The sequence below is a fragment of the Pseudomonas sp. NPDC086581 genome, assembly GCF_044746165.1.
In the GTDB taxonomy this organism is placed as follows: domain Bacteria; phylum Pseudomonadota; class Gammaproteobacteria; order Pseudomonadales; family Pseudomonadaceae; genus Pseudomonas.
In genome coordinates this window covers 178,189-231,618 of sequence record NZ_JBIVBR010000011.1, presented here as the reverse complement: position 1 = coordinate 231,618, position 53,430 = coordinate 178,189, and the positions used below count along the sequence as shown (strand labels likewise).

The window sequence follows — 53,430 nt, the reverse complement described above, 5'->3', positions numbered from 1 at the left end:
CCCTGGCCCTGCGCATGAAGGCCCACTCGCAGAACGCCCAGGCACTGGCCGAAGCCCTCGAAGCGCACCCGCAGGTCGACCGTGTGTTCTACCCCGGCCTACCCTCGCACCCGGACTTCGAACTGGCGCAGCGGCTGTTCCGCAAAGGCCATTCGGGCATGTTGAGCTTCACCCTGAAGGGCGGCCTCGACCAGGTCGACACACTGATCGGCGAGCTGCAACTCGCTGCCTTCGCCCCATCGCTGGCCGGCGTTGCCAGCAGCATCACCCACCCCGGCAAGACCTCGCACCGCGCGCTGTCCGCCGAGGCCCTGACCGCGCTGGACATCCATGACGGCACCATCCGTGTGTCGGTGGGCATAGAGGACAGCGAGGACATCGTCCGCGACTTCCTGCAGGCGCTGGACGCGCTGTAGAAGCAGAAGGAGAAACACCATGAATGCACCCCACGCGCCGCTACCACTGCTGACCTTCCCCGACGCCGACAAGAGCCCACTGAGCATCCGCGCCAAGGCGCTGGTGTTCTTCGACCCGCGCTCCCATGAAGTGCGCGACGAGGTGGAGCGCCTGGCGCCGCTGCCGCAGCCGGTGCTGATCCACGGCGAGACCGGTACCGGCAAGGAGCTGCTGGCTCGCCACATCCATCGCGCCAGCGAGCGCCCCGGCCTGTTCGTCGCGGTCAGCTGCAGCGCGCTTAGCCGCAACTACGCCGACGCCGAGCTGTTCGGCTACGCGCCCGGCGCGCACAACGGCCCGGTGGGCAGCCGCGCCGGCTGGTTCGGTTCAGCCAACGGCGGCACGCTGTACCTGGACGAGATCGCCGACCTGCCGCTGTCGCTGCAGCAGAAACTGCTGCGCGTGCTGCAGGAGCGCGAAGTGCTGCGAGTAGGCGCGCGCGAACCGGTGCCGGTGGACGTGCGCCTGGTCGCCGCCACCAGCATCGATCTGGGGCAGGCGGTGAAAGCGGGAAAATTCCTCGAAGGGCTGCAGCAGTATCTGCACGACGGCAACCTCACGCTGCCGCCACTGCGCGAACGCATCGGCGATATCCAGCCACTGGCCGAATACTTCCTCGGCGTGCATGCGCAAAGGCTGGAACTGCCGGTGCCGCAGATCGCCACGGATACGCAGCGCGCACTGGAAGGCTATTCGTGGCCGGGGAATATCCGCGAGCTGGAGAACGTCATCCATTTTGCCCTGCTGGTCAGCCCGGACGAGGAGATTCGGCCGGAGCACCTGAACTTTTCAGGCGGCGTGGCGGGGTCAGGCGGCGTGGCGGGGGCGGAGGGCGTATCGGGACCAGGTAGCGTGGCGGAAGCCAGCGAAGAGGCGCTGGAGCGTCTGGTGCGCCAGCCCGGCGTCGAAGTGCAGCTGCGTGCGCTGCTGCAACGCCTGGAGCACGAGCGCGGCTGAGTGGCCGCGCTGTAGTCGCCAGCGCGACCCGAAGGGCCGCGCACAGGCGACAGCATGCAACTGGGGGGATTACTTGGTGGCGGTGTTCGAGTGAGCAACCACCGGGGTGCACGACGGGTTGGTCAGCTTGGCCGGATCGGTCAGCAGGCCCGGCATCATGCGCGAGGTGCAGTTGAACACGCGGCCTTTGGTGGTGGTGGCGACGTAGGAGAGTTCCTGGGCACCCAGGGCGTCCGGCTGACCGGCTTTGACGTCGCTGACGACCAGTTCGTCGGAAGAGGCCAAGCCAATCATTTGAGCGGTGGCGGCTTGCAGCGGAACGATGGCCTGGTTGGTGGTCATGGTCTGGCAACCGGCCAGCGAAGCGAAGAGTGCAGTGGCAATGGCGATGCGTTTGAAGTCCATCTCGAAATACTCCCTGTTGGTGGTTTTTTGTCCTGCGGGGGGAGACTAACGGAATCGGCAAGTCAATCGCCATAGCCGTTTCACATGTTTTTCACGAAAAATTGCACACCCGCTCAAACTTCCTGACTGCAACCCGCTCTATTCCGGCAACTGTGCTATGCGAAGAACTGTTTCACCCGCCTGACAACCGGTAATCGCGGCAAAGCCAGATACGACGCTGAACCGTTTCACCTTTAGCGACGAACGGTCGCAGTGAAAGGCTTTGCCGAGTAACAGGTCGGCAGGAGGGAATCCTGAACAAATAGTCAATTTCAGGACTATTTACCGCAAAAAACTAGAATTGCAGCCTCATCGACCAGATCAATACCGCCCATCAAGACCATTTACTTCTTTTTGTCACAATCTTCAGGGAAAATGGCTATCAGGCGGTCGGGACCCATTTTCCCCGGCGCCATTGGAGACTATCGTGACCAGCTTTGCCGCTCTTGCTAACTTCTTCGCCGCCACCGCTTTCCTGACCGCGCCCGCGAAGGCCGACCCGGAACGCCGTGAAATCCGTGAGGCGAAAAAGAACCGCCGCAAGTAAAGCAGTACCCGCTCCGCTCGGCCCTCGAACAGGGCCGGCGGCGGGACCATCGGTCCCGCTGATTGGCCTTTCAGGGCTCAATCGTGTTTTCATTGAATGCTTGTTCAAGGAAAACTTCGAGGGACCCCGCCCGTTTTGTCCGTTGCACAATCCTCCCCGTCCGTAACACCCTCCCCCGCCATGCGCATGAATCCACCGGTCTTCTACGGTGCGGCCGCGCTGATCCTTCTCTTCGCCCTGATCGTCATCGCCCAGCCGCAACAGGCAGGTGAATGGCTTCTCGCCGCGCAGTCCTGGGCCGCCGACAGCGTCGGCTGGTACTACCTGCTGGCGATGACGCTGTACCTGATCTTCGTGGTGGTCACCGCGCTTTCCGGCTACGGAAAGATCAAGCTCGGTGCCGACCACGACGAGCCGGAATTCAGCTACCTGTCCTGGGCCGGCATGCTGTTCGCCGCCGGCATCAGCATCACCCTGTTCTTCTTCTGCGTATCCGAGCCGCTGACCCACTTCGCCCAGCCGCCGCAAGGCGAGGCCGGCACTCCGGAAGCGGCACGCCAGGCCATGCAGCTGCTGTTCCTGCACTGGGGCCTGCACGGCTGGGGCGTGTTCGCCCTGGTGGCGATGGCGCTGGCCTACTTCGCCTACCGCCACAACCTGCCGCTGGCGCTGCGCTCGGCGCTCTACCCGCTGATCGGCAAGCGCATCAACGGCCCCATCGGCTACACCGTGGATTGCTTCGGCATCATCGCCACGGTGTTCGGCCTGGGCGCGGACATGGGCTTTGGCGTGCTGCAACTCAACGCGGGCCTCGACTTCCTGTTCGGCATCGCCCACAGCCACCCGGTGCAGATGACGCTGATCGCGCTGATGATGGGCGCGGCAATCTTGGTCGCCGTGTCGGGTGTCGACAAGGGCATCCGCCTGCTGTCGGACATCAACATGCTGCTGGCATGCGCGCTGCTGCTCTTCGTGCTGTTCGCCGGCCCCACCCAGCACCTGCTCAATACCCTGGTTCAGAACATCGGCGACTACCTCGGCGCGCTGCCGACCAAGAGCTTCGACCTCTACGCCTACGGCAAGGACGGCAGCGACTGGCTGGGGGGCTGGACGGTGTTCTACTGGGCCTGGTGGATCGCCTGGGCGCCCTTCGTCGGCCTGTTCATCGCGCGCATCTCGCGTGGGCGGACGATCCGCGAGTTCGTCTTCGGCGTACTCTTCATCCCGCTGGGCTTTACCCTGGCGTGGATGTCGATCTTCGGCAATAGCGCCCTGGACCAGGTGCTCAACCACGGTTTCAGCGAACTGGGCCGGGTGGCGATCAGCGATCCGTCCATGGCGCTCTACCAGATGCTGCAGAATTATCCGGCCAGCCGCGCGGTGATCGCGGTGACGGTGCTGGTCAGCTTCGTCTTCTTCGTCACCTCGGCGGACTCCGGCACCGTGGTGCTCTCCACCCTCTCCGCCCATGGAGGCAGCGCCGACGACGACGGCCCGAAGTGGCTGCGGGTGTTCTGGGGCGTGGCCACCGCACTGGTCACCGGCGGCCTGCTGTTCGCCGGCAGCATCGATGCGCTCAAGTCAGCGGTGGTGCTGACTTCGCTGCCCTTCTCGCTGATCCTGCTGCTGATGATGTGGGGCCTGCACAAGGCGTTCTACCTGGAGTCCCAGCGTCAGCGTGCACGCACCCATTCGCTGGCACCGCCGCCTTCGGCAAAGCCCGGCGGCTGGAAGCGGCGCATCTCCCAGGCAGTGCACTTCCCTACCCGCGACGAGGTGTACCGCTACATGGTCGATGTAGTCAGCCCGGCGATCGCCGAGGTTTCCGAGGTATTTCGCGAGAAGGGCCTGCAAGTGGATTCGGACCTGGACCTGAGCAACCTCGAAATAGGTCTGGAGATCGGCCACGGCGCGCAGCATCCGTTCCTCTACCAGGTGTCGATGCGCGGCTACTTCACCCCATCCTTCGCCCGCGCCGGCATGGGCGGCCTGCACCTGAAGAACCGTCGCTACTTCCGCGCCGAGGTGCACCTCTCCGAAGGCAGCCAGGACTACGACTTGATGGGCTATAGCAAGGAGCAGATCATCAACGACATGCTCGACCAGTACGAGCGGCACCTGCAGTTCCTGCATCTGGTGCGCTAAGCCCGTACACCCACGAAAAAGGCGCCCGCAGGCGCCTTTTTCGCATCACGGCCAAGGGTCAGGCGCGGGTGCCGGTCAGCACCTTGCGGTAGAACAGCACGCAGATCGCCACGAAGACCACCAGGCCCAGCCATTGTGCGGTGTCTTCGAAGCCGTCGCCGACCAGCGCCAGCGGCGCGGCAGAACCCGTGGCGCCGATGATGGCGGCGAGCAGGATGCCCATCAGGCTCTCGCCGACGATCAGTCCGGAGGCCAGCAGCACGCCACGGCGCTTGGGCTCATCGGAGAACTTATCCACATCCTTGCCGGCAGTTGCCGCACGCTTGGCCAGGGCGGCTTCCAGCAGCCAGCCGATCACCGCGCCCACTACCAGGGTCATACCGATGGTCGGCGGCAGGTAGATGCCCAGGCCGACGGCGAGTACCGGCAGGCTGGCCTTGCCGGTGCGGCGCAGCAGCACGTCCACCAGGATCAGCGCGATGCCCAGCGCCACGCCGATCAGGATCATGTTCCAGTTCAGCGCATTGTGGAAAATCCCGCTGGCAATCGCCGTCATCAGCGTCGCCTGCGGTGCGGCCAGAGCGGCGTTCGGGTCCATGCCCTCGCGCGGCAGCGCGCCGGTGAAGCCGTAGGCGTTGAACAGCAGTTCCAGCACCGGCGGGATTACCAGGGCACCCACCAGGCAGCCGACGATCAGCGCCACCTGCTGGCGCCACGGGGTTGCGCCGACCAGGTAGCCGGTCTTCAGGTCCTGCAGGTTGTCGTTGGAAATCGCCGCGATGGCGATCACCACCGAGGTGGTGAACAGCGCCAGGGCGATGGCCAGCTTGCCGCCCTGCTGGTCGAGGAAGCCGGCTTCCAGCGAGCCGACGCCCAGGATCAATAGCGACACCAGTATCACCGCGATGATGCCGATCCCGGAGATCGGGCTGCTCGACGAGCCCACCAGGCCGGCCATGTAGCCGCAGGCGGCGGCGATCAGGAAGCCGAAGAAGAAGGCGAAGATCACGCAGACCGTCACCAGGCCCCAGAAGCCGAAGCCGTGCAGGTCCGGCGCGGCCTCGCCGAGGAAGTAGGAGAACACCACGAACAGCGCTACCAGCAGCACGCCGGCGATGGTGACGATCCACTTCGCCGACAGGTCCTGCTCGGTGCGCAGGTCGCTCACTTCACCGCGCCCGCGCACGGCGCTCAGCGACGACCAGACGCCCTGCACCATGGGTTTGAACAGGGTGGCCAGGGTCCACAGCGCGGCAATACCGATGGTGCCGGCGCCGAGGAAGCGCACCTGGCTGCTCCACAGCTTGGTGGCCAACTCCGGCAGGCTCTGCCCGGCGGCCAGCACGCTGTTAACCGAGAGCAGCGGCACGGCCACGCCCCAGGCGATGACCACGCCGATCAGGATGGCGATACCAGCGGTAATGCCCATCAGGTAGCCGGCGCCCACCAGCGCCAGGGAGAAACCGGTGGACAGGCGGAACGCCGCCTGCCCAGCGGTGAGCCAGAAGCTGAAGCCTTCGGCGAGCACCTTGAAACCGCTGCTGAGCAGGCTGAATGCGGCAGCGACCACGCCACCGGCGAGGATGTCGCGCAGGCCCGGACCGCCGGCCTTGGTCGGCTTGCCGGCCTTCTCCTCTTCCTCGTCCTGGCTGCCGACACGCAGGATCTCCGCGGCGGCCACGCCCTCGGGGTACGGCAGGCTGCTCTGCACCACCATTACCCGGCGCAGCGGAATGGTGTAGAGCACGCCGAGGATGCCGCCGATGGAGCAGATGGCGGCGGTCTGCCAGAACGGGAAGCCGCTCCAGTAGCCGATCATCAGCAGGCCGGGAAGGATGAAGATGATCGAGGACAGGGTGCCGGCCGCCGAGGCCTGGGTCTGCACCATGTTGTTCTCGAGAATGTTGGAGCCGGAGAAGTAGCGCAGCACGGCCATGGAAATGACCGCCGCGGGGATCGACGAGGCGAAGGTCAGGCCGACCTTGAGGCCAAGGTACACATTGGAAGCGGTGAACACCACGGTAATCAGCGCGCCGAGGATCAGGCCGCGAACCGTCAGCTCGGCGAGGTTGGACTCGTCGGGAATCCTTTCTTGCATGTAGGCAATCTCTTAATGAAGCGAAACTGCCAAAGCGTAGGACAGTGCACCATCCACCGCGACCCAGAATGGCGACGAATGCGGTCTGCGGTGCGGCTTCGTTGCCGCAAGTCACGGGGATGGCGGGAAATTCCCAGGTAAAGCAGGACTGTGGGAGCGAGCTTGCTCACCCATGAAATCGGCGTTATGCGGTTCGCGAGCAAACTCGCTCCTACATACCCATCCTCGGGCCCGTAGGGCGCATAACGCCTGGGGCGTTATCCGCCAATGCGGCGGATAACCCGCTCCAGGCTATTCGCCATACCAGAGCGAAAAACCGTCAGAACGGCTTGTCGCCAAGGATGGTCGCGCGGTGCATCACCCGGCGCTGCGGGCGGTAGTCATCCACCGCGTAATGCTGGGTCACGCGGTTGTCCCAGAAGGCCACGTCGTTCTCCTTCCAGCGCCAGCGCACGGTGAACTCTGGCCGGGCGAAATGGGCGAACAGCAGGTCGAGGATCGCGCGACTTTCCGCCGGTTCCAGCTCGTTGATGCGGGTGGTGAAGCCATCGCTGACGAACAACGCCTTGCGCCCGGTGACCGGATGCGTGCGGATCACCGGATGGCTGCGCGGCGGGTTCTTCTTGCGCGCTTCTTCCAGGCGCGCGAGGTCCGCGTCGGTGGCGCCGAAGCGCTCCTGGGGGAAGGACTTGCTGATGTCATGAGTCGCGGTGAGGCCGTCGAGCAACTGCTGCAGCGGCTTGGACAGCGCTTCGAACGCCGCGATGCCGCTGGCCCACAGGGTGTCGCCACCGTAGGGCGGCAGCTGTTTGGCGGCCAGCACGGCGCCCAGAGCCGGGGTTTCCAGGAAGGTCACGTCGGTGTGCCAGATGGCGTTGTCGCGCACGTCGGTGACGGCAGTGTCGAGGACAATGACTTCGCGCTGCTCGGGCGAGCTGGGGTAGATCGGGTGGATGTGCAGGTCGCCGAAGCGCGCGGCGAAGTTCGCCTGCTGGGTCGGCGTCAGCGGCTGGTCGCGGAAAAACAGCACGTGATGATCGAGCAGGGCCTGCTCGATCTGGCGCTGCGCCGCGTCGTCCAGCGGGTCGGCCAGACGCACGCCGGAAACGATGGCGCCCAGGGCCGGGCTGATGGGTTCGATGCTCAGGGTCATTTCAATTCACTCATCTAGTTCGGGCTGGGCGTCGTAGCCCTCACCCCAGCCCTCTCCCAGAGGGAGAGGGAGTTGTTCGGTGTGCTCGGGAAGGACGAGACAGTCCTTCAACAACGGAGGAATGGCAGTGAGGCAGCGAACGAAACGCCGCTCGGAACAGTCCCCTCTCCCTCTGGGAGAGGGCTAGGGTGAGGGGCTCCTGCCCCGACTGCTCTACTCCCAGGAAGCAAACCGCTTCTGCAGCCAGCGCAACCCCAGTTCGAAGCTCAGCGCGATGGCGGCGATAAGCAGGATTCCCAGCACCACGACATCGGTGGCGAGGAACTGCGCGGCGGACTGCACCATGAAGCCCAGGCCGCGGTTGGCGGCGATCAGTTCGGCGGCGACCAGGGTCGACCAGCCCACGCCCAGGGCGATGCGCAGGCCGGTGAGGACGTCCGGCAGCGCACTGGGCAGGATCACGTGGCGCACCACCTGCAAACGGCTAGCGCCCAGGCAGCGCACGGCCTGGATACGAGACTTGTCCACGCGACGCACGCCGGCGGCGGTGGCGATCAGCAGCGGCGCGAACAGCGCGAGGTAGATCAGCAGCACCTTGGACAACTCGCCGATTCCGAACCAGATGACGATCAGCGGCAGGTAGGCCAGCGGCGGTACCGGGCGGTAGAACTCCACCAACGGATCGAACGCCGCGCCCACCAGCGGGTTGAGGCCCATCAGGATGCCCAGCGGAATCGCCGTCAGCACCGCCGCGCCCAGCGCCAGCAGCACGCGCAGCAGGCTGGTGCCGACGTGTTGCCACAGCGAGGCATCGACGTAGCCCTCGGCCAGCAGGCGCTGGAAGGCTTCCACCAGTTGCTCCGGCGCGGGCAGGAACAGGGTGTCGACCCAGCCCAGGTGCGTGGCCAGCCACCAGAGGACGAAGATTGCACCGACGCTGCCAGCGGCGGCCCAACGGCGGTAGTCGCGCGGCACGCTGCGGGCAGTCGGCGCGGCGGCCGGGAGTTTGGCGGCGAGGGTTTCAGTGGGCATGCTCGACCTCCGGTTCCTCAAGCGTCTCTTCCAAAAAAAGATCGAGAAGCAGTTGGCGCAAGCGCGCGAATTCCGGGTCGGCCTTGATCGAGCGCACCGGTTCGCCAGCGGCGTAGCGGCGAGCGAAGTCCAGCGGCAGGCGCTTGACGATGCGCGCCGGCGGGCCGTCCATCACCACCAGGTCGGTGGCGAGGAACAGCGCTTCATCGACGCTGTGGGTAATCACGAACAGGCCCTTGCCGGTCTTGCGCCACAGGTCGAGGGTCAGCACCTGCATGCGCTCGCGGGTCAGCGCATCGAGGGCGCCGAAGGGTTCGTCGAGCAGCAGGAAATCCGGCTCCACCGCCAGCGCGCGGGCCAGGCCCAGGCGCTGCCGCTGGCCACCGGAGAGCTGCGAGATGCGGTAGTCCGCGTGCTCGCCCAGGCCCACCAGCTTGAGGACTTCATGGGCGCGGGCATTGCGCTCGGCGGCACCAACGCCACGGATACGCAGGCCCAGCGCGACGTTGTCCAGCGCGCTCAGCCAGGGCATCAGCGCATCGTCCTGGAACACCACGCCGCGCTCGCCACCGGGGCCGCTCAGGGTGCGACCGTCGATCTGCACGCGGCCGCTGTCCGGCGCCTGGAAACCCGCCAGCACGTTGAGCAGGCTGGACTTGCCGCATCCCGACGGGCCGAGCACCACCAGGGATTCGCCCTTGGCCAGGCTGAGAGTGAGGTTCTGCAACACGACGCGCTCGCGTCCGCGCTGCTGGAAAGTGAGGCTGACTGCCTCGGCCGTCAGACGGCTCATGTTCTGCCCTCCGTAGGGTGAGAAGAAATGCGTGGGGCCTTGTAGGAGCGAGGGGGACGCCATCGTTATTGCTCGCGAACCAGCCCGAACTTCAGTGCCGTCCGGTGTTCGCGAGCAAGCTCGCTCCTACGAAGAACGAAGAGCAACGGATCAGCGCTGCCCGACCTGCACGCTCTCCGCCTGGCGCACGTACTCGGCGCTGACATAGGGCGAGTAATCCTTGAGCACCGACGGCACGCGCTTCTGTTCTTTCAGGAAGGCGGCGGTGCCGGCGATGTCCTTGGCGGTGCCGCCACCCAGCAGGGCGGAGGACAGCTGCGCCTGGGATTCGGGGAAGGCGGAGCCGGCCAGCAGTTCAGGCACGTCCTGCGGATCGGCGCCGGTCAGCTTGGCGATCTTCTTCACCTGCTCGGAGTCGGCGGTCCACTGCGCCTTGTGGGCGTTGTAGTCGGCGAAGGAATCCAGGCTCACCTTGGCGAACTTGGCGATGATTTCCGGGTGCTTCTCGGCGAAGTCCTTGCGGGCTACCCAGACCTCGAAGGTCGGCGCGCCCCACTGGCCGACTTCGGCTGCGTCGGTCAGCACCTTGCCGGACTTCTTGATCTCGCCCAGGGCGGGCGACCAGACGAAGGCGCCGTCGATGTCGCCACGGCGCCAGGCGGCGGCGATCTCGGTGGGATTGAGGTTGACGATCTTCACCTTGGTCGGGTCGATCTTCCAGTGCTTGAGTGCGCCCAGCAGGCTGTAGTGCGAGGTGGAAACAAAGGGGGTGGCGATCGTCTTGCCGACCAGATCTTCGGGCTTCTCGATCTTGCTGCCGTTGCGTACGACCAGGGCCTCGGCGGCGTTGATCTGCGCGGAAACGATGAAGGCAATGATCGGCAGACCGCGCGAGGTAGCGGCGGCCAGCGGGCTGGAGCCGAGGTTACCCAGCTGTACGTCGCCGGAGGCGATGGCGGCGACCACTTCCGGACCGCTGTTGAAGCGGCGCCAGTCGAGCTTCTCGCCGATGACCTTTTCATAGGTGCCATCGGCTTGCGGAACCTTGGTCGGGTCGATGCCGGTCTGGTAGCCCAGGACGATGTCGGCGAACGCGGCGCTCTGGAAGGTCAGGGCAGCCGCAACAGCGACGCCGGCCACGGCACGGCGTACGAAACGAGGTTTGTTCATGGTGTTTCCTCTGAAGGTAACGGCGGTGCCGGCCTCACAGAGGGGACGGACCACGGGACGGGATTCGATGGGTGAAACGGGTGTCCGGCGGTCCGGTAGAGCTAGATTACCGATATAAAAAACTTCGAATAAATACTTTTTAGTTCTTAACTTATGAGCGCCAGCGCTTGTCTCGATTCGGCTACAGGCCCCGTGTTACGGCGCCTCAGGTAGCACCGGAGAGCACACGGGCGCGGGTGCCTTCCTGGCGCAAGCCTACCTGGACCGCGTGCTGCGCCACGGCGGCGGTTTCCGCCACCAGGGTCGCCAATGCCGCGCTGCGGCTGAAGCTCAGGCCGTTGCCCGCCGCCTGGGCGGATTCGAAGGCCACCGCCGACTGTTCGGACAGACGCAGCCCCAGCGCCAGCAGCCGCTGCAACTCGCCCGCCGCCGCCCGCGCCGGCAAGTTCTCGAACGCCTGCACGGCAAGGCCCAGGGCAATATTCGCCTGCAGCAGCGCGGAGAGGCTGCCGCGCAGTTGCGCACGGGGCGTCCACGGCAGGCCGGGCGGCAGCAGGATGTCCTCGGGATGCAGGCGCACCTCATGGCAATGCAACAGGCCGCCGCCGCTGGGCTCGAATCGATCCAGCCCGTTGCGATCCGCCGGCAGCGCGGCGATCAGCAATCCTTCGCTGGGCGCATGGCGCGCCGAGATCAGCAGCCAGTCCACCGACTCCGCGCCGAAGCAGTCGTGGCGCCCGCCCTGCAGCAGGAAACCGCCGCGCCGATGCTCCCTCGCCAGCAGGCGGCTTTCCTGGTGATCCACCGCCTCGCCCCACAGCCATTCGCGCTCAATGCTGAGCGGCAGCAGGCGCTCGCGCTGCTCGGCGCTGCCCAGCAGCAACACGCTGGCCAGTTGCAGGTGATGCAGGGCAAACAACCGGGCCAGGGTGCCGTCGCGCTCGGAGAGATCGCGCAGGGTCTGCAGTACCTCGTCCCAGCCGGCACCTCGGCCGCCGTACTCGCGCGGAACGGACAGGGCCAGCAGGCTGGACGCACGTAGAGCGTCGCTCCAGCGCTGGATGGGAGGCAATTCGGAAAGCGAGGAAAACGGTACCACCAGACTCATGCACACCTCGGCTCGAAGGGGTGGATCAGTGGCCTGGGCGTATGGCGCGCGGGTGTACTGAAAGGGAGGAAAAGAACGGCCTCCGAATGGAGGCCGTTTCATACCCTAGCGAATCGCACGAGACGCGCGAAATAACCTTTCGGGCTTAGCTCATGCCGCGAGTCAGACGGCTTCCTTGCGCCGCCACTGCGGCAGGCCGATCAGCACCACCGCACTGATAATCACCGCCATTGCCAGGGATTCCGCGAGGCCGATGTGCTCGCCGGCGAACACCACGCCAAGCAGCACCGCAACCGCCGGGTTGACATAGGCGTAGCTGGTAGCTGCCGCCGGGCGCACGTTGGCCAGCAGGTACATGTAGGCGCTGAAGGCGATGATCGAGCCGAACACCACCAAGTAGGCCAGCGCACCCCAGCCGGCGGCGGTAGGCATCTGCTCCAGGCGCTCGCCACTAAGGAAGCTGCCCAGTAGCAGCACGCCACCACCCACCAGCATTTCCACCGCGCTGGCCATGGCGCCACCGGGCAGGTCCAGGCGCCGGCTCCACACCGAACCGAAGGCCCAGGTCGCCGCCGCGAAGAGGATCAGCGCCGCGCCCGCCGGGCTGCCCTGCAGGTTGGAACCGAGATTGAGCAGCACGATGCCGAACAGGCCCAGGGCGATGCCGGCCCATTCCAGCGCCGTGGTGCGGTTGCCGAAGAAGCGCCCGAATACCAGGGTGAACAGCGGCACGGTCGCCACCGCCAGCGCCGCTACCCCCGAGGCCACGCCCCAGTGCTCGGCCACCGTCACCCCGCCGTTGCCGCAGCTGAGCAGGAGGATGCCGATGGCGCCCGCCGACAGGCACTGTTTCAGCGTCGGCATTGGCGCGCCGCGCGAGAGCATCCAGATGAACAGGATCGCCCCGGCGATGATGAAGCGGCAGCCGGCCATCAGCATCGGCGGCCAGGATTCGACGCCGATGCGGATCACCAGGTAGGTCGAGCCCCAGATGAAGTAGAGGGCGAAGAAGGCAGCAATCAGGGTCAGTGAGACGCGGGCTCTGGGCATGGGCATCGTGGTCATGGGTGGGACTCGACAAGGCAGGCAAGGCGCTTCATTTTATGCAGGCCAACCGCCCCTTATAAGGCACAGACAACGCCATTACGGGCATAACACTTTTCATTCGATGGATTTTTTCAAGACTTGCCGTCGAATCAAAACCGGAGTAATCGCATGGACAAGTACGACCGCGCCCTGCTCGCCGCCCTGCTGGAAGACGGCCGCCTGTCCTTCGCCGAACTGGCCCGCCGGATCAACCTCTCCCCTCCCGCCGTGGCCGATCGCGTGGCGCGCCTGGAGGCCGAAGGGGTGATCACCGGGTACCACGCCAGCGTAGACCTGTCGAAGATGGGCCGCTCGATCCAGTGCCTGATCGAGATGCGCCTGAACGACCATCGCAGCAAGAGCATGCTCGACCCACTGCTGGAAATCCCGCAGATCATCGACTGCTACCGCATCACCGGCGAAGCCTGCGTGATGCTCAAGGTGGCGGTCAGTTGCACTCAGGAACTGGAAGAGTTGATCGACCGCCTCGCCCAGTTCGGCACCAGCAGGACATCGCTGGTGCTCTCGACGCCATTCGCGCGGCGAATCCATCCGGGGATGTTGCAGGGAGGTTGAGCCGCCTATCTAGAAGGAAATTGCGCTCCCCGCCAAACGACGGCCGCAGCCTGTAGGAGCGAGGAGGGACGCCTGGTTCTTGCTCGCGAATACCGGACGGCTCCGAAGCAAGCCTCGCAGGGCGGATAACCTGTCCCAGGTTATCCGCCCTGCGCGTTGCTCGCTCCTACATATCCGGCGGACAAAAAAAGGCGGCGCCGCTTGCGCGGTGCCGCCTGAAGTCACGGAGTTGCTTACATCGGGGAGGAAAACATCCGTCCCGCTGTATTGGATTACCTTTCGACGATCGCGGTCACACCTTGGCCGCCTGCCGCGCAGATCGAGATCAGTCCGCGTCCCTTGCCGGCGCCATCCAGCAGCTTCGCCAGGTTGGCGACGATGCGCCCGCCGGTGGCCGCGAACGGGTGGCCGGCGGCCAGCGAGCTGCCCTTCACGTTGAGCTTGCTTCGATCGATCGAGCCCAATGGTGCGTCCAGGCCGAGGCGGGTATTGCAGTAGTCCGCGTCCTCCCAGGCCTTGAGGGTGCACAGCACCTGAGCGGCGAAGGCTTCGTGGATTTCGTAGAAGTCGAAGTCCTGCAGGGTCAGGCCGTTGCGCGCCAGCAGGCGCGGTACCGCGTAGACCGGCGCCATCAGCAGGCCCTCGTGACCGCCGACGAAATCCACCGCCGCCGCTTCGCCGTCCTTGAAGTACGCCAGGATCGGCAGGCCGCGCTCTTTCGCCCATTCCTCGCTGGCCAACAGCACCACAGACGCGCCATCGGTCAGCGGCGTGGAGTTGGCCGCCGTCAGAGTGCCCCGCGAGCCGCGCTCGAATACCGGCTTGAGGGTGCCGATCTTCTCCAGGTTGATGTCCGGGCGCAGGTTCTGGTCGCGCACCAGGCCGCGGAACGGCGTCATCAGGTCGTTCTGCCATCCCTCGTCGTAGGCGGCAGCCAGCTTGTGATGACTCTCGTAGGCCAACCTGTCCTGTTCGTCGCGCGGGATGGCCCAGGTCTGCGCCATCAGCTCGCAGTGCTCGCCCATCGACAGCCCGGTACGCGGCTCGCCGTTTTTCGGGATGTGCGGCATCAGGTGGCGCGGGCGAATCTTCAGCAGGCTCTTGATCTTCTCGCCGTTGGACTTGCCACGGTTGGCTTCCAGCAGGATCTTGCGCAGCCCTTCGTTAACGCCGATGGGCGCGTCGGAGGTGGTGTCCACGCCGCCGGCGATGCCGCAGTCGATCTGCCCGAGGGCGATCTTGTTGGCCACCAGGATCGCCGCTTCCAGGCCGGTGCCGCAGGCCTGCTGGATGTCATAGGCCGGGGTTTCCGGCGCCAGGCGCGTGCCCAGCACGCACTCGCGGGTCAGGTTGAAGTCGCGCGAATGCTTGAGCACGGCGCCGGCGACCACTTCGCCCAGGCGCTCGCCGTGCAGCTTGTAGCGCTCGATCAGCCCATCCAGCGCGGAGGTCAGCATCTCCTGGTTGCTCGCCGTGGCATACACGGTGTTGGAGCGGGCGAAGGGAATACGGTTGCCGCCGACGATGGCGACCCGGCGCAGTTGGGTCATGCAGAGCTCCTACAAGGGTGAGCGTTGAAGTGCGGTCAAGGCTAACCTTAGCCGCTTGTGTCGCATTGGCCGCCCCGCCGTTGCGCAGGTCAGCGCGGTCAATTGCGCCGAACCCGCCGCTGCGTAGAGTGGTCAGCACTTTAGAGACCCTGTGCAGGAGCCCGTTCCATGACCGATCGCTACATCGCCTTCGCCAACTCCAACGTCGGCCGCCGCCTGGTCGGAGCCCTCGGCCTGCCCGCGCCGGTCCGCCTGGAGCGCTGGAGCGCCGGGCGCACGCGGCCGGTGGACGGGGCGCTGCTGCTCGGCGGCGAGGGCAACCTGAACGAGGCGGTGCTGCCTTTCGCCGAGCGCCTGACCGATGCGCTGTTCTCCTTCAGCGACGGCCAGTACGGGCTGCCACGCTGGACTGCCGAGCATGGGCCCAAGCTCAAGGCCATCGTCTTCGATGCCAGCGGCCTGACCCGTTTCGAACAGACCATCGAGCTGCGCACCTTCTTCCAGGGCGCCCTCAAGGGGCTGGATAAATGCCCCCACGTTGTGATTCTCGGCCGCGCGCCGGAATCCGTGAAAGACCCCATCGCAGCCAGCGTGCAGCGCAGCCTGGAGGGCTTCAGCCGCTCGCTGGGCAAGGAAATCCGCCGGGGCGGCAACGTGCAACTGGTGTACGTCGGCAAAGGCGCCGAGGATCAGCTCGAAGGCGCGCTGCGCTTCTTCCTCTCGCCCAAGAGCGCCTATGTGTCCGGGCAGGTCGTGCGCCTCTCCGCCTATGACAAGCAGGTACAGGACTGGAGCCGCCCGCTGGTGGGCAAGCGCGCGCTGGTGACAGGCGCCGCCCGCGGCATCGGCGCGGCCATCGCCGAAACCCTCGCCCGCGACGGCGCCGATGTGGTGCTGCTGGACGTACCGCCGGCCAAGGAAGCCCTCGATGCGCTGGCCGCGCGCCTGGGGGGCCGTGGTGTGGCACTGGACATCTGCGCCGCCGACGCCGGTGCTCAGCTGGTGGCAGCACTGCCCGAGGGCGTGGACATCGTGGTGCACAATGCCGGCATCACCCGGGACAAGACGGTCGCCAAGATGAGCGAAGCCTTCTGGAACTCAGTGATCGACGTGAACCTCAAGGCCCCGCAGGTGCTGACCCAAGCGCTGCTGGACGCCGGCAAGCTGCACGACGACGGCCGCGTGGTGCTGCTCGCTTCCATCAGCGGCATCGCCGGCAACATGGGCCAGACCAACTATGCGGTGAGCAAGGCCGGCCTGATCGGCCTGGCGCAGGCCTGGGCCCCGGCGCTGGGCAAGAAGGGAATCAGCATCAACGCAGTGGCGCCGGGCTTCATCGAAACCCAGATGACCGCCGCCATCCCGCTGACCATCCGCGAAGCCGGCCGACGCATGAACTCCATGGGCCAGGGCGGCCTGCCGCAGGACGTCGCCGAAGCCGTGGCCTGGTTCGCCCAGCCGGGCTCGGGCGCGGTGAGCGGGCAGGTGCTGCGGGTTTGCGGGCAGAGTTTGCTGGGGGCCTGATTCTGGGCGCGGCCAGCTTGTACAACAGCTCCGTGCCTCGATCATCCGTGTAGGGCGCATAACGCCTGCGGCGTTATCCGCCGTCTTGGCGAATAACCCGTTCCGGGTTATTCGCCCTACGGATGCCAGCGCTCAATTACCCCCGCGCCGCCACCAGCTCACGAAACTCCGCCGCACTCACCCGATGATCGCCATCGCGGTCCGCGCGCACGATCAGCGCCGGCTCCTGGGTCATGAACTCTGCTTGGCTGACCTTGCCGCCACCATCCCGGTCCGGCCAGGCAATGGCGTTGGGCGAGACGTTCACGCTGGGGTTGGGCGGGGTCACTTCTTCGCGGGTGAGCAAGCCATCCTGATTGCGGTCCAGCCGGTGGAACATGCGCACGCGCATGGCCGACAGATCATCGGCCTCGATGAAGCCGCTGCCGTCGCGGTCCAGGCGGGCGAACGCCGTCTGCTCCATTTCCCCCGCCACGGCGTGCTCAGCGCTCATCAGCAGGACGGTGGACAGCAGCAGGGTCTGGCGGATTCGGCTTTGCATCGGGCATACCTTGGCGGGAATTGACCGGCAAAGCCTAGCCAGAGGCGGACTCGAAACGGTTCGATCACTCCGCCGGCGATTGCGGGCGGCCACGTCGGCGGAACTCCACCGGGGTCTCGCCGACCCACCGCTTGAAGGCGCGGTAGAAGGTGCTCGGCTCGGAGAAGCCGGTGCGTTCGACGATCACCTCGATGCGCTCGTCGGTCTTGAGCAGCAGCTCCTTGGCCAAGCGGCAGCGGTAGTCGGTGACCAGGTCGTTGAAGCGCACCCCGGCCATGGCCAGGCGCTCGCGCAAACGGCGGGCGGGCATGTCGAGACGGGCGGCGACCTGCTCCAGCGTCGCGCCGCCATCCACCAGCAGCACGCCGATCAGCTCGCGCACTTTACGCACCAAGTCCAGCCGCTCCACTTCCGCCAATTGCCGGCGCGCCAGGGACTCGTGCATGCGCAGCAACTCAGGCGCGGCGTGGCGCGAGGGTTTCTCCAGCACCTGGGCGTCGAATACCAGCGCATAACGATTGGCGCCCAGCACTGCCGGGCAACCGTAGACCTCGCGATAACGCTCGGCGGGCGCGCCTTCCTCGTGCATCAGTTGCACTTGCTGGGGCTTGAAGTCGCCCTCGGTGAGAGCATGGAACAGGCGCACCACCGCTCCGGCGAGCATTTCGGGGAAGTGCCGGTTGGTCCCGGCGGTGTGGCCGAGCAGCAGCACGGCCTTCTCGCCTTCCACTTCCAGGCGGGCGTTCAAGGTATCGGAGAGCAGGCGCACGTAGCGCAGGGCGTGGCGCAGGCCTTCGCCGAAGGTGGCGCTGGAGAGGAACAGGTATTCCAGCAGCAGGCCGTGGAACGCGGGCAGGTGGCCGGCCAGATAGAGGCCAACGTGCTCTTCGCCGCATTCTTCGGCGGCGGCCTTCCAGAACAGGTTCTGTGCGCTGTGAGGGAATCGTCCGGCAGGCAGACTGCCGGCAGGCAGGCCGACGCGAGCCAGCACGCGGTCGGGGTCGGTACCGCTGGCGCGCAGGGCGTCGATCACCGGGCGCATCAGCGCCACATCGTCGGTCAGATCACGCATGGTGTTTTTTCTAGTTATCCATGAGGCGGGCCCATCTTAGGCAGCTTTCCTATCGCCCCTCAAGAGAATCAGGAACAAGCGTGCGGGAAATATCTGAGCGATCGGACGGTCATATTGACTTGCCTGCCGCGCGCCGCGTTGCCACGGCCAATGCCCGCGCTCCAGCGCTGGCTAAGCTGATTGAATGACCCGCCAGGAGATACCCGATGCCCCGCGATTGGCTTGACCTGTCCGCCCCACCCGCCCTTACCGGCCTGTTCGCCCGCGCCGCCGTGCGCCGCGGCGTGCGTGGCCGCAGCCTGCCGACACGCGGCCTGCGCTGCCCGGTCACGGTCGATCCGAAGCACCTGGAGCGCTACCGCAAAGTCTGCGGTTTCGCCGACAACCACCTGCTGCCGCCCACCTACCCGCACATCCTCGCCTTCGGCCTGCAGATGGGCCTGCTGACCGACGCGCGTTTTCCCTTCCCGCTGCTGGGCCTGGTGCACCTGGAAAACCGTATCAGCGTGTTGCGCCCGCTCGGCGGCCTGGGCCCGTTCAACGTCAGCGTGCGGGTGGATGACCTGCAGCCCCACGAAAAAGGTGTGACCTTCAGCATCATCACCCAGCTTCACGACCAGCTCGGGCTGCTCTGGGAAGGCGACAGCCGCATCCTGTTCCGCGGCATGCGCCTGGACGGCACGCCGCCCGCCCGCGATGAAGTGGCCGAGCTGCCGCTGGAACAGATCGACGCCTGGAACTGCCCGGCGGACATCGGCCGGCGCTACGCCCGCGTGGCTGGCGACTACAACCCGATCCACCTGTCGGCCGCCAGCGCCAAGCTGTTCGGCTTCCCCCGCGCCATCGCCCATGGTCTGTGGAACAAGGCGCGCAGCCTGGCCGCCTTGGGCGAGCGCCTGCCGATGGCCGGCTATCGCGTCGACGTGCGCTTCCAGAAGCCGGTGCTGCTGCCGTCCCAGGTCAACCTGCTGGCCAGCGAGCCGGGGCCTTCCGGGCAGTTCAGCCTGCGCGGCAAGGACGGCCTGCCGCACATGGCCGGCAGCTGGAGCCCGCTGGACGTTTGACGCGTCAGGCTTGAAGCTATGGGGCTCACGTTGGAGCCCCATCTGCATGAACCTCGAAGCCATCACCGCGCGCCTGCACGCCATCCGCGACCACAACGACTGGAGTCGCTTCCACAGCCCGAAGAACCTGGCCATGGCGGCCAGCGTGGAAATGGCCGAGCTGGTGGAAATCTTCCAGTGGCTGCGCGAAGACGAATCGCGCCAGCTGCCGCCGGAGAAACTCGCCCACGCCGGGCAGGAAGTCGGCGACATCGTCCTTTACCTATTGCTGATGTGCTCGGAACTGGGCATCGACATGGAGCAGGCGGTGCTCGCCAAGCTGGCCGACAGCGAGCGGCGCTTCATTGAGGGGGGCGCCAAGTGAGCGATTCCCCGAAGACCGGCGACCGCCATTTCGACGAACTGGCCACGCGCTTCGCCGAGAAGATCTATGGCGGCGCCAAGGGTGCCATTCGCCTTGCCGTGCTCCAGGCCGACCTCGCCGAGGCGCTGCCCGACCGTCCGCTGCGGGTGCTGGATATCGGTGCGGGGCTGGGCCACATGTCGCTGTGGCTGGCCGGGCGCGGCCACGACGTAACCCTCGCCGAACCCGCCGCGCCGATGCTCGAAGGCGCACGCCAGCGCTTCGCGGAAACCGGCCTGCAAGCCACCTTCATTGCCGCACCCTGGCAGGACCTGCTCGGCCAGCTCAACGAACCCTATGACCTGGTGATCTGCCACGCCGTGCTGGAATGGCTGGCCGAACCGCTGGCGATCCTGCCCGTGTTGCACCAGCTGACCCGCGCCGATGGCTGGCTGTCCCTGGCCTTCTACAACCGCGATGCGCTGATCTACCGCAACCTGCTCAAGGGCCACTTCCGCAAGCTGCGCAAGAACCGCTTCTCCGGCGAGGGCCAGAGCCTGACCCCGCAGGAACCGCTCGACCCGCGCGTGCTCGAAGCTGCCATGGCCGGGCACTGGACCATCGAGGCGCGCAGCGGCGTGCGGGTGTTCCACGACTACATGCCGGTGGAGTTCCAGCACAAGGCCGAGCCGCTGGACCTGGTGGAGATGGAACTGCAATACCGCCGCCATCCCGCCTTCGCCGGCCTCGGCCGCTACCTGCACTGGCTGTGCCGGCCGCAGGATTAGGTGCATAGTTGCCACTGCGCACGCCTCACCAAACCGGCGTGCGGGAGTCTGTCATGCCGCGTTACCTGTTGATCCTGCCGCTGCTCAGCGCCCTGGCTGCCTGCCAGGGCCAGAACCCCTACAGCAACACTTCGCTGCCGATCCCGCCCGCGCCCGCGCAGGCCGCCAACCCCGGCCTCGACCCCGGCAGCTATCCGGCCCCGCCGCTGGACTACGGGCGCTACCGCTCGTGGAGCTGGGCGGACGGCAGCGGCTTCGGCGGCCCGCTTCAGGACGCGGTCAGCGAAGCCCTCGACCAGCGCGGCCTGCGCCCGGCGCGCTCGAATGCTCCGGCGGACCTGAGCGTCAGCGCGCACCTGTCCAGCGAGCAACGCACCCGGCAGACCACCGACTATTACGGCGGCGGCTACTACGGCGGCTGGAACGACCCCTGGTATGGCGGCGCTTCCTACCCCGTCACCCGCACCTACGTGGTCACCGTCAGCGTGGTGCGCATCGCCTTGTTCGACGCCCTTAGCCACCAGGAAATCTGGAGTGGCAGCGCCGAATTCGAAAACGCCAGCAGCCAGACCGACCAGGCCCGCGCGCTGCGCGAAGCAGCGCGCAAGGCCATGGACGGATACCCACCGGGCTGACTGCCACTGGCCGGAAATCCTGCCGGCCAGACATCTCCTGCGACCACGCGCAGCCCGTCTGCCGCTTGCCTTTGCGCGGACTCTGCGCTTGGATGGAATTCTCTGACAGGAGTATTGCGATCATGATCCGCCGTTTGCTGTCCCGTTCACTGCTGCTGAGCCTGATGCTCGGCCTCGCCGCCTGCGAAACCACCAGCGTCAGCCGCGACTACGACACCACCCGCGACTTTTCCCGCTACCTGACCTGGAGCTGGGCACAGCCGGCCTTCGAGTACCGCCCGGACGACCCGCGCATCAAGAGCGACCTCACCGAGCAACGCATCAGCGACGCCATCGCCGACCAGTTCGACCAGCACGGCCTGCGCCAGGCCCAGGGCGGCAACCCCGGCGACGTGAAGCTGCGCGCCTACCTGATCGTCGACCAGCGCCAGGACCAGGTCACCACCTACACAGGCGGCTACTGGGGCGGTTACTGGGGAGGCTACTGGGGCCCGCCGCCCATGGCCGAGAGCCGCACCGTGACCTACAAGGTCGCCACCATCCAGGTCGACATGTTCGACGGCAAGGACGGCAAGCTGGTCTGGCGTGGCAGCGGCGAACAGATCATGCGCAGCAGTCCGCCGACGCCCGCCGAGCGCGAAGCAGCGATCCGCGAGACGGTGCAGAAGATCATCGCTCAGTACCCGCCACACTGACCTTCACCAAGACATCGGAGAACGCGTGAACTTTCCCGCCCTGCAACACCGCCCCGCCCTTGCCGACGACCTCGGCGAGGTGGTCGGCTTTCCCCAGGACGCCGACGAACTCTTCTACTGCTACCCCAAGGCGAGCTGGCCGCTGACCATCGGCCAGCTCGCCGCCGCTATCGCCGAACGGCGCGACAGCACCGTGGCGCTGCTTGATGGCCAGGTCGCTGGCTTCGCCAATTTCTACCAATGGCAACCGAACGAATTCTGCGCGCTGGGCAACATGATGGTCGCGCCCTGGGCGCGGCGGCATGGAGTGGCGCAGTACCTGATCGAGGTCATGGAGAGTCTCGCCCGCGACCAGTACAAGGCGCAGGTCATGAAAGTGTCCTGCTTCAACGCCAACGCAGCCGGCCTGCTGCTCTACGCACGCCTGGGCTACAAGCCGCAGGGCATCGTCGAGCGCACCGACCCGCAAGGCCGGCGTGTCGCCCTGGTCCAACTGGAGAAAGCCCTTGTCCACGCCTGAGCCCCAGCGCGTGCTGATCATCGTCAGCAGCGGCCCGAGCACCCCGGCGCGCTGCGCTGCGCCCTTCTACACCGCCACGCTGCTGGCGTGCATGGATGCCAAGGTCACCCTGTTCCTCAGCGGCGAAGGCACGCGCCTGGCATTCCAGGACATCGCCGATACCCTCTACGCCGCCGAGGATGGCGAGCCCATCAGCCACTTCATCCAGCAAGCCAAGGAAGCCGGCGCACGCCTGCTGATGTGCCGCGCACCGGGCGTAGCCATCGACGAAAGCCGGCTGATCGAGGAAGTCGACGAGATCGCCAGCGGTGGCGAACTGGCGCGCATGATCCTCGAATACGACCGGGTGCTGACGCTGTGAAGCTGCAGGGCCTCGAGTTCCCGGGCAACCTGCTCTACGCCCCCGACTACAATCTCTGGCTGCGCGAGGAGCAAGACGGTGCGATCACCCTCGGGCTCACCGCCTACGGCTGCGCGGTCTATGGGCAGATATTCGCCTTCACCCCCAAGCGCGACGGCTGGCACATCGACTGCGACCGCAGCTTCGGCGTGGTGGAATTCGCCAAGGCAGCATCGTCTGCACGCAGCCCGCTGGGCGGCACCGTTCTCGCCAGCAACGAAGGTGTAGTGCGCAGGCCGGGGCTGATCAACCTGGACTGCTACGGCGAAGGCTGGATGGTGCGCCTGAAGCCCGACGACTGGACCGCCGCCCGTAGCCGCTTCCTGCAGGGCGATGCAGCACTGGAAGCCTTCGCCTTGCGCATGCAGTTGGACAACTTCGACCCCGACGACGATGGGGTCCAGGCCCTGCGCCCATGATCCGGGCAGGCGCGCGGCTCATGCTGCTGCTCTGCCTGCTCGTCAGCCCGGCACTACGCGCCGATCAACCAGCCCAGGACGGCTTCGTCTATCTCGACCAGATACTGAAATCCGCGCGCTATGACGTGCGCTACGCCGGCGCCGACAACTTCGTCGGCGAGCCCATCGACGGTTACCAGAAGGCGCGGATCATCCTCACCCAAGAGGCCGCCACCGCCTTGGCTGCAGTGGAAAAGGACATTGCCCTGAGCGGCCTGGCGCTGAAGATATTCGATGGCTATCGCCCGCAGCGCGCAGTGAATGACTTCCGCCGCTGGGCCGCCAACCCACAGGACATCCGCCAGAAAGCGCGCTACTACCCACAGCTGGACAAGCCCGCGCTGTTCCGCGAGGGCTACATCGCCAAGCACTCCGGGCACTCGCGCGGCAGCACCGTCGACCTCACGCTGGTGGATTCGAAAACCGGGGAAGAGCTGGACATGGGCAGCCCGTTCGATTTCTTCGGGCCCATCTCCCATCACGGCACTGCGCTGATCAGCGTGCAGCAGACGCGCAACCGCGAGACATTGCGCCAAGCCATGCTGCGGCACAGCTTCGAGCCCTACAGCGCCGAGTGGTGGCACTACACCCTGAAGACTGAGCCTTATCCGAAGACCTACTTCGACTTCCCGGTGCAGTGAAGAACAGCGGCCGTCCCTGGCCGCGGTGGATCAGTTGTCGTGCTGGGTGTTCTTGTGGGCCGGCTTGGTCGCGGAAATCGCCGCTGCCTTGGTCTTGCCCTGGGTATCCTTGGAATGCGCCACGGCGGACGTTGCCTGGCCATGGCCCTTGCTGTCGTTCTTCTCGCTGCCGTAGTGGTTGCCACTCAGGCCATGGTCGCGAGTAGCCTTGCCGGCGTGCTCGCCGCCATCGTTCGCGCCATTGCTGTTGCTGCCGTGGTTACCGCCGGCATCCCCCTTGCCACCACCGTGGCCGCCGCCGTTACCACCACCGTTTCCGCCGCCATTGCCACCACCGTGACCACCGCCGTCGCCCTTGGCATAGGCCGAACCGATCGGCGAGAAGTCGGCAGGCAGCAAGGCTGTCGTGCCGAGTGCGACTGCACAGGCTACTGCAACAACCAGGGACATTTTCATCTTGTTATCGCCTCCATGGGCGGGGGGTTGAGATACCTCTATGACTCACTGCAGACCCCGCCGTTCGCGGCCTGCCGACGAAATGCGAGCACGCGTGTGCCAACTCTTGCCTGCCGGGACGTTCATCGCCAACCTGTAAAGCGAGCCGCTTTCCAGAACTGCCTGTGGCGCTCCTGCAGAATGACCCGGAACTCAGCCCACCGGATCAATCTCAAACCCTCGCCCTCACCGCCCCACCGCTGGAGTGACCGCATGACCCCGCAAGCCCCCGAATTCGACGGCCAGCGCTGGAGCAACGCCGACGAAGACCGCATCGAAGTCGTCGCCTACGATCCGACGTGGCCCCAGCGCTTCGCCGAGGAAGCCGACGCCATCGCCCACGCCGCCGACCTTCCCGGCCTGGGCATCGAACACATCGGCAGCACCGCCGTGCCGGGGCTGGACGCCAAGCCGATCATCGACATCCTCCTGCTGCCGCCACCGGGCAGCGACCCGCACCAGCTGATCGAACCGCTGCGAGGGCTGGGCTACCAGTACTGGGCCGAGAACCCCGACACCTCGCGGATGTTCTTCGTCAAAGGCATGCCGCCGCTGGGCAACGGGCGCACCCATCACGTCCACGTCATGGACCTGAGCGACGCCTCGCGCCGCCTGCTGTTCCGCGACTGGCTGCGCACTCACCCCGAGGACGCGCAGCTCTACACCCAGGTGAAGCACGACCTGGCAAAGCGCTTCCCCACCGACCGCGACGCCTACACCGAAGGCAAGGACGAGGTCGTCGCGCAGATACTCGGCCGTGCGCTCAACCCACCCGAGCACCACCGCGACCGCGATGGCGGCGCAGCCCATGGCGGCGAAATCCAGGGGCCGGAACGCCGCTGAAGAACCCCACGCGTTAATCCGCCGTTAATCCAGCCGGCCGAAGCTCGGGACTCCCACTCAGGAGGAAGTCCCATGCTCAAGCTCTCCGTGGTCACCTTCGCCTGCTTCGCCTTGGTCGGCTGCGCCGACTCCCCGCACTTTAGTCACTTCAGCGCCATCGAATCGCCCGTGCGCGAATCCTTCGGCGAAGACAACCTCGAACGCCAGCCCACCCGCGTACGCCTGCAAAGCGACGACTATTCGGCGCAGCAGCAGCGGATGATGTGGGGCCAGTAATGCCGCAACACCTCGGCAGACCGCGCCAGCGGCTGCCGATTGCGCTATAAGGGGGGCTCCCCCAAGGCACAGGAATGGACACCATGGCCTTCGACTGGCACAGCGACCCGATCACCCGCCAGACCCCGCTGGACGCCCACTACCGCAACACCCAGAACGTCCGCCGCTTCATGACCCAGCACTGCGGCGACAGCTTCCGTTTCGACCGCGACTTCATGGCCTGGATACGCAGCGGCGCGGCAGCGGACATGGGCGCGGTGGTGGATGAGTGGCGGCGCCGGAAAGGCCTCGCCATTGGCTGAACACGCCGCTTGCTGCCGATGGTGCGCGGGCCGGGTCGCCCGCTAGACTGCGCAGTGCACTCACCCCGGATCACCGCCATGAAGAAAGGGATCTTCCTCGCCGTTCTCGCGCTGCTCGCCTGGCAGTACATGGACAACCCCAACTGGCAGTCGCGCTTCTTCCGCCCGGCCCCAGCGTCCGCCAGCGCGCCCGTTGCACCCAGCGACCCCGCCGCAGAACCCGTCGCAACGCTGGAAAACAAGCCGGAACCCACGCTCAGCGTACGTTGCGACGGCCGCCAACACTGCTCGCAGATGACTTCCTGCGCGGAAGCCAAGGCGTTTCTGCGCAGCTGTCCGGGCATGAAGATGGATGGCGACCACGACGGCATTCCCTGCGAAGACCAGCTGTGCCGCATGTAAGGGTTGGCAGTGCTACAAGCCACCACCCAACCACAGCGTGAACTGACCGTCGCGCACTGCCAGCGCCTGCCGCACCACGCTATAGCCCAGCGGCAGCACACCGCCGGTACTGACCTTCAGCCGGTCGGCCAGCGCCAGCACCTCCTCGAAGGAAGCCTCCGGCAGGTACTTGTTGAAGGAGTAGCTGTCGCGGCCGATCAGCACCTGCACCGCGTAAACATCCTGCTCGATCGGGTCATAGGCCAGCAGGCCCTGCAATTCGATCCCGCAAGGAAGTCGAAACAGCGCCCGCGCCAACAACCAGGGAGCAGCGGGCGCCAGATCCCCCGCCGAAGCCAACGGCACCAGAAAGGCCTCCTCGCGAACGCCATCCTGCCAACGCCATAGGTCGCTCAGTTCCAGATGCTCTTCGGTAAACAGATCCAGCCTGACCATGGCGCGCTCCAGCCACTTAACCCCGAGCAGCTTAGCTGGCCAGTAATGCAAGGGAGCTATCGGCAGAAGAGGATCTGGCAAAAGAGTCTTCGGGGCCTCCCCTCCTGATCAGTATCCGTAGCTATCCGCAGAACTTTCCCTATTCAGATGTGCTGACATCGGGACCAATTGGAAACTTTCATCGCCTGCTCGATACCGGAGAGAATCGCGAGTGCTAGTATGTTTTGGCAAATTTTGCCATTCCAGAGAGACAGGTCCCATGAGCACGATGAACATTTCCCTGCCGGATACGCTCAAGAGCTTCGTCGATGAGCAGGTCAGCCAGCGTGGTTACGGCACCAGCAGCGAATACGTGCGCGAGTTGATTCGCAAGGACCAGGACCGTCAGCGTCTGCGGGGCCTGCTGATCGCCGGGGCCGAGTCGATGCCTGCGGCACCTGCCGACAGTGACTACTTCGAATCGCTCCGCACGCGGGTGCGTAAGGCCCGTGGATGAAGGCCAAGCCAGTCATTCCGCGAGCACTCGCCAATCAGGATGTTGAAGCGGCAGTCGATTACTACCTGAGCGAAGATGCCGAACAGGCTGCTCTGGGGTTTGTCGATGCCTTGGAAAAGGCATACGCCCATATCGCCCGTCACCCTGGTAGCGGCTCGGCCCGCTATGCCCATGAGCTGGATTTGCCGGGGCTGCACTGCTGGCCACTCAAGCGCTATCCCTACCTGGTGTTCTACGTCGAGCGCGACGACCACATCGATGTATGGCGCGTCCTTCACGGCATGAACGATATCCCGTCCTGGATGCAGGCTGGCGAGGGTGCACCGCACTGAAAGTCCTTCGACACTTCTTCGACAGCGGCGTCGAAGCGTCTTCCCGGGCTAAGCCGGAAGCCTAGAGCCACGCGGGCTGTAGACGGGGGAATTGGCGGAAGGCAGTGAGAGTCGAACTCACCCAGGAACGGTTGCCGTCCCCCACCGGGTTTGAAGCCCGGCCACGCCACCGGGCGTGATTGCCTTCCCTGGTCAGAAGCCGGCTGCTCGAAGGCTGCGGCGAAAGCGGGAGCCCGGATGTTGCCATCATTGCCATGACCGATGCCAGCGCAGCGATGCCGCAGTCGGCACAGGGTCGCCCAGTTAGTCCGGCGCAGTCCGTCATGACATTCTGGCCAATCAACATCAAAAGGCCACTTATTGGCCAGAAAAAGGCAGCGAACTGGCTGCCCGTGCTCTAACCTCGCTAGCAGTACCCAGGGAGCTCCACGGCATGAAGCCCACTCTACCCATCCTCGATATTTCCCCCCGCCTGGGCATTGGTCCGGTCTGCCTCGGCGACACGCGAGCCATGGCGCGGGATGCGCTGGCAGCCGTGGGTTTCCCGCTGGAATCCTCGAACGGGCCGACGGATTACTTCTGTCAGGCTGCGATCCAGACCGAGTGCGACGAGCACGGGTTCATCTGGTTCATCGGCCTCTCCCAGAGCGAGCAGTACCTCGCGCGCTACCTGGGCGTGGATGTGTTTGCGCTGGCGGCTGGCGAGCTGTTCTCGCTGATCGCCTCAGCGGACGACTCCGGGGCGCATGAATTCAACCACTGCGAATACCTGTTTCCGGGGCAGATCATCACACTGTGGGACGCGGACGAACAGTACGACCGCCAAGGCAACGAGACGCGCCCGGTCTGGGCTCAGGTGGGCATCGGCAATGCCGACTATGTCCAGGCGGTGTCGGCCCTTTGACCCGTGAGCGGACTTTGTAGCGCCAAGAGCTCTATGCTTGTCCCGGACGCCGCCAAAGGAATTCCATGCTGAACGCGAAACTCACCAGGGCGCTGCTCTGGCTGGTCATCCTCATCCTCGCCATCACCGTACTGGCACTGGGACTGCGCGTCGCCGCGCTGCGCAACATCCCGCCGCTGGAACCCTGGCACACCTGGGTGCCGGACGACATGCACAGCGACGCGATCGACCACTCCGACTGGGCCGGCTATCTGGCTGCCGAAGACAAGCTGATGCAGGCCATGCGCAAGGAAATGACGGCCAGCCTGCAACCCTTCGAGCGCGTCGCCTACAACCGCTACTTCGACCAGAGCCAGGTTTACCCCGGCCACTTCGCCACTGACTGGAATCGTTCCTACGAGATGCGCCCCGCTGGCGAAGTGCGCGGCGCGGCGGTGCTGCTGCATGGGCTGACCGATTCGCCCTACAGCCTGCGCCACCTGGGCGAGCACCTGCGGCAACAGGGCTTCGTGGTGATCGCAATCCGCATGCCGGGCCACGGCACCGTACCGGCCGGGCTCACCGACGCGGACTGGGAAGACTGGATGGCCGCCACCCGGCTGGCCGTGCGCGAGGCCTCTGCGCAATTGCCCACGGGCGCGCCGCTGCTGATGGTGGGCTTCTCCAACGGCGGCGCGCTGGCGATGAAGTACAGCCTGGATGCGCTGGATGACCCGAGCCTGACGATGCCGGAACAGGTGGTGCTGATCTCGCCGATGATCGGCGTTACTCGCTATGCGCAGTTCGCCGGCTTGGCAGGCTTGCCGGCTCTGCTGCCGGCCTTCGCCAAGGCAGCCTGGCTGAGCGTGCTGCCGGAGTTCAATCCGTTCAAGTACAACTCCTTCCCCATCGCGGCGGCGCGCCAGACGGTGGAGCTGACCGATGCCGTGCAGTCCAGCCTGGAGAGCGCCAGCCGCAGCGGTAGCCTCGCGCGCCTGCCGCCGATACTCACCTTCCAGTCGCTCGCTGACAGCACCGTCAGCACCCCGGCGGTGATCAGCAACCTGTACGACCGCCTGCCGGACAACGGCAGCGAGCTGGTGCTGTTCGACCTCAACCGCTCGCTGAACTACGGCCCGCTGCTGCGCCCGGAAATGGCCACGCTCGGCGAGCGCCTGCTGCCGCAGCGCGCGCGCAGTTACGACCTCACGGTGATCTCCAACAGCCCGCAGACCAGCCAGACCAGCGCCCTGCACACGCCGGCCCACAGCCGGCAACAGGAAAGCCAGCCACTGGCAGCCAGCTACCCACCGGACCTGTTCTCGCTGTCCCACGTGGCGCTGCCCTTCCCGCCCAACGACGCGCTCTACGGCCAGCATCCGGCGGCCGGAGAAGACTTCGGCATCCACCTGGGCACCCTCACGCCCCGCGGTGAACGCGGCGTGCTGATCGTCGGGCTGGACCTGTTCCAGCGGGTGACTTCCAACCCGTTCTACGACTATCTCGTGCAACGGGTCGATCAGGTGTTGCCGTCGCGCTAGCGCTTGCCCAGATCCAGCACGACGGCGATTACGGTGATGGCGATGAACAGCAGAATCAGCCAGGAACTCATTGGACCCACTCCCCGGTAGTCAACAGGTGTATCGAGGGGGCGTGGGGATCGGGAGTTCAGAAAGTTTCTTGAGTGGTGCGACTAGCCGGGAGGCAGCGACGTCCCCGCTGAGTGATTTGCTTTCGTCGGCAGTGATTTGCTTTCGCCGGCGATGCCATTCAGCACCACCGAGCTTTCTCACTGCTTGCGACTTGCTTCGGCTCGACGAGCGGCGAACTCCGCTTCAACTTCCTCGTCGGGCCGCCCATCCTAGGAGCTCACAGAAGCCCTGGCAGCCTCGACTTTCGCCCGCAGGTAGTCGTCGTATTCCTTCTCGCTGGTAGTCATGGCCAAAGCAGAATCCTCCCTGATCCGTCGCTCATTGCCAAAGCGGCGGGTGAAGCCGATGCGGTCGAAGTACTCCAGCAACTGGATGCAGCGCTTGCGGCCGATGCCGATGCGGTCGCGAAAGGCGGCGGCGCGGATGATGCCGGCTTCGTCACGCAGGTGTAGCGCGTGGCCGGCAAGCTGGCGGACGGACTGCTCAGGGTAGAACAGGTCCTTCACCACCTGATGCAGTTGTCCAAGGCGGGCGAGTTTGCGCAGCAGCAGGCGTACGTCGCCCTCCTCCGCGCCCAACTCGCGGGCGAGGTCACGCACCCACGGCGGGTCGAAAGCGCCGGCCAGCAGGAGTGGCCATACGCGTTCGCGCAGTTTCTCGTCGGCTTCGCCCAGTTGCACGCGGTGATCGGGCAGGTGCAGCCAGGGGCCGCTGCTCTCCACGCTCCCCGTCGCCAGCAGGCTTTCCAGCAGGGCGATGAAGACCGGCCGGTCGAGCTGCGAGAAGGCGTAGCGACGGAGACGGTCGCGGTCGGGGCCGAGTTCGTCGGGGGCGTCGGCGTGGAAGCGTTGCAGGGCGTCGAGTAGTTGCTGTTGCAGCGCGGACCAGCGTTCTGCGGCGAACAGCCGTGCGCCGAGCCGGGTGTTGATTTCGACCAGCTCGCCGGGCAGCTGCCAGCCTTCGCGCGGGCGGTTGAACTGGCGCGCCAGCAGCGCGGGATCGAGGCCGTTGCTGGCGTGGGCCAGCAGGGTTGGCAAGGCGCTTTCGAGGCTGTCTCCCTGCAGGGCGCGCAGCTGTTCCAGACGCTCCGGGCTGCGCCGGTTGCGCGCAGGGGCAAAGGGGTCGAGCACGCGGCCGCCGCCGAGGGTGCGCTGCGCGGATTGGTCGCGCAGCACCAGGTGGTCGCCATGCACGGCGTGGCTGGGCGCATTCAGCACCAGTTGCGCGAAGGCGCGTTCGCCGGGTTGCAGGCGCTCGCCTTCGAGCAGTGCGACGCGGCCGGTGACGTCCTGCGCGCCGAGGTGCACATGCACCGGCGTCCAGTGGGCAAAGGCGCGGGTTTCGCTGAGCAGCAGGTTCAGGTCGATATCGATGCGCGTGGTGGGCGCATGCAGTTCGCCAGCGATCAGCCAGTCGCCCCGGTGAATCTGTTCGAGGTTCAGGCGCTCGCCCGCGATGTTCAGCGCCACGCGCTGGCCGGCGTGGGCCTGCTGCGCTTCGCGGTTCTGTGCGTGCAGGCCGCGCACGCGAACGCGGCGGCCGGCATTGCCGAGCAGCAATTCATCACCGACATTCAGGGTGCCGGCAAAGGCTGTTCCGGTGACGACGACACCGGCGCCGCTGACGCTGAAGGCGCGGTCTACGGCCAGGCGAAAGCCACCGGTTGCGGCGCGCTCAAAGGTCTCGCGGGCGGCGTCGGCGAGGGCTTGGCGCAACGCTTCGATTCCCGCTCCGTTGATGCTGGAGACTGGGAAGATCGGCGCGCCGGCAAGTGGTCCGGACGCCAGCAGTTCACGCACTTCAGCGGCGGCCTGTTCTACCCGTTCGCCCGAAACGCGGTCGGCCTTGGTCAGCGCGACCATGGCGCGACGGATGCCGAGCAACTGAACGATGGCGAGGTGTTCGCGGGTCTGCGGCATCACGCCGTCGTCGGCGGCCACCACCAGCAGCACCAGGTCGATGCCGCTGGCGCCGGCCAGCATGTTGTGGACGAAGCGCTCGTGCCCGGGCACGTCGATGAAGCCGGTGAGCGCGCCATCGCCGAGGTCGGCATAGACGTAGCCGAGGTCGATGGTGATGCCGCGCTCGCGCTCGGCCGGGCGGCGGTCGCCTTCGATGCCGGTGAGCGCGCGCAGCAGTGAGGTCTTGCCGTGGTCGATGTGCCCGGCGGTGCCAACGATCATGCGTCGTCCTCGACCAGCAGCGGCAGTTGCGCGACGAAGCCGGGTTCGTCGTCGAGCTGGCGCAGGTCGAGCCACAGCGCGTCGTCATCGATGCGGCCGAGCACCGGGATCGGCAGGCAGCGCAGGCGCTCTTCCAGGTCCAGGAGGGCGCGGCCGCGCTGGCGTTTGGGCTGGTGCGGGCGTAGGCACAGCGCAGCGCTGGGTAGGCGCGCGACCGGTTGGGCGCCGCTGCCGATCATGCCTAAGGCGTCCACGGCACTGACGCTCCAGCGCTCGCCCAGCAGCGCTGCCAAAGCAGGCGCCAGGCGCTGGGCCTGGACGCGGATGTCGGCCTGCGGGCGGCTGAGCAGGCGCAGGCTGGTGAGGCGTTCGGCGAGGCGGTCGGGGTCGCGGTAGAGATTGAGCACCGCTTCCAGTGCGGCGAGGGTCAGCTTGTCCACGCGCAGGGCGCGCTTGAGCGGGTTCTTCTTGATCCGCCCGATCAGTTCCTTGCTGCCAAGGATCAGGCCGGCCTGCGGGCCGCCGAGCAGTTTGTCGCCGCTGAAGGTGACGATGTCGGCACCATCGCGCAGGGCTTCCTGCACTGTCGGCTCCTTGGGCAGGCCCCAGCGGGTGAGGTCGACCAGGGTGCCGCTACCCAGGTCCTCCAGCAGCGGCAGGCCGTGGGCATGGGCGATCTGTGCCAGCTGCGGGGTGGCAACGCTGGCGGTGAAGCCCTGCACGCTGTAGTTGCTGGTGTGCACGCGCATCAGCAGGCCGGAACGCGGGCTGATGACGGCCTCGTAGTCCTTGGCGTGAGTGCGGTTGGTGGTGCCCACCTCGACCAGCTTCACGCCGGCGCGGGACATGATGTCGGGAATGCGGAAGGCGCCCCCGATCTCGATCAGCTCGCCGCGGGAGATGATCCCTTCCTTGCGCGCGCCCAGGCTGTTGAGCGCCAGCAGCACGGCAGCGGCGTTGTTGTTGACCACGGTGACGGCTTCGGCGCCGGTGAGCTCGCGGATCAGCCCGGTGATGAGGTCATCACGGTCGCCACGCTTGCCGGTGGCCAGGTCGAATTCGAGGTTGAGCGGGTAGCGCGCGGCCAGCGTGATCGCTTCGATGGCTTCCTCGGGCAGCAAGGCGCGGCCGAGGTTGGTATGCAGCACGGTGCCGGTGAGGTTGAACACGCGGCGCACGCGGCTGGCGTGGTGCGCCGCGAGACGCTCGCCAGCGCGGCCGGCGAGCACACTCTCTTCCAGTTCGACGGCGGCAAGTTGGCCGTGGCGCGCGGGCTCACGCAGTTCGTCGAGCAGGTCGCGCAGGGTTTTGAGCAGGGCCTCGCGGCCATAGCGTTGCTGCAGTGGCTCGCAGGCCGGGCTGCGCAGCAGGCGGTCGATGGAGGGCAAACGTACCGAGGTCATGGACGAACCTTGTGCAGGAGGCGATGGCTGGAGTAAGTGTAGGAGACCAGGGTGGCAGCGGAAGTGCTGCATTCGTAGGGCGCATAACCGCTTGCGGTTATCCGCCATGTCCGCGCCATGGGGTTGGCGGCGGATAACGCGTTCCGCGCTATGCGCCCTACGAAGGGCGGGTTTAACCGCCGCCGCCCGGCGCCAGCAGGAGGTTCGGTGCGGTGCGCAGATAGCCGTCTTCGGCGAGGCGGATGTCCAGCGCGAGGCTGGCCAGGTCGTCCGCCTGGGCCTCGGCGTGCTTATCGTGCTCGAGGTAGAACTGTTTTAGGTAGGACTGGCAGCCGGGGCAGGTCTCGGCCTTGAGCGGTGCCTGGTCGCTGGCCACGCCTTCGCGCTGCAGTGAGTAGTAGGCCAGCCCCTTGCTCTCGGCGCAGTGGCTGCATTTTACCCGCACGTAGTGCCATTCGCAGGAGCACAACGAGCAGGACAGGTAGCGCAGCCCGGCATGCTTGCCCTGGCTGCGGATCATCCCCGCCACCGGCGGCGCGCCGCAGGCCGGGCAAAGGGTCTGGCTGTCGGTTTCCGCCAGGGTGTCGTCGGGCAGTTGCAGCAACCACTGGCTGAAGGCGACCTGCAGGACGGCGCCGAGAAAGGGCACCAGTGCCGGCGGCAGCAGGTCGAACTGGCCGTTGAGCAAGCCTAGCGCCCAGGCCTTGCGCTGGCCGGAATCGGCGCTACGCAGAACCTTCAGCGCTTCGACCACGGCCGGGTTGGCGGTGACTTCATAGGCGTCGAGGAAGGCGTCCAGCAACGGCAGCCACGCGCCTTCACGCACCAGCACTTCGTAGGCCAGCGGCGGCATGCGGTGCTCGCGGCTGCGGGCCAGCGCGACGGCGTCCGGCGATTGCAGGAACAGCTTGCGGTCGAGCAGCGCCTGCTGCGTTTCGCAGACCCCGGCGATCAGTTCGAGGTAGCCCTGCAGGGGATTGCCCGGCGCCAGCTCACGCAGGCGCGCGGCGCGGCGGGAGAACAGGTCGGGGGACGGCAGGTTGAACAGCGGAGGAATGTTGGCGGCAGCTTCGATCTGCCCGGGTTCGAGAATTCGGCCTGACACGCAGGACTCCTTGTTGGGTTCGGAGAGGGGCCTGAAAGCCCCTCTCCCTAGCCCTCTCCCTGAAGGGAGAGGGGATGGTTCGTGCCGGCTGACGCACGGGCGTCAACCGGCGATTACGTCGAGCGTCAGTGCCCCTTGCCCTTGTCCACATCCTTGAGCCACGCCGCGTGGTGCTTGCGCGCCCAGCCGCGGCTGACCCAGCCGTAGAGCATGGCGCCCATCGAGCCCTTCACCCAGATACCGGCGTAGATGTGCACCAGGATGCTGCAGATGAGCACGAAGGCGGCGAAGGCATGCAGCAGCGAGGCGATGCGGATGAGGTCGATGCCGAAGAAGTGGCTGAAGTAGGCACGCCACATCACGAATCCAGTCACCAGCAGTACCAGCATGCACAACAGCAGGGTCCAGAACAGCAGCTTCTGTCCGGCGTTGTAGCGGCCGACTTCCGGGAGGTTCTCCTCGCGGTTGGTGACCACGTCGCGCCATTGCTTGAGCCACTGCACGTCGCGCTTCTCCACCAGGTTGTGGTGGGCGAAGCGGATCACCAAGCCGAGGAAGAACAGGAACATCGCCACCCCGAGGAAGGGGTGCAGGACGCGAGTCCACGGGCCGCCGCCAAACAGGTTGGTCAGCCAGAACATGGCCGGGTGGAACAGCGCCAGCCCCGAGAGGCCAGCGAGGAAGAACAGAATGGCCACCATCCAGTGGTTACTCCGTTCGTTGGCGTTGTAGCGCTGGATATCTTTTTTCATGTCGTCGGGCTCCTGGGAGAGCTTGCGAGCACCCTCTCCCCAACCCTCTTCCTGAAGGGAGAGGGGGCAGTTCGGCGTGTGGGCTCAGCGTGGAGTACGCGGATCATAGTCATGCACCGAAGGGTCGACCTTGTGCACCGGTGCCTGCGGGTCGGGTCCGTCTTCCTCGTCCTCTTCGACCCGATTGGGGCCGATGCGGGTGTAGTGGAAGAACCCGGCCAGCACCACGCCCGCCATGGCCAGCAGGCCCAGCGGTTTGGTGAGGCCTTTCCACAGGCTGACCATCGGGCTGATGGCCGGCTTGTCGGGCAGGCCGGCGTACAGCGAGGGCTGGTCGTTGTGGTGCAGCACGTACATGACGTGCGTGCCGCCCACGCCTTGGGGGTCATACAGGCCGGCGTTCTCGAACCCGCGGGACTTCAGGTCCTCGATGCGCTCGGCGGCGTGCTCCTTCATGTCTTCCTTGGTGCCGAAGACGATGGCGCCGGTCGGGCAGGTCTTCACACAGGCCGGCTCCATGCCCACCGCCACGCGGTCGGAACACAGGGTGCACTTGTACGCCTTGTGGTCCTTCTGCGAGATGCGCGGGATGTTGAACGGGCAGCCGGTGATGCAGTAGCCGCAGCCGATGCAATGGTCCTGATTGAAGTCGACGATGCCGTTGGCGTACTTCACGATGGCGCCGGGGCTCGGGCAGGCCTTCAGGCAGCCGGGCTCCTCGCAGTGCATGCAGCCGTCCTTGCGGATCAGCCACTCCAGGTTGCCGGCCGGGTTCTCATGCTCGGTGAAGCGCATGACCGTCCAGGACTGGTCCGTGAGGTCGATGGGGTTGTCGTAGGTGCCGTGGTTGTGGCCCACCTCGTCGCGCAACTCGTTCCATTCCGAGCAGGCGACCTGGCAGGCCTTGCAGCCGATGCACTTGGACACATCGATCAGCTTGGCCACTTCCTGTTCGTGCCGCACCGAAGGTGACGGCAAGGTCGTGGCGGAGCGGGCGTAGATGTCTTGACTACTCATGCTTCACCTCACGCCTTTTCCACGTTGACGAGGAAGGACTTGAACTCCGGCGTCTGCGTATTCCCGTCGCCCACGAAGGGGGTCAGGGTGTTGGTCAGGTAGCCGTTGCGCGCCACACCCGAGAAGCCCCAGTGCAAGGGGATGCCCACGTGGTGCACGGTCTGGCCGTTGACCTGCAGCGGACGGATGCGCTTGGTCACCACCGCCACCGCCTTGATGAAGCCGCGGTTGGAGGAGACCTTCACGCGGTCGCCGGCCTTGATGCCGAGTTCCTTCGCCAGCGCCTCGCCGATCTCGACGAACTGTTCCGGCTGGACGATGGCATTCAGACGGCAATGCTTGGTCCAGAAGTGGAAGTGCTCGGTGAGTCGGTAGGTGGTCGCGGCGTAGGGGAACTCTTTCGCTGTGCCGAACAGCTCCATGTCGTTCTTGAACACCCGCGCCGCCGGGCTGCTGATCGCCTGCGGGTTCTTGTGCAGCGGGTTGACGCCGATCGGCGTCTCGAACGGCTCGTAGTGCTCGGGGAACGGGCCTTCGGCCATCTTGTCGACGGCGAAGAAACGCGCCACGCCTTCGGGGTTCATGATGAACGGGTTCATCCCCGCTTCCGGCGGTACGTCGGCCTTGTAGTCGGGCACGTCGGTGCCGCCCCAGGCCTTGCCGTTCCACCACACCAGGCGTTTCTTCACCGGGTCCCACGGCTTGCCGCTGACGTCCGCCGAGGCGCGGTTGTAGAGGATGCGCCGGTTGGCCGGCCACGCCCAGGCCCAGCCCAACGTCTGGCCCATGGCGTACGGGTCGCTGTTGTCGCGGCGGGCCATCTGGTTGCCCAGTTGCGTCCAGGAGCCGGCGAAGATCCAGCAGCCGCTGGCGGTACTGCCGTCGTCGCGCAGCAGCGCGAAGGCCGGAAGCTGCTCGCCGGCTTTCGCCAGGACCATACCGTTGTTCGGGTCGACGAGATCCGCCAGCGCCTTGCCGTTGTACTCCTTGGCGATTTCCTCCGGGGTCGGCTCATCGGGCGTCAGGTACGGCCAGTCGAGCCCGAGGATCGGGTCGGGGAAAGCGCCGCCATCCTTGCGATAAGCCGCCTGCAAACGATGCAGCAGGCCGCTCATGATGGCGATGTCGGTACGCGCTTCTCCCGGCGGCTCGGCGCCCTTCCAGTGCCACTGCAGCCAGCGGCCAGAGTTGACGATGGAGCCGTCCTCCTCGGCGAAGCAACTGGTCGGCAGGCGGAATACCGTGGTCTGGATAGCCTTGGTGTCGACGTCGTTGTGCTCGCCGGCATTGCGCCAGAACTCGCTGGTCTCGGTAGCCAGCGGGTCCATCACCACCATCCACTTCAGCTTGGCCAGCGCGGCGCTGACCTTGGCCTTGTTGGGGAAGGACGCAATGGGGTTGAAGCCCTGGCAGAAGTAACCGTTGACCTTGCCCTGGTACATCATGTCGAAGTAGCGCAGCACGTCGTAGCCGGCGCCGGGCATGTCCAGCTTCGGCAGCCAGTCGTAGCACCAGTTGTTCTCCTTGGTCGCGGCCTTGCCGAACCAGGATTTCATCAGGCTGACGTGGAATTTCGGGTAGTTCTGCCAGTAGGACAACTGCCCTGGGCGCAGCGGTTTGCTGGTGCGCTTGGTGATGTAGGCGTTGTAGTCCTGCTCCGCGTCCATGCCCAGGGTCAGGTAGCCGGGCAGCGAGTTGGACAGCAGCCCCAGGTCGGTCAGGCCCTGGATGTTGGAGTGGCCGCGCAGGGCGTTCATGCCGCCGCCGGGCATGCCGATGTTGCCCAGCAGCAGCTGGACCATCGCGCCGGTGCGGATCATCTGCGCGCCCACCGAGTGCTGGGTCCAGCCCAGGGCGTACATGATGGTCATGACCTTGGTCGGCGCCGCAGTGGTGGAAATCTCTTCCCACACCTTGAGCATCATGTCCTTGGGCGTGCCGCAGATGTTGCTCACCACATCCGGCGTGTAGCGGCTGTAGTGCTGCCTCATCAGGTTGAACACGCAGCGCGGGTGCGTCAGGGTCGGGTCGACCTTGGCGAAACCGTCCTCGCCCAGCTCGTACTGCCAGGAGGACTTGTCCGGGTAGGTGCGCTTCTCCGCGTCGTAACCGTTGAACAGCCCGTCGTCGAAGCCGAAGCCTTCCTTCACGATGAAGGAGACGTCGGTGTAGTTGTGCACGTATTCCTTCTGGTACTTGTCGTTTTCCAGCAGGTAGTTGATCAGACCGCCGAGGAAGGCGATATCCGTGCCGGTACGGATGGGCGCGTAATAGTCGGCGACCGAAGCGGAACGGGTGAATCGCGGGTCGACCACCAGCAGGCGCGCCTTGTTGTGCGCCTTGGCTTCGGTTACCCACTTGAAGCCGCACGGATGCGCTTCAGCGGCGTTTCCGCCCATGATCAGAATCAGATCGGCATTCTTGATGTCGGTCCAATGGTTGGTCATGGCTCCACGGCCAAACGTCGGGGCAAGACTTGCCACCGTCGGGCCGTGTCAGACACGCGCTTGGTTGTCGAACGCCAGTACGCCGAGAGAACGAACCACCTTGTGGGTGATGTAGCCCGCTTCGTTGGAAGACGCCGACGCGGCCAGGAAGCCGGTGGTCAGCCAGCGGTTCACCGTCTGGCCCTGGGCGTTCTTCTCGATGAAGTTGGCGTCGCGGTCTTCCTTCACCAGCTTGGCGATGCGATCGAGCGCCTCGTCCCAGCCGATGCGCTTCCACTCGGAAGAGCCCGCTTCGCGAATCTGCGGGTACTTCAGGCGGTTGGGGCTGTGGACGAAGTCCAAGAGGCCAGCGCCTTTGGGGCAGAGCGTGCCGCGGTTGACCGGGTGATCGGAATCACCCTCGATGTGGATGATGTTCTGCGCGACGTTCTTCGCCGCATCACCCTGGCTGTACATGAGGATGCCGCAACCCACCGAGCAGTATGGGCAGGTGTTGCGGGTCTCGACGGTGCGCGCAAGCTTGAAGTGGCGGATCTGGTCGGCGAATGCATCCGGGGGTGCCATCCCGAGTGCCGCCAGGCTCGATCCTCCAAGGCCCACGGCGCAGACCTTGAAAAATTGCCGACGGTTCATATCCATCGTGCGTCTCCTGATCAGGCAGCGTACGTCCGGTGCATGGCCGGACCCTTGCTGCTTAAAAGATAGCCAAGCGGGCGCAATGCGCCAGCTTTGAGCGGGGCAGACCATGCACGCCACGGATTTGCGGCGCATTGACGCGCGTCAGTGCGTCACTCAGAACGTGCCGCCGAGTACCCCCAAATGGGCAACGGGCGGGTAGGCACAGGAGATACTTTCGCCGTCTGCGCGGCAGGCGGATTGCGCGCGGTCTGGCTGGAGGGATTCGTGCAGCCCGAGCAGGGCCACGCCGATGAGGGCAGCGAGCAGGTAATGGCGCGCATGTCTTTTTCTTATCGCTTTCATGACGACCTCCGTCACTTCAGCCTGCGATCGGGCCTTGCAGCCCTGCCATGGGTTTGAGTCTGGAACCTGTGGCCAGTCTGTCAACCGAAGTGCTTGACCGAAATGCCCGAACAGTACGGCAGCCGGGCCGTTAACCAGCCCATCGCCGGCCCGTTAGGGTGGCAGGACCTGATTGCCCAAGAGCGCTTCCATGTCGTCCGCCGCCTCGCCCTACCCTCACCTGCTCGCCCCGCTCGACCTGGGCCCGATTCAACTGCGCAACCGCGTGGTGATGGGCTCGATGCATACCGGCCTGGAAGACCGCCTGTGGGATTTCGGCAAGCTCGCCGCCTACTACCGCGAGCGGGCGCGCGGCGGTGTCGGGCTGATCATCACCGGCGGCTTTGCGCCCAACCGCGAAGGCTGGCTGCTGCCGCTGGGCAGCAGCCTCACCAGCGGCCTGCAGGTGCCGGCGCACCGGCGCCTGACCCAGGCGGTGCACCGCGAGGGCGGGCGTATCCTGCTGCAGATTCTCCACGCCGGGCGCTACGGCTATCACCCGCTGGTGGTCTCGGCCTCGCCGGTGAAATCGCCGATCAGCTGGTTCGCCCCGCGCGCGCTGTCCGAGCGCGGCATCCTGCGCACCATCGCCGCCTTCGTACGCTGCGCGAAGCTCGCCCACGCCGCCGGCTACGACGGCGTGGAGATCATGGGCAGCGAAGGCTACCTGCTGAACCAGTTCCTCTGCCCGCGCACCAACCAGCGCGAAGACCGTTGGGGAGGCGACCTGGGCAACCGCATGCGCCTGCCGCTGGAAATCGTCCGCCGTACTCGCCGCGCGCTGGGCGAACGCTTCGTCATCAGCTACCGCCTGTCGCTGCTCGACCTGGTGGAAGGCGGCAACACCTGGGACGAGGTGCGCACCGTGGCGCGAGCCCTCGAAGGCGCCGGCATCGACCTGCTCAACACCGGCGTCGGCTGGCACGAGTCACGAGTGCCGACCATCGTCACCTCGGTGCCGCGCGCCGCCTTCGCCGACGTCACCGCACGCCTGCGCCGCGAGCTGCGGGTACCGGTGATTGCCAGCAACCGCATCAACACGCCAGAAGTCGCCGAGCGATTGCTCGCCGAAGGCCACGCCGACCTCGTGTCCATGGCCCGGCCGCTGCTGGCCGATCCGCAGTTCGTGGAAAAGGCCGCCGCCGGGCGCGCCGCTTCGATCAACACCTGCATCGCCTGCAACCAGGCCTGCCTGGACCACGCCTTTGCCAACCGCCGCGCCAGTTGCCTGGTCAACCCGCGCGCGGCCTTCGAGACCGAACTGCGCTACCGCAAGGCACGCGTCCACAAGCGCATCGCGGTAATCGGTGCCGGGCCGGCCGGGCTGTCCGCCGCCTGCGTCGCCGCCGAGCGCGGCCACCGGGTGACGCTGTTCGAAGCCGCCGGGGAGATCGGCGGGCAGTTCAACCTGGCCAAGCGCGTGCCGGGCAAGGAAGAATTCCACGAGACGCTGCGCTACTTCGCCGTGCGCCTGGGCGAACTGGGCGTCGAGGTGCAGCTGGGCCGGCGCATCCGGCGCGGCGAACTGAGCGGCGAGTACGACGAGGTGATAGTCGCCACCGGCATCCAGCCGCGCACGCCGTCGATTCCGGGCATTGGTCATGCCAAGGTGCTCAGCTACCTCGATGTGCTGCGCGGCGCAGCGGTCGGCGAGAAGGTCGCGCTGATCGGCGCCGGCGGCATCGGCTTCGACGTCGCCAGCTTCCTGCTGACCGAGCGCGACGGCCCGCAGCCGCTGGGCGAGTGGCTGGGCCAGTGGGGCATCGACCTGGACAACGCCACCGGCGGCGGGCTGATCCCGCCGGTCGCCGCCGCTCCCCGCCGGCAGCTCTGGCTGCTGCAACGCAAGGCCGGCCAACCCGGCGCCGGGCTGGGCAAGACCAGCGGCTGGGTACACCGCGCGCACCTCAAGCATCACGGCGTGCGGATGCTCGGCGGCGTCGAGTACCGGCGCATCGACGACGACGGCCTGCACCTGCGCATCGACGGCCAGGAGCAATGCCTGGCGGTGGACAACGTGGTGATCTGCGCCGGCCAGGAACCGCTGCTGGACCTGCAGCCGACGCTGGCGGCGCAGAACCTGCGCTACCACATCATCGGCGGCGCCAGCGTGGCGCGGGAGCTGGATGCCAAGCGGGCGATCCGCGAGGGTGCTGAGCTGGCGGCGCGGTTATAAGCGCAGTTGTTTTCGTAGGAGCGAGCTTGCTCGCGAACCGCCCAGCTCTGCAGTTGCCTGGAAAATGTTCGCGAGCAAGCTCGCTCCTACAGGGTCGGTCCATCTGTATACCTGCTGGAAGGGGCCACGCCGGCGAAGTGCGCCCAGGGCGTTCGACGTCACCCCTCCAGCAACACCTTGATCGCCTGCAGGTCGCGCTCCACCCACTGGGCGTCACGCTCGAAGGTGGCGTCGTCCATCTGCGGCTGGCGCAGCAGGGTCAGTTGCAGCTCGCAGCCATCGCCATTGGCGATCAGCCGCAGTGGGATGTGGACGGCCGGTGCCTGCTCGGGCAGCACGTCATGGTCGAGCACGCCGAACGCGTTGCGCGGCGAGAAGCGCACGCGCAGGGGGCCCTGGGGTGTCTGCGCCAGCCAGAGATCACCTTCCAGCGGCTCGATGGAGCTGCACAAGCCTGAAGCCCAGTAAGGGAAGTTCGTCGGGTCGGCGAGGAACTCGTAGGCTGTGTCGCGCGGCCGCTCGATGCGGACGCTCAGCACGCGGGAAGCGCGGGTGGCCATGGTCGGGACCTCCATCGGGGCGGGAGCGATGCTCCAGTGTGGTGCATACTACGCGGCTGACTATTCTCGATCGACCGCTGGCCAGCCCTTCGCTGTCCTGCTTTGCGACCCTTTCCGGAGCTTCCCATGCCTACGCCACCCTGGTGGTTGTTCGTCCTTCCGCTGATCGCCGGCGCCTGCCTGCCCCTTCAGGCCGGCATCAACGGCCAGTTGGCCAAGCAGGTGTCCAGCGTGCTGGCCGCCGCGCTGATTTCCTTCTTCGTCGGCATGCTCGGGCTGCTCGCGCTGACCCTGGCCAACCGCGAATTCCCCAGCCTCGCAGCGATGCGCGGGATGCCCTGGTGGCAGTGGTGCGGCGGCTTCCTGGGGATGTTCTTCATCTTCATCGCCGCCTTCGCCGCACCGCGCGTCGGCGCGCTGATGTTCATGGTGCTGGTGCTCGCCGGCCAGCTGGGCATGGCACTGGCACTGGACCACTTCGGCTGGGCCGGTTTCAAGGAAGCGCCGGTGAGCGCCCTGAAAATCGCCGGCATGGCCGCCATCGCCGTAGGCATCTGGATGATCCGCAAGGGCTGAGCCACTCCGTCTACTCTGAGCACGGATGGCTCGCCCGCAGGAGATTTGCATGACCGATATCCAAGTGATCCTGGTCGACGATCACGACAACCCGACCGGCACGATGGAAAAACACGAGGCCCATCGTCTCGGGCTGCGTCACCGTGCCATCTCGGTCTATGTGTTCAACCGCGCCGGCGATCTGCTGCTGCAGCGCCGCGCAGCGGGCAAGTATCACTGTGGCGGACTGTGGAGCAATACCTGCTGCGGCCACCCTTACCCCGATGAGTCCGCGAAGCACGCCGCCGAACGCCGGCTGCGCGAGGAGATGGGCGTACGGGTCGAGCTGCACAAGCTGTTCGAGTTCAGCTATCGCCTGGAGTTGGCCAACGGCATGACCGAGCACGAATACGGCCACCTGTTCGGTGCCGTCGACGAACAGCCGCCGCGCCCCGATCCGCAGGAGGCCGACGACTTCCGCTACGTCGCCCTGCCCGAACTGGAAGCCGAGATGGCTGCGCACCCGGAGCGCTTCACGCCCTGGTTCCTCCTCTGCTACCCGACGTTCAGGGACTATCTGCGCGATAACGGCGGAATCGCCGTTCTGTAGAACGCCCCCTCTGTTGATCGCCGCTCTGTTCGTCGAAAGGCCGCGCAATTCTGCGCGCCGGCCACTATGATGCGCGCCTTCGCGCCACCGCTACCGACTTGCCGCCATGAGAAAACCACCGCTGATTGCCAACGCCGAACTGGACCGCCTGGAAACCTGGGCGAAGTACACCTCGGGCCTGTGCAAGGACTGCAACGCCACCTGCTGCACCATGCCGGCGGAAGTGAACGTCAACGACCTGATCCGCATCGGCGTGGTCGACGAATTCGAGCGCGACGAACCGGCGAAGAACATCGCCAAGCGCCTGCTCAAGGAAGGCGTCGTCGAGCGCTTCAACCAGAAGAGCGGCATCTTCACCCTGACCCGCACCAGCAACGGCGACTGCTACTTCCTCGACCGCAAGACGCGCCTGTGCAGCGTCTACGCCAAGCGCCCGGACACCTGCCGCAACCACCCGCAGGTCGGACCGCGCCCCGGCTACTGCGCCTACCGCAAGAAGACCGGCTGATCACGGCCGGCTGACAGCACGGGGCTCCCGGCTCGCTATACTGCGCGCCAGCTCAGGAGCCCCTCATGAATTCCCTGCTCGAAGCGTGGCGGCACTCGCCAACCCATCGTCGTGTCTGGGCGCTCGCCGCGCCGATGATCCTCTCCAACGTTTCCGTACCGCTGGTCACCCTGGTGGACAGCGCAGTGATCGGCCACCTGCCGCACGCCCACCAGCTGGGCGCCGTGGCGGTTGGCGGCGGGCTCTACACCCTGCTGGTCGGCGTGCTGGGCTTCCTGCGCATGGGCACCACCGGCTTCGCCGCCCAGGCGGCCGGCCGTGAAGATGGCGGAGCACTGCGGCGGATTCTCGGCCAGGGCCTGCTGCTGGCTCTCGGCCTCGCGCTGCTGCTCAGCCTGCTGGCGGTGCCGCTGACCGGCCCCGCGCTTGCGCTGATGCGCCCGTCCCCTGAACTGGACGTGCTGGCCCGCGAGTTCTTCCATATCCGCCTGTTGGGCCTTCCCGCAGCGCTGGCCACCTACGCACTGGTCGGCTGGTTCCTCGGCACACAGAACGCTCGTGCGCCGCTGGCAATCCTGCTGACCACCAACCTCATCAACATCGTGCTCAGCCTGTGGTTCGTGCTCGGCCTGGGCTGGGGCGTGGCCGGCGCGGCAAAGGCCGCGGTAACCGCCGAATGGGGCGGCGCGCTGCTCGGTCTGGCGCTGACCCGGGGCGCGCTGTTGCGCTTTCCCGGTCTGCCGGACTGGTCGCGCCTGCGTGCCTGGGCCAACTGGCGACCGCTGCTGATGGTCAACCGCGACATCTTCATCCGCAGCCTGGCGCTGCAGGGCGTGTTCTTCCTGCTCACGGTGCAGGGCACGCGCCTGGGCGACGCCACGGTGGCGGCCAACGCGCTGCTGCTCAACGGCCTGATGGTTACGGCCTACGCCCTCGACGGCCTGGCCCACGCCGTGGAGGCGCTGTGCGGCCACGCCATCGGCGGCCGAGACCGCACCGCCCTGCGCCGGTCGCTGGTAGTCGCCAGCGGCTGGTCGCTGATCGCCAGCCTGCTGTTCGTCGCCTTCTTCAGCCTGTTCGGCCACCTGTTCATCGCCCTGCAGAGCGACATCCCGGAAGTGCGCGCCACCGCCGACCAGTACCTGCCCTACCTCGCCTGCCTGCCACTCATCGGCATGTGGAGCTACCTGCTCGACGGCCTGTTCATCGGCGCCACCCGTGCCCGCGAGATGCGCAACGCCATGCTGCTGGCCTGCGCTGCCAGCCTGCCACTGGGTTTCGCAGTGCAGGGCTGGGGAAATCACGGATTGTGGCTAACCTTCCTATGCTTCATGTTGCTGCGCGCGCTGGTCCTTGCCGGCTACGCGTGGAACCTGACACGCCAAGACGCCTGGCAGGCGCCTGCCAGTCCCTGACCTGTTGAGGAGACGCCATGCCGGCTTGTCCCATTCCCGTTGACGAATCCCTGCGTCAGCAGACCCTGGAGGAGATGAACCTGCTCGACACCCCGGCCGAGCACTATCTGGATACGCTGGTGCGGCTGACCCAGGACCTGGTGAAGGTCGATACCGTGCTGATCAGCCTGATCGACCAGGATCGCCAGTGGTTCAAGGCCCGTGTCGGCCTGGAGGCCACCGAGACCACGCGCGACGTGTCCTTCTGCGGCTACGCGATCCTCGGCGAGGACACGCTGCTGGTGCCCGACGCCACCCTCGATGAGCGCTTCGCCGACAACCCGCTGGTGCTCGGCCCGCCCTACATCCGCTTCTACGCCGGCCGGCCGCTGCGCGCTGGCAATGGCCAGGCCATCGGCACCCTGTGCATGATCGATCCCAGGCCGGGCACCATGAGCGAGGCGCAGCAAGCCAACTTCCGCGACCTCGCCACCCTCGCCGAGGGCTACCTGCAACTGCGCAGCCTGATCCAGAGCAACCGCGATCTGCGCGTGGAGATGGACCGTGAGCAACGCAAGGCCCTTCTCGACCCGCTGACCCAACTGTGGAACCGGGGCGGCCTGCTCACCTTCCAGGACCGCGAATGCCGCCTGGCGCGGGAGAACCACGTGCAACTGGGCGTGCTCTACGCCGACCTGGACTTCTTCAAGGCGATCAACGACAAGCACGGCCACGCCGCCGGCGACCAGGTGCTCTGCGAATGCGCCCGCCGCCTGCGCGCCGCGCTGCGTCCGGACGACCTGCTGGTGCGCCAGGGCGGCGAGGAGTTCGTCGCCTTGCTCAAGGTGAAGGACGGCGAGGAACTGCAGCGCATCGCCGAACGCGTGCGCGAGTTGATCGGCCACGAGCCCGTGCAACTCCCCTGCGGGCCGCTGCCGGTCAGCCTGAGCATCGGTTGCACCCTGCGGGCGGGAGAGGAGCCTGTCGATCAGGCGCTGGAACGCGCCGACGGCGCGCTTTACAGTGCCAAGCAGGCCGGGCGCAACCGGGTGAACTTCAGCGCGCCGCCGGCCTGAGCCTGATCACAAGCAAGGCCCCAGCAGAGGACCCACTCATGGCCCAAGCCATCGCCGCGTACCTGCACTACCTGTCGATATTCATCCTGTTCGCCTTGCTGGTGCTGGAGCACCAGTTGTTCCGCCTGCCGCTGGACCTGTCGCGGGCGCGCAGCCTGGTGATAGTCGACCTGGCCTACGGCGCCTGCGCCGGCGTGGTGCTGCTGACCGGCGCGGCGCGCGTCGTCTGGTTCGCCAAGGGCACGGATTACTACCTCCACAACAGCCTGTTCCACGCCAAGATCGGCCTCTTCGTGCTGGTGGCGCTGCTGTCGATCCTGCCGACCATGACCTTCCTCAACTGGCGCAACGAACTCAGGGCCGGGCGGGTTCCTGTCCCCAGCGAGCGCCAGGCCAAGCTGGTGATCATGACCATCCGCGTGGAGCTGCTGGCGCTGATGATCCTGCCACTCCTGGCGACACTGATGGCGCGTGGCTTCGGGATGATCGGCTGAGCCTCCGGACTGGCTGGCCGCATTCCTACAACCAGTACCGAGCAATCCGATACAGTCGCTCCGCTGATCCGTGGATGCTCCTGCGCAGCTTTGACTGCCGCAGGACCTCCACATGCTTCCCCAAGCCTTCAGCCGCCCGCTATGGCGGTTGTTCCCCACATTGGTGGTATTCGCCCTGAGCGGTTGCGCGAGTGACGAATTCACTTTCGAAGCCGACCTGCCGGGCGATTTCAGCCTGGTGGGTAATGCGCGCTATTCCCCACCCGAGGGCAGGCACTGTCATATCCCGGCGAAAGACGACCTTACGCAACGCCTCTTTGCCACGTCCGGCCGAGGTGAGCGCCCCTACCGGGTCAGTTATCAGGTCCCCCTGAGCCTGAACAGCGCCGGCTGCAAGCTTGAGCTACGACACATCCTCATCGAAATCGACGGCGAGCCGGCTAGCTATCCCCTGAACGCCGTGCCGTCCCACAACAGCTTCGCCAGCCTGACGATCCGCAACCGGCTTGCCGGCAGCCCCGGAATGCCGAAAAAGGGCGCGCGCATCTTCGACGGCCGGTGCCGCTGGTTGCTGCCAGACTCGCACGGCGGCAAGCGCCAACTGCAATGCCGGGCCTCGGACATCGACGGCAACTGGCTCACCGGCAGGCCCGGCGGCGAGCTGCAACGCGACGAACTTCCAGGCCGCATCGTCCGGCTGGCCATCGGCGTGGCGCCGGACATTGCCGCCTCGGCCGAGCCTCGCGGCACTCAGGCGCTGACGGCCGACTCCAGCAACTGAGCCAGCCGACGGCACAGGGCTGGCAAGTCCGTCGCCGCCGGTTGCAGGTAGAAACGCTCGCGCAGCACGTCCAGCAGCTCATCGGCACTCTCGATGCTGTGCTGCTCGACTTCGCCGTCCGCGCCACGCCGGCTGAATTGCCCGTTGAACAGCGACAGCCGCGCGCCGTCCTCGCTGAGCGCCACGCGCAGGGAGTTGCGGAACACGCTCTGCGGATAGGTCGAGGTGTACCAGTTGCGCATGCCGTAGTCGGCCCAGTGCTGCGGCTCGAGGGTGAAGCGGTACAGCGTCTGCCAGCCGGATGCCGAGCGGGTGGCCATCTCCAGTTCTCCGTCGACCGAACCGGTGATGCGCCAGCCACCGGGCAGCTCTTCGTTCACCCGCAGCGGCAGGGCGCTCGGCGAGGCCGGGCCGCCGAAGCCGATATCCACCAGGTGCGGCCCTTCGGGCAGGTCGATGCGCAGCAGCAGGTGCGTCTGCGGCGTCAGCGGCGCATTCGCCGGCAGGCCCCAGCGCACCCGCGCCACCAGCAGGGTCACGCGGTAATCCAGGCTGGCCAGCAGGCGGGCGAACAGGCTGTTCAGCTCGAAGCAGTAACCGCCGCGCTGATTTTCTACGACCTTGGCGAACACCGCTTCCGGTTCGATCAGGATGGGCTTGTCCAGCAGCACGTCCAGGTTCTCGAAAGGCAGGTGGTGCAGCGCCGCGACGATCAACCGGTCGAGGATCTCCAGCGTCGGCGCAGGTCGCTCCAGCGACAGGCCGAGGCGTGCCAGGGTCGCGTCGAGCTGGGCAGCGCTGAAGGGGGTGAGCGGGGTCATGCGAATCTCCTTTCGCGAAGCATCAATGGCGGTGGTCGGCGGTCGATTCGGGGATCACCAGCGGGCCGCAGCGCTCATCGCTGACGATTACCGCCAGCAAGCGCGCGGGCTCGCTGGCGCTGGGGTTCTCGGCGAACAGGTGCAGCTCGCGGCTGGGCTCGAACCAGGTCTCGCCCGCGTTGTAAGTCTGCGCCGGCAAACCCTGCATCTGCGAGCGCACCTGACCGTTGAGCACGATGGCGGTCACCGCGCCGGGATGGCGGTGCGCCGGGGTGTAGCCGTTGGGCGGGAAGTCCACCTGCAGCGTGGTCACGACCTTGCCCGGCATGTCGGCCAGCGGCTCGCAGGACAGGCGCTTCACTTGCGTGCTCGGCCGCGCGCCGGCCGAAGGCCCGGCATGGCTTTGCGCAAGGCTGACCAGCAAAGCTCCCGTGGCGATGACCGCGACCAGCACAAGCCCGGCGCGGGCTTCACGTCTGGATGAGAGAGCCATGGCGAGGTTCATGCCGGCACGCCCGCCAGGCGAAAGCCCGGCTGCCAGCCCAGGCGATGGCGCGCCTTGGCCGAACTGACTTCGATGTCCTGTTCGGCGATGTTGTAGGCGCCGTGTGCGCCCCACTCTAGCGCCAGCAGGGCGGCGCGGGCGGCATCGTCCACATGCACGGCCAGCCTCGGGTCTGCTGCATCGGCTCCCGTACCCGGTCCGTAGAGTCGGCCGTAGCGCAACACGATGCCTTCCATCGGCCGCGCACCCAGCACCGCCTCTTCGAGCGCGGCGACGCCGCCGACACTGATGGCGCGCGGGCCTTCGGCGCCCAGGTCCAGCGGTTGTTCCTCGTGCAGCGGCAACTCGCCCGGCGCGTAGGCCCAAGCGATGCTCTGCGCCACCATGCGCTCGACACCAGCGGCACGAGCTGCTGCCACGAGGTTGGCGGTGCCTTCGCGGCGAACCCGCGCGTTGCGCGGTTGGGCGGCGGGCATCAGGGCAGGGTCGAGGCCGGCAGGCAGGTCGGTGAGCTGGTGGATCACCCAGCGCGGCTGGAACCGCCGCATGGCGGCACTCAGGGCTTGCGCGTCATAGACATCCAGCACCAGCGCCTGCGCCCCGGCGGCCTCCAGCGCGGCGGCTCGCTGCGCGCAGCGACTGATCGCCAGTACCTGGTAACCACGCTCCAGCAGCATCGGCAGCAGACGCTGGCCGATGGCACCACTGGCTCCCGCGAAGAAGACTTTCATGCACATGGGGACCTCGAATCAGACAGCAGGGACATGTCGCCACTCTAGTGACGCGATGCCCCACCCCACAGTGCCAAGATCACGCAGAACGACTGGGACATGATTGCCGATTCTTGATCCATGTCCACGCAATGTCACGCTCATCGTCTATAACAAACGGCTCAATACACCGATCCCTAGGAGTCGCCATGAGCCAAGTCTTCGATGTTGCCGTTGTCGTCGGCAGCCTGCGCAAGGAATCCCTGAACCGCAAGATCGCCAAGGCCTTCGCCGCATTGGCGCCGGCGAACCTGAAGCTGGAAATCGTGGAGATCGGCGACCTGCCGCTGTACAACGAGGAGCTCGACGTGGGCACTCCGCCCGCCAGCTACACCGCCTTCCGCGAGCGCATCGCCCGCGCCGATGCGGTGCTCTTCGTTACCCCGGAATACAACCGCTCGGTGCCCGGCGTGCTGAAGAACGCCATCGACGTCGGCTCGCGCCCCTACGGCAAGAGTGCCTGGAACGCCAAGCCCTGTGCCGTGGTCAGTGCCTCTCCGGGCGCCATCGGCGGCTTCGGCGCCAACCACCACCTGCGCCAGTCGCTGGTGTTCCTCAACATGCCGGTGCTGCAACAACCCGAAGCCTACCTGGGCGGCGCCGGCGGTTTCTTCGACGAAGCCGGCAAGCTGTCGGATAAGACCGAGCCCTTCCTCAAGAGCATCATCGATGCCTTCTCCGCCTGGATCGTGCAGAACCAGCCGCGCTGATCGACAAAAGCGCCGGCTTCGGCCGGCGCTTGTCCATCACTCCTCGAGCAATCGCGCCAGGCGCTGGCGCAGGTAGCGGTTCTCCGCTCGCAGCTCATCCACCTCATCCAGCAGCCGCAGTGCCAGGGCAATGCCCGGCCAATCCAGCTCGAACTCACGACGCAGGCGCACCGCGCGGCGCACCACGCTGACCGCCTGGTAATCGAAGACCCAATGCCCGGCGCGCTGTTCGCGGGGCTCCACGATACCCACCTCGACGATCTCGACGAGCACGTCGCGGGGGAGGTTCACCGACTGGCAGAGCTCGTCGAGGTCCACCACCATCACTGTCGTCGTCATGCGCGTTTACCCCAATCGGCACGGGGGTCGAAGGCTGCCTTGGCAGCCAGTTCTTCCCAGAGTTTACGGGTCGCTTCGTCCGCGGCCTTCGGCATCACCACCTTGAGCACAGCGTAGAGATCGCCGGCGGCGGCAGCGCCCTTGTTCGGCAGGCCCTTGCCCTTGATGCGCAAGCGCTGGCCGGCCTGGCTATTGGCCGGGATGCCGAGGCTGATCCGCCCCCCCAGCGTGGGCACTTCCACCTTGGCGCCGAGCGCCGCTTCCCACGGCGCCACTGGCACAGTGACGATGAGGTCGCGGCCGTCGACGTCAAACAGCGGGTGCGGCACCAGGCGGATCGCCAGGTACAGGTCGCCCGCCGGCCCGCCATTGATGCCCGGCGCGCCCTGTCCCTTGAGGCGGATACGTTCGCCGTCGGCGGTGCCCACGGGAATTTTCACGTTCAGCGTCTTGTTTTGCGGCGGCAGCTTGCGACCGTACTCGTCATAGCTGGGCAGGCTGAAACTGATCGGCCGGCTCTCGCCGGAGAGGGTTTCCTCCAGGAACAACGGGACTTCCATCTCCACGTCCTGGCCCCGGTGGACCTGCGGTTGGCGCGCACCACCGAAACCACCGGCGCGGCCACCGAATATCTGCTCGAAGAAGTCGCTGAAGTCCTGCTCGTGCCCCGGCGGCGGGCCGTCGAAACCACCGCGCGGCTGCCAGCCGGGCGGCGCTTCGAACTGCGGCCCCTGAGAGCCGTACTTGCGCAGCTCGTCGTACTCGGCACGCTTTTCCGGGCTTTTCAGCACCTCGTAGGCTTCGGAGACATCCTTGAATTTCGCCTCGGCGTCAGGCTCCTTGCTGACGTCCGGGTGATACTTGCGCGCGAGCTTGCGGTAGGCGGTCTTGATCGCCTTCTCGTCGGCCTCGGGTTCGACCCCGAGCGCGGCGTAATAGTCCTTGAATTCCATCGGTAGCGGTCACTCCTCACATGCGTGGGTCCTGTCGGCGCCTGGGACAAGGGGATTCGCGCGGGCAGCCGGAGCCGCTGCGCGCACTGCGAGGCGAACAGGTGGAAAAAGCAGGTTCTGCGACAACAGATGGAGTCGCGGCGCCTGCTTTTCAACACTGCCTGCAAGCCTAGACGCTGATCCTGCATCGCGGCCGCCGGGACGCCTTGATACCGGTCATGGCATAGTCGCCTTCCACATTTACCCCCGTCCCGGACAGGCCATGACCGCGCCCTTCGATCCGCTCCGCCAGCCGCTGGACCCGAGCCATGACCTGCCGATCTACCGCCAGCTCTACGAGCGCATCCGCGATGCCATCACCCGCGGTGCGCTGCGGCCCGGCGAACGCGTGCCGCCGGTGCGCGGGCTGGCCGGTGAACTGGGCGTGGCGCGCGGCACGGTGGAGCTGGCCTACCAGCTGCTGACCAGCGAGGGCTACCTGCTGGCGCGCGGGCCCGCAGGCACGGTGGTGTCACCGCAACTGGCGGGACGTACCAGTGCCCCGCCGCCCGTCCGGGTCGATCCGGCGACGGTGGAGCGCAGCCTGCCCGGCCTGATCGCCCACGGCCCGGCCCTGCGTCCGTTCCAGCTCGGCGTGCCGGCGCTGGATGCCTTCCCTCGCGCACTCTGGGCGCGCCTGTGCGCACGACGCCTGCGCCAGCAGAGCGCGTCCATGCTGGCCTACCCGGAGCCCTGCGGCTACGGGCCGCTGCGCGAGGCCGTCGCCGGCTACCTGGGGATTTCCCGCGGCATCGTCTGCGCCCCGGAGCAGGTTTTCGTCTGTGCCGGCTACCAGGGCGCGCTGGACCTGATCAGCCGCACCCTGCTCGAACCCGGCCAGCGTTTCTGGCATGAAGACCCCGGCTACCCGCGCGGCCGCGAACTGCTGCGCCGCGCCGGCGGCGTGCCGGTGCCGGTCGCGGTGGATGCCGATGGCCTGCGGGTGGAAGACGGTATCGCCCGCGCGGCGGATGCGCGCTTCGCGCTGGTCACGCCCTCGCAGCAGAGCCCCACCGGCGTTGCCCTAAGCCTGCCGCGCCGCCTGGCCCTGCTGGACTGGGCGGCCAGCAGCGGCGCCTGGATAATCGAGGACGACTACGACAGCGAGTACCGCTACGCCGGCTTCCCGCTGCCGGCGCTGAAGAGCCTCGACCGCGCCGGCCGCGTGCTCTACACCGGCACCTTCAGCAAGGTGCTCTACCCTGCCCTGCGCCTGGGCTATCTGGTGGTGCCGGCGAATCTGGTGGAGGACTTCGTGCGCGCCCAGCAGGTGTTCCCTTCCGGCTGCGCGGAGCTGCTA

The 53,430-nt window shown here is 66.5% G+C and carries 58 protein-coding genes and 1 tRNA gene (2 of these 59 cut by a window edge); 32 read left to right on the top strand and 27 right to left on the bottom strand.

The window, feature by feature from the left end; translation table 11 throughout:
• Together ACIPK7_RS22485 and ACIPK7_RS22480 are read left to right on the top strand one after the other, a co-directional pair.
• On the top strand, positions 1-416 hold the end of the coding sequence (locus tag ACIPK7_RS22485; protein WP_401090276.1) for a trans-sulfuration enzyme family protein. It extends 775 nt beyond the left edge of the window; 416 of the gene's 1,191 nt are visible here — the last part of the coding sequence; its start codon lies off the left edge, out of view; it ends in the stop codon at positions 414-416.
• Between the two features lie 19 nt (positions 417-435).
• Positions 436-1,413, top strand: a complete 978-nt coding sequence (locus ACIPK7_RS22480; RefSeq protein WP_192436259.1) for a sigma 54-interacting transcriptional regulator — start codon at positions 436-438, stop codon at positions 1,411-1,413.
• 69 nt (positions 1,414-1,482) lie between these two features.
• On the opposite strand, the gene ACIPK7_RS22475 is transcribed toward ACIPK7_RS22480, so the two are convergent.
• Entirely contained in the window at positions 1,483-1,818 is a 336-nt protein-coding gene (locus ACIPK7_RS22475; protein WP_192436260.1) for a hypothetical protein, read from the bottom strand.
• Between the two features lie 772 nt (positions 1,819-2,590).
• On the opposite strand from ACIPK7_RS22475, the gene betT reads away from it, so the two are divergent.
• Positions 2,591-4,549, top strand: coding sequence for a choline BCCT transporter BetT (gene betT, locus ACIPK7_RS22470; RefSeq protein WP_192436261.1), 1,959 nt, complete (start codon positions 2,591-2,593; stop codon positions 4,547-4,549).
• Between the two features lie 58 nt (positions 4,550-4,607).
• Here the strand turns inward: betT and ACIPK7_RS22465 are convergent, their stop codons facing one another.
• The 7 genes from ACIPK7_RS22465 to yedA all read right to left on the bottom strand — a co-directional run bounded on the left by ACIPK7_RS22465 (position 4,608) and on the right by yedA (position 12,953).
• Positions 4,608-6,647, bottom strand: coding sequence for an OPT family oligopeptide transporter (locus ACIPK7_RS22465; RefSeq protein ID WP_192436262.1), 2,040 nt, complete (start codon positions 6,645-6,647; stop codon positions 4,608-4,610).
• Positions 6,648-6,966: 319 nt separating this feature from the next.
• On the bottom strand, positions 6,967-7,800 hold the full coding sequence (gene tauD, locus ACIPK7_RS22460) for a taurine dioxygenase (protein ID WP_192434383.1): 834 nt from the start codon (positions 7,798-7,800) through the stop codon (positions 6,967-6,969).
• 213 nt (positions 7,801-8,013) lie between these two features.
• The gene (locus ACIPK7_RS22455) at positions 8,014-8,832 is read right to left on the bottom strand and encodes an ABC transporter permease subunit (protein WP_401090273.1); all 819 of its coding nucleotides are present in this window, start codon (positions 8,830-8,832) and stop codon (positions 8,014-8,016) included.
• Complete coding sequence (locus ACIPK7_RS22450) at positions 8,822-9,625, bottom strand: taurine ABC transporter ATP-binding protein (RefSeq protein WP_401090271.1); 804 nt, start codon at positions 9,623-9,625, stop codon at positions 8,822-8,824. The genes ACIPK7_RS22455 and ACIPK7_RS22450 overlap by 11 nt, the downstream gene beginning before the upstream one ends.
• A 150-nt stretch (positions 9,626-9,775) precedes the next feature.
• Entirely contained in the window at positions 9,776-10,795 is a 1,020-nt protein-coding gene (tauA, locus tag ACIPK7_RS22445) for a taurine ABC transporter substrate-binding protein (RefSeq protein ID WP_192434376.1), read from the bottom strand.
• Positions 10,796-11,000: 205 nt separating this feature from the next.
• Positions 11,001-11,903: an acyl-CoA dehydrogenase family protein gene (locus ACIPK7_RS22440; RefSeq protein ID WP_401090268.1), complete on the bottom strand. Its 903-nt coding sequence runs from the start codon at positions 11,901-11,903 to the stop codon at positions 11,001-11,003.
• 162 nt (positions 11,904-12,065) lie between these two features.
• Positions 12,066-12,953, bottom strand: a complete 888-nt coding sequence (yedA, locus tag ACIPK7_RS22435) for a drug/metabolite exporter YedA (protein WP_192434402.1) — start codon at positions 12,951-12,953, stop codon at positions 12,066-12,068.
• Between the two features lie 165 nt (positions 12,954-13,118).
• On the opposite strand from yedA, the gene ACIPK7_RS22430 reads away from it, so the two are divergent.
• Positions 13,119-13,565 carry an Lrp/AsnC family transcriptional regulator gene (locus ACIPK7_RS22430; protein ID WP_192434372.1) on the top strand — a complete coding sequence of 149 codons (447 nt, stop codon included), beginning with the start codon at positions 13,119-13,121 and terminating at the stop codon, positions 13,563-13,565.
• Between the two features lie 272 nt (positions 13,566-13,837).
• Here the strand turns inward: ACIPK7_RS22430 and ACIPK7_RS22425 are convergent, their stop codons facing one another.
• Complete coding sequence (locus ACIPK7_RS22425; RefSeq protein ID WP_401090266.1) at positions 13,838-15,115, bottom strand: acetyl-CoA C-acetyltransferase; 1,278 nt, start codon at positions 15,113-15,115, stop codon at positions 13,838-13,840.
• 168 nt (positions 15,116-15,283) lie between these two features.
• Here ACIPK7_RS22425 and ACIPK7_RS22420 point away from each other — a divergent pair, with 168 nt between their 5' ends.
• Positions 15,284-16,639 carry a 3-oxoacyl-ACP reductase gene (locus tag ACIPK7_RS22420; protein WP_192434367.1) on the top strand — a complete coding sequence of 452 codons (1,356 nt, stop codon included), beginning with the start codon at positions 15,284-15,286 and terminating at the stop codon, positions 16,637-16,639.
• Between the two features lie 136 nt (positions 16,640-16,775).
• Here the strand turns inward: ACIPK7_RS22420 and ACIPK7_RS22415 are convergent, their stop codons facing one another.
• Entirely contained in the window at positions 16,776-17,180 is a 405-nt protein-coding gene (locus ACIPK7_RS22415) for an EF-hand domain-containing protein (protein WP_401090264.1), read from the bottom strand.
• Positions 17,181-17,244: 64 nt separating this feature from the next.
• Positions 17,245-18,252: an AraC family transcriptional regulator gene (locus tag ACIPK7_RS22410; protein ID WP_401090262.1), complete on the bottom strand. Its 1,008-nt coding sequence runs from the start codon at positions 18,250-18,252 to the stop codon at positions 17,245-17,247.
• Between the two features lie 206 nt (positions 18,253-18,458).
• On the opposite strand from ACIPK7_RS22410, the gene ACIPK7_RS22405 reads away from it, so the two are divergent.
• From ACIPK7_RS22405 to ACIPK7_RS22365, 9 genes are all read left to right on the top strand, one after another.
• Positions 18,459-19,316, top strand: a complete 858-nt coding sequence (locus ACIPK7_RS22405; RefSeq protein WP_401090260.1) for a MaoC family dehydratase — start codon at positions 18,459-18,461, stop codon at positions 19,314-19,316.
• A gap of 46 nt (positions 19,317-19,362) precedes the next feature.
• Positions 19,363-19,680 carry a nucleotide pyrophosphohydrolase gene (locus ACIPK7_RS22400; RefSeq protein WP_401090258.1) on the top strand — a complete coding sequence of 106 codons (318 nt, stop codon included), beginning with the start codon at positions 19,363-19,365 and terminating at the stop codon, positions 19,678-19,680.
• Positions 19,677-20,447 carry a methyltransferase domain-containing protein gene (locus tag ACIPK7_RS22395; RefSeq protein WP_192434359.1) on the top strand — a complete coding sequence of 257 codons (771 nt, stop codon included), beginning with the start codon at positions 19,677-19,679 and terminating at the stop codon, positions 20,445-20,447. The genes ACIPK7_RS22400 and ACIPK7_RS22395 overlap by 4 nt, the downstream gene beginning before the upstream one ends.
• Before the next feature lie 53 nt (positions 20,448-20,500).
• Entirely contained in the window at positions 20,501-21,082 is a 582-nt protein-coding gene (locus ACIPK7_RS22390; RefSeq protein WP_401090256.1) for a DUF4136 domain-containing protein, read from the top strand.
• A gap of 134 nt (positions 21,083-21,216) precedes the next feature.
• Positions 21,217-21,777 carry a DUF4136 domain-containing protein gene (locus tag ACIPK7_RS22385; protein WP_401090348.1) on the top strand — a complete coding sequence of 187 codons (561 nt, stop codon included), beginning with the start codon at positions 21,217-21,219 and terminating at the stop codon, positions 21,775-21,777.
• A gap of 25 nt (positions 21,778-21,802) precedes the next feature.
• A complete protein-coding gene (locus ACIPK7_RS22380; protein ID WP_192434349.1) occupies positions 21,803-22,297 on the top strand; it encodes a GNAT family N-acetyltransferase in 495 nt (164 codons plus the stop codon).
• Complete coding sequence (locus ACIPK7_RS22375) at positions 22,284-22,658, top strand: DsrE family protein (protein ID WP_081515751.1); 375 nt, start codon at positions 22,284-22,286, stop codon at positions 22,656-22,658. The genes ACIPK7_RS22380 and ACIPK7_RS22375 overlap by 14 nt, the downstream gene beginning before the upstream one ends.
• Positions 22,634-23,116, top strand: coding sequence for a glycine cleavage system protein H (locus ACIPK7_RS22370; protein ID WP_401090346.1), 483 nt, complete (start codon positions 22,634-22,636; stop codon positions 23,114-23,116). The genes ACIPK7_RS22375 and ACIPK7_RS22370 overlap by 25 nt, the downstream gene beginning before the upstream one ends.
• A 20-nt stretch (positions 23,117-23,136) precedes the next feature.
• Positions 23,137-23,796, top strand: coding sequence for a M15 family metallopeptidase (locus tag ACIPK7_RS22365; RefSeq protein WP_401090254.1), 660 nt, complete (start codon positions 23,137-23,139; stop codon positions 23,794-23,796).
• Positions 23,797-23,826: 30 nt separating this feature from the next.
• Here ACIPK7_RS22365 and ACIPK7_RS22360 read toward each other — a convergent pair whose 3' ends face one another.
• Complete coding sequence (locus ACIPK7_RS22360; RefSeq protein WP_192434343.1) at positions 23,827-24,252, bottom strand: hypothetical protein; 426 nt, start codon at positions 24,250-24,252, stop codon at positions 23,827-23,829.
• Between the two features lie 252 nt (positions 24,253-24,504).
• Between ACIPK7_RS22360 and ACIPK7_RS22355 the strand changes: the two genes are divergently transcribed.
• The 4 genes from ACIPK7_RS22355 to ACIPK7_RS22340 all read left to right on the top strand — a co-directional run bounded on the left by ACIPK7_RS22355 (position 24,505) and on the right by ACIPK7_RS22340 (position 26,114).
• The gene (locus ACIPK7_RS22355) at positions 24,505-25,134 is read left to right on the top strand and encodes a GrpB family protein (protein ID WP_401090252.1); all 630 of its coding nucleotides are present in this window, start codon (positions 24,505-24,507) and stop codon (positions 25,132-25,134) included.
• Between the two features lie 72 nt (positions 25,135-25,206).
• Positions 25,207-25,410: a hypothetical protein gene (locus tag ACIPK7_RS22350; RefSeq protein ID WP_192434338.1), complete on the top strand. Its 204-nt coding sequence runs from the start codon at positions 25,207-25,209 to the stop codon at positions 25,408-25,410.
• Between the two features lie 83 nt (positions 25,411-25,493).
• Positions 25,494-25,712: a DUF6434 domain-containing protein gene (locus ACIPK7_RS22345; RefSeq protein WP_401090250.1), complete on the top strand. Its 219-nt coding sequence runs from the start codon at positions 25,494-25,496 to the stop codon at positions 25,710-25,712.
• A 78-nt stretch (positions 25,713-25,790) separates the two neighbouring features.
• On the top strand, positions 25,791-26,114 hold the full coding sequence (locus ACIPK7_RS22340; RefSeq protein ID WP_401090248.1) for an excalibur calcium-binding domain-containing protein: 324 nt from the start codon (positions 25,791-25,793) through the stop codon (positions 26,112-26,114).
• A 12-nt stretch (positions 26,115-26,126) separates the two neighbouring features.
• On the opposite strand, the gene ACIPK7_RS22335 is transcribed toward ACIPK7_RS22340, so the two are convergent.
• Entirely contained in the window at positions 26,127-26,549 is a 423-nt protein-coding gene (locus ACIPK7_RS22335) for a hypothetical protein (protein ID WP_401090246.1), read from the bottom strand.
• A gap of 259 nt (positions 26,550-26,808) precedes the next feature.
• On the opposite strand from ACIPK7_RS22335, the gene ACIPK7_RS22330 reads away from it, so the two are divergent.
• On the top strand, positions 26,809-27,045 hold the full coding sequence (locus ACIPK7_RS22330; RefSeq protein ID WP_015479019.1) for a type II toxin-antitoxin system ParD family antitoxin: 237 nt from the start codon (positions 26,809-26,811) through the stop codon (positions 27,043-27,045).
• Positions 27,042-27,377, top strand: coding sequence for a type II toxin-antitoxin system RelE/ParE family toxin (locus ACIPK7_RS22325; RefSeq protein ID WP_348588259.1), 336 nt, complete (start codon positions 27,042-27,044; stop codon positions 27,375-27,377). The genes ACIPK7_RS22330 and ACIPK7_RS22325 overlap by 4 nt, the downstream gene beginning before the upstream one ends.
• 92 nt (positions 27,378-27,469) lie before the next feature.
• On the opposite strand, the gene ACIPK7_RS22320 is transcribed toward ACIPK7_RS22325, so the two are convergent.
• Positions 27,470-27,565, bottom strand: a tRNA-Sec gene (locus ACIPK7_RS22320).
• Between the two features lie 245 nt (positions 27,566-27,810).
• Between ACIPK7_RS22320 and ACIPK7_RS22315 the strand changes: the two genes are divergently transcribed.
• The gene (locus tag ACIPK7_RS22315) at positions 27,811-28,281 is read left to right on the top strand and encodes a hypothetical protein (RefSeq protein WP_401090244.1); all 471 of its coding nucleotides are present in this window, start codon (positions 27,811-27,813) and stop codon (positions 28,279-28,281) included.
• Positions 28,282-28,346: 65 nt separating this feature from the next.
• On the top strand, positions 28,347-29,801 hold the full coding sequence (locus tag ACIPK7_RS22310; RefSeq protein WP_401090242.1) for an alpha/beta hydrolase: 1,455 nt from the start codon (positions 28,347-28,349) through the stop codon (positions 29,799-29,801).
• Positions 29,802-30,121: 320 nt separating this feature from the next.
• Here ACIPK7_RS22310 and selB read toward each other — a convergent pair whose 3' ends face one another.
• From selB to ACIPK7_RS22275, 7 genes are all read right to left on the bottom strand, one after another.
• Complete coding sequence (gene selB / locus ACIPK7_RS22305; RefSeq protein ID WP_401090240.1) at positions 30,122-32,095, bottom strand: selenocysteine-specific translation elongation factor; 1,974 nt, start codon at positions 32,093-32,095, stop codon at positions 30,122-30,124.
• On the bottom strand, positions 32,092-33,498 hold the full coding sequence (gene selA / locus ACIPK7_RS22300) for an L-seryl-tRNA(Sec) selenium transferase (RefSeq protein WP_401090238.1): 1,407 nt from the start codon (positions 33,496-33,498) through the stop codon (positions 32,092-32,094). Before selA ends, selB begins: the two co-directional genes overlap by 4 nt.
• Positions 33,499-33,670: 172 nt before the next feature.
• Positions 33,671-34,603, bottom strand: coding sequence for a formate dehydrogenase accessory protein FdhE (fdhE, locus tag ACIPK7_RS22295; protein ID WP_401090236.1), 933 nt, complete (start codon positions 34,601-34,603; stop codon positions 33,671-33,673).
• Between the two features lie 125 nt (positions 34,604-34,728).
• Complete coding sequence (locus ACIPK7_RS22290) at positions 34,729-35,355, bottom strand: formate dehydrogenase subunit gamma (protein ID WP_253445548.1); 627 nt, start codon at positions 35,353-35,355, stop codon at positions 34,729-34,731.
• Positions 35,356-35,439: 84 nt separating this feature from the next.
• Entirely contained in the window at positions 35,440-36,372 is a 933-nt protein-coding gene (gene fdxH, locus ACIPK7_RS22285; protein ID WP_192434313.1) for a formate dehydrogenase subunit beta, read from the bottom strand.
• 8 nt (positions 36,373-36,380) lie between these two features.
• Entirely contained in the window at positions 36,381-39,458 is a 3,078-nt protein-coding gene (gene fdnG, locus ACIPK7_RS22280) for a formate dehydrogenase-N subunit alpha (RefSeq protein WP_401090233.1), read from the bottom strand.
• A gap of 153 nt (positions 39,459-39,611) precedes the next feature.
• A complete protein-coding gene (locus ACIPK7_RS22275; protein ID WP_192434309.1) occupies positions 39,612-39,800 on the bottom strand; it encodes a hypothetical protein in 189 nt (62 codons plus the stop codon).
• Between the two features lie 190 nt (positions 39,801-39,990).
• Here ACIPK7_RS22275 and ACIPK7_RS22270 point away from each other — a divergent pair, with 190 nt between their 5' ends.
• Positions 39,991-42,015: an FAD-dependent oxidoreductase gene (locus ACIPK7_RS22270; protein WP_401090231.1), complete on the top strand. Its 2,025-nt coding sequence runs from the start codon at positions 39,991-39,993 to the stop codon at positions 42,013-42,015.
• A 158-nt stretch (positions 42,016-42,173) separates the two neighbouring features.
• Here the strand turns inward: ACIPK7_RS22270 and ACIPK7_RS22265 are convergent, their stop codons facing one another.
• Complete coding sequence (locus ACIPK7_RS22265) at positions 42,174-42,575, bottom strand: SRPBCC family protein (RefSeq protein ID WP_401090229.1); 402 nt, start codon at positions 42,573-42,575, stop codon at positions 42,174-42,176.
• A 126-nt stretch (positions 42,576-42,701) separates the two neighbouring features.
• Between ACIPK7_RS22265 and ACIPK7_RS22260 the strand changes: the two genes are divergently transcribed.
• The 7 genes from ACIPK7_RS22260 (at position 42,702) to ACIPK7_RS22230 (ending at position 47,993) form a co-directional block, all read left to right on the top strand.
• Complete coding sequence (locus ACIPK7_RS22260; RefSeq protein WP_017520596.1) at positions 42,702-43,151, top strand: DMT family transporter; 450 nt, start codon at positions 42,702-42,704, stop codon at positions 43,149-43,151.
• Between the two features lie 49 nt (positions 43,152-43,200).
• On the top strand, positions 43,201-43,740 hold the full coding sequence (gene idi / locus ACIPK7_RS22255; RefSeq protein ID WP_401090227.1) for an isopentenyl-diphosphate Delta-isomerase: 540 nt from the start codon (positions 43,201-43,203) through the stop codon (positions 43,738-43,740).
• Between the two features lie 106 nt (positions 43,741-43,846).
• Entirely contained in the window at positions 43,847-44,248 is a 402-nt protein-coding gene (locus ACIPK7_RS22250) for a YkgJ family cysteine cluster protein (RefSeq protein WP_169936289.1), read from the top strand.
• A 65-nt stretch (positions 44,249-44,313) separates the two neighbouring features.
• Positions 44,314-45,663, top strand: a complete 1,350-nt coding sequence (locus ACIPK7_RS22245) for an MATE family efflux transporter (RefSeq protein ID WP_401090225.1) — start codon at positions 44,314-44,316, stop codon at positions 45,661-45,663.
• Positions 45,664-45,680: 17 nt separating this feature from the next.
• Positions 45,681-46,718: a diguanylate cyclase gene (locus ACIPK7_RS22240; RefSeq protein ID WP_401090223.1), complete on the top strand. Its 1,038-nt coding sequence runs from the start codon at positions 45,681-45,683 to the stop codon at positions 46,716-46,718.
• Positions 46,719-46,756: 38 nt separating this feature from the next.
• Positions 46,757-47,212, top strand: coding sequence for a DUF2214 family protein (locus ACIPK7_RS22235; protein WP_401090221.1), 456 nt, complete (start codon positions 46,757-46,759; stop codon positions 47,210-47,212).
• Between the two features lie 112 nt (positions 47,213-47,324).
• Positions 47,325-47,993 carry a hypothetical protein gene (locus ACIPK7_RS22230; RefSeq protein WP_401090219.1) on the top strand — a complete coding sequence of 223 codons (669 nt, stop codon included), beginning with the start codon at positions 47,325-47,327 and terminating at the stop codon, positions 47,991-47,993.
• On the opposite strand, the gene ACIPK7_RS22225 is transcribed toward ACIPK7_RS22230, so the two are convergent.
• The 3 genes from ACIPK7_RS22225 to ACIPK7_RS22215 are packed head-to-tail and all read right to left on the bottom strand — an operon-like array spanning position 47,963 to position 50,056.
• On the bottom strand, positions 47,963-48,814 hold the full coding sequence (locus ACIPK7_RS22225; protein ID WP_401090217.1) for an arylamine N-acetyltransferase: 852 nt from the start codon (positions 48,812-48,814) through the stop codon (positions 47,963-47,965). The genes ACIPK7_RS22230 and ACIPK7_RS22225 overlap by 31 nt on opposite strands.
• 22 nt (positions 48,815-48,836) lie before the next feature.
• On the bottom strand, positions 48,837-49,307 hold the full coding sequence (locus ACIPK7_RS22220) for a cupin domain-containing protein (RefSeq protein WP_401090215.1): 471 nt from the start codon (positions 49,305-49,307) through the stop codon (positions 48,837-48,839).
• Between the two features lie 8 nt (positions 49,308-49,315).
• Positions 49,316-50,056: an NAD-dependent epimerase/dehydratase family protein gene (locus ACIPK7_RS22215; RefSeq protein WP_401090213.1), complete on the bottom strand. Its 741-nt coding sequence runs from the start codon at positions 50,054-50,056 to the stop codon at positions 49,316-49,318.
• A gap of 182 nt (positions 50,057-50,238) precedes the next feature.
• Here ACIPK7_RS22215 and ACIPK7_RS22210 point away from each other — a divergent pair, with 182 nt between their 5' ends.
• The gene (locus ACIPK7_RS22210) at positions 50,239-50,799 is read left to right on the top strand and encodes an NADPH-dependent FMN reductase (protein WP_401090211.1); all 561 of its coding nucleotides are present in this window, start codon (positions 50,239-50,241) and stop codon (positions 50,797-50,799) included.
• A gap of 36 nt (positions 50,800-50,835) precedes the next feature.
• Here ACIPK7_RS22210 and ACIPK7_RS22205 read toward each other — a convergent pair whose 3' ends face one another.
• Together ACIPK7_RS22205 and cbpA are read right to left on the bottom strand one after the other, a co-directional pair.
• Entirely contained in the window at positions 50,836-51,138 is a 303-nt protein-coding gene (locus tag ACIPK7_RS22205; protein ID WP_239745631.1) for a chaperone modulator CbpM, read from the bottom strand.
• Positions 51,135-52,091 (bottom strand): curved DNA-binding protein, encoded by a 957-nt coding sequence (gene cbpA / locus ACIPK7_RS22200; protein ID WP_192434301.1) that lies wholly within the window; start codon positions 52,089-52,091, stop codon positions 51,135-51,137. Before cbpA ends, ACIPK7_RS22205 begins: the two co-directional genes overlap by 4 nt.
• Positions 52,092-52,353: 262 nt before the next feature.
• On the opposite strand from cbpA, the gene ACIPK7_RS22195 reads away from it, so the two are divergent.
• On the top strand, positions 52,354-53,430 hold the 5' portion of the coding sequence (locus ACIPK7_RS22195; protein ID WP_401090209.1) for a PLP-dependent aminotransferase family protein. The gene runs 354 nt beyond the window's last position; the window shows 1,077 of its 1,431 coding nt (coding positions 1-1,077); it begins with the start codon at positions 52,354-52,356; its stop codon lies beyond the right edge, outside the window.

What these genes read in the sequence shown, in the direction of transcription:
- ACIPK7_RS22480 (WP_192436259.1), top strand. Translation starts at nt 436, where the DNA reads ATGAATGCACCCCACGCGCCGCTACCACTGCTGACCTTCCCCGACGCC.
- ACIPK7_RS22475 (WP_192436260.1), bottom strand. Translation starts at nt 1,818, where the DNA reads ATGGACTTCAAACGCATCGCCATTGCCACTGCACTCTTCGCTTCGCTG.
- betT (WP_192436261.1), top strand. Translation starts at nt 2,591, where the DNA reads ATGAATCCACCGGTCTTCTACGGTGCGGCCGCGCTGATCCTTCTCTTC.
- ACIPK7_RS22465 (WP_192436262.1), bottom strand. Translation starts at nt 6,647, where the DNA reads ATGCAAGAAAGGATTCCCGACGAGTCCAACCTCGCCGAGCTGACGGTT.
- tauD (WP_192434383.1), bottom strand. Translation starts at nt 7,800, where the DNA reads ATGACCCTGAGCATCGAACCCATCAGCCCGGCCCTGGGCGCCATCGTT.
- ACIPK7_RS22455 (WP_401090273.1), bottom strand. Translation starts at nt 8,832, where the DNA reads ATGCCCACTGAAACCCTCGCCGCCAAACTCCCGGCCGCCGCGCCGACT.
- ACIPK7_RS22450 (WP_401090271.1), bottom strand. Translation starts at nt 9,625, where the DNA reads ATGAGCCGTCTGACGGCCGAGGCAGTCAGCCTCACTTTCCAGCAGCGC.
- tauA (WP_192434376.1), bottom strand. Translation starts at nt 10,795, where the DNA reads ATGAACAAACCTCGTTTCGTACGCCGTGCCGTGGCCGGCGTCGCTGTT.
- ACIPK7_RS22440 (WP_401090268.1), bottom strand. Translation starts at nt 11,903, where the DNA reads ATGAGTCTGGTGGTACCGTTTTCCTCGCTTTCCGAATTGCCTCCCATC.
- yedA (WP_192434402.1), bottom strand. Translation starts at nt 12,953, where the DNA reads ATGCCCAGAGCCCGCGTCTCACTGACCCTGATTGCTGCCTTCTTCGCC.
- ACIPK7_RS22430 (WP_192434372.1), top strand. Translation starts at nt 13,119, where the DNA reads ATGGACAAGTACGACCGCGCCCTGCTCGCCGCCCTGCTGGAAGACGGC.
- ACIPK7_RS22425 (WP_401090266.1), bottom strand. Translation starts at nt 15,115, where the DNA reads ATGACCCAACTGCGCCGGGTCGCCATCGTCGGCGGCAACCGTATTCCC.
- ACIPK7_RS22420 (WP_192434367.1), top strand. Translation starts at nt 15,284, where the DNA reads ATGACCGATCGCTACATCGCCTTCGCCAACTCCAACGTCGGCCGCCGC.
- ACIPK7_RS22415 (WP_401090264.1), bottom strand. Translation starts at nt 17,180, where the DNA reads ATGCAAAGCCGAATCCGCCAGACCCTGCTGCTGTCCACCGTCCTGCTG.
- ACIPK7_RS22410 (WP_401090262.1), bottom strand. Translation starts at nt 18,252, where the DNA reads ATGCGTGATCTGACCGACGATGTGGCGCTGATGCGCCCGGTGATCGAC.
- ACIPK7_RS22405 (WP_401090260.1), top strand. Translation starts at nt 18,459, where the DNA reads ATGCCCCGCGATTGGCTTGACCTGTCCGCCCCACCCGCCCTTACCGGC.
- ACIPK7_RS22400 (WP_401090258.1), top strand. Translation starts at nt 19,363, where the DNA reads ATGAACCTCGAAGCCATCACCGCGCGCCTGCACGCCATCCGCGACCAC.
- ACIPK7_RS22390 (WP_401090256.1), top strand. Translation starts at nt 20,501, where the DNA reads ATGCCGCGTTACCTGTTGATCCTGCCGCTGCTCAGCGCCCTGGCTGCC.
- ACIPK7_RS22365 (WP_401090254.1), top strand. Translation starts at nt 23,137, where the DNA reads ATGCTGCTGCTCTGCCTGCTCGTCAGCCCGGCACTACGCGCCGATCAA.
- ACIPK7_RS22360 (WP_192434343.1), bottom strand. Translation starts at nt 24,252, where the DNA reads ATGAAAATGTCCCTGGTTGTTGCAGTAGCCTGTGCAGTCGCACTCGGC.
- ACIPK7_RS22355 (WP_401090252.1), top strand. Translation starts at nt 24,505, where the DNA reads ATGACCCCGCAAGCCCCCGAATTCGACGGCCAGCGCTGGAGCAACGCC.
- ACIPK7_RS22350 (WP_192434338.1), top strand. Translation starts at nt 25,207, where the DNA reads ATGCTCAAGCTCTCCGTGGTCACCTTCGCCTGCTTCGCCTTGGTCGGC.
- ACIPK7_RS22345 (WP_401090250.1), top strand. Translation starts at nt 25,494, where the DNA reads ATGGCCTTCGACTGGCACAGCGACCCGATCACCCGCCAGACCCCGCTG.
- ACIPK7_RS22340 (WP_401090248.1), top strand. Translation starts at nt 25,791, where the DNA reads ATGAAGAAAGGGATCTTCCTCGCCGTTCTCGCGCTGCTCGCCTGGCAG.
- ACIPK7_RS22335 (WP_401090246.1), bottom strand. Translation starts at nt 26,549, where the DNA reads ATGGTCAGGCTGGATCTGTTTACCGAAGAGCATCTGGAACTGAGCGAC.
- ACIPK7_RS22330 (WP_015479019.1), top strand. Translation starts at nt 26,809, where the DNA reads ATGAGCACGATGAACATTTCCCTGCCGGATACGCTCAAGAGCTTCGTC.
- ACIPK7_RS22325 (WP_348588259.1), top strand. Translation starts at nt 27,042, where the DNA reads ATGAAGGCCAAGCCAGTCATTCCGCGAGCACTCGCCAATCAGGATGTT.
- ACIPK7_RS22315 (WP_401090244.1), top strand. Translation starts at nt 27,811, where the DNA reads ATGAAGCCCACTCTACCCATCCTCGATATTTCCCCCCGCCTGGGCATT.
- ACIPK7_RS22310 (WP_401090242.1), top strand. Translation starts at nt 28,347, where the DNA reads ATGCTGAACGCGAAACTCACCAGGGCGCTGCTCTGGCTGGTCATCCTC.
- selB (WP_401090240.1), bottom strand. Translation starts at nt 32,095, where the DNA reads ATGATCGTTGGCACCGCCGGGCACATCGACCACGGCAAGACCTCACTG.
- selA (WP_401090238.1), bottom strand. Translation starts at nt 33,498, where the DNA reads ATGACCTCGGTACGTTTGCCCTCCATCGACCGCCTGCTGCGCAGCCCG.
- ACIPK7_RS22290 (WP_253445548.1), bottom strand. Translation starts at nt 35,355, where the DNA reads ATGAAAAAAGATATCCAGCGCTACAACGCCAACGAACGGAGTAACCAC.
- fdxH (WP_192434313.1), bottom strand. Translation starts at nt 36,372, where the DNA reads ATGAGTAGTCAAGACATCTACGCCCGCTCCGCCACGACCTTGCCGTCA.
- ACIPK7_RS22275 (WP_192434309.1), bottom strand. Translation starts at nt 39,800, where the DNA reads ATGAAAGCGATAAGAAAAAGACATGCGCGCCATTACCTGCTCGCTGCC.
- ACIPK7_RS22270 (WP_401090231.1), top strand. Translation starts at nt 39,991, where the DNA reads ATGTCGTCCGCCGCCTCGCCCTACCCTCACCTGCTCGCCCCGCTCGAC.
- ACIPK7_RS22265 (WP_401090229.1), bottom strand. Translation starts at nt 42,575, where the DNA reads ATGGCCACCCGCGCTTCCCGCGTGCTGAGCGTCCGCATCGAGCGGCCG.
- ACIPK7_RS22260 (WP_017520596.1), top strand. Translation starts at nt 42,702, where the DNA reads ATGCCTACGCCACCCTGGTGGTTGTTCGTCCTTCCGCTGATCGCCGGC.
- idi (WP_401090227.1), top strand. Translation starts at nt 43,201, where the DNA reads ATGACCGATATCCAAGTGATCCTGGTCGACGATCACGACAACCCGACC.
- ACIPK7_RS22250 (WP_169936289.1), top strand. Translation starts at nt 43,847, where the DNA reads ATGAGAAAACCACCGCTGATTGCCAACGCCGAACTGGACCGCCTGGAA.
- ACIPK7_RS22245 (WP_401090225.1), top strand. Translation starts at nt 44,314, where the DNA reads ATGAATTCCCTGCTCGAAGCGTGGCGGCACTCGCCAACCCATCGTCGT.
- ACIPK7_RS22240 (WP_401090223.1), top strand. Translation starts at nt 45,681, where the DNA reads ATGCCGGCTTGTCCCATTCCCGTTGACGAATCCCTGCGTCAGCAGACC.
- ACIPK7_RS22235 (WP_401090221.1), top strand. Translation starts at nt 46,757, where the DNA reads ATGGCCCAAGCCATCGCCGCGTACCTGCACTACCTGTCGATATTCATC.
- ACIPK7_RS22230 (WP_401090219.1), top strand. Translation starts at nt 47,325, where the DNA reads ATGCTTCCCCAAGCCTTCAGCCGCCCGCTATGGCGGTTGTTCCCCACA.
- ACIPK7_RS22225 (WP_401090217.1), bottom strand. Translation starts at nt 48,814, where the DNA reads ATGACCCCGCTCACCCCCTTCAGCGCTGCCCAGCTCGACGCGACCCTG.
- ACIPK7_RS22220 (WP_401090215.1), bottom strand. Translation starts at nt 49,307, where the DNA reads ATGGCTCTCTCATCCAGACGTGAAGCCCGCGCCGGGCTTGTGCTGGTC.
- ACIPK7_RS22215 (WP_401090213.1), bottom strand. Translation starts at nt 50,056, where the DNA reads ATGTGCATGAAAGTCTTCTTCGCGGGAGCCAGTGGTGCCATCGGCCAG.
- ACIPK7_RS22210 (WP_401090211.1), top strand. Translation starts at nt 50,239, where the DNA reads ATGAGCCAAGTCTTCGATGTTGCCGTTGTCGTCGGCAGCCTGCGCAAG.
- ACIPK7_RS22205 (WP_239745631.1), bottom strand. Translation starts at nt 51,138, where the DNA reads ATGACGACGACAGTGATGGTGGTGGACCTCGACGAGCTCTGCCAGTCG.
- cbpA (WP_192434301.1), bottom strand. Translation starts at nt 52,091, where the DNA reads ATGGAATTCAAGGACTATTACGCCGCGCTCGGGGTCGAACCCGAGGCC.